Source organism: Pseudomonas sp. C9-3 (assembly GCF_032392015.1).
Classification (GTDB): domain Bacteria; phylum Pseudomonadota; class Gammaproteobacteria; order Pseudomonadales; family Pseudomonadaceae; genus Pseudomonas; species Pseudomonas nitroreducens.
Genome location: NZ_CP135919.1, coordinates 3023422 through 3079669, shown reverse-complemented (window position 1 = coordinate 3079669; position 56248 = coordinate 3023422). Strand labels below are relative to the sequence as shown.

52 protein-coding genes and 1 pseudogene (2 of these 53 running past the window's edge) are annotated in these 56248 nt (G+C 66.8%); 28 read left to right on the top strand and 25 right to left on the bottom strand.

All coding sequences use genetic code 11. From position 1 onward, the window contains the following. A protein-coding gene (locus RS899_RS13755; RefSeq protein WP_315810232.1) for a DUF4347 domain-containing protein crosses the window boundary here: on the top strand, positions 1-525 show its final stretch. 6582 nt of this gene lie to the left of the window's left edge; the window shows 525 of its 7107 coding nt (coding positions 6583-7107); the start codon falls outside the window, past its left edge; it ends in the stop codon at positions 523-525. A gap of 62 nt (positions 526-587) precedes the next feature. Then, the gene (locus tag RS899_RS13750) at positions 588-2075 is read left to right on the top strand and encodes a TolC family protein (RefSeq protein WP_054908897.1); all 1488 of its coding nucleotides are present in this window, start codon (positions 588-590) and stop codon (positions 2073-2075) included. A gap of 88 nt (positions 2076-2163) precedes the next feature. On the opposite strand, the gene RS899_RS13745 is transcribed toward RS899_RS13750, so the two are convergent. Continuing rightward, on the bottom strand, positions 2164-3138 hold the full coding sequence (locus RS899_RS13745; protein WP_315810231.1) for a DMT family transporter: 975 nt from the start codon (positions 3136-3138) through the stop codon (positions 2164-2166). A gap of 105 nt (positions 3139-3243) precedes the next feature. Between RS899_RS13745 and RS899_RS13740 the strand changes: the two genes are divergently transcribed. Then, the gene (locus tag RS899_RS13740; RefSeq protein WP_084357579.1) at positions 3244-4143 is read left to right on the top strand and encodes a LysR family transcriptional regulator; all 900 of its coding nucleotides are present in this window, start codon (positions 3244-3246) and stop codon (positions 4141-4143) included. Between the two features lie 190 nt (positions 4144-4333). Beyond that, positions 4334-5260: a cation diffusion facilitator family transporter gene (locus tag RS899_RS13735; protein WP_054908899.1), complete on the top strand. Its 927-nt coding sequence runs from the start codon at positions 4334-4336 to the stop codon at positions 5258-5260. 46 nt (positions 5261-5306) lie between these two features. Here the strand turns inward: RS899_RS13735 and RS899_RS13730 are convergent, their stop codons facing one another. The 6 genes from RS899_RS13730 to RS899_RS13705 all read right to left on the bottom strand — a co-directional run bounded on the left by RS899_RS13730 (position 5307) and on the right by RS899_RS13705 (position 8956). Then, the gene (locus RS899_RS13730; protein ID WP_315810230.1) at positions 5307-5783 is read right to left on the bottom strand and encodes a hypothetical protein; all 477 of its coding nucleotides are present in this window, start codon (positions 5781-5783) and stop codon (positions 5307-5309) included. Between the two features lie 112 nt (positions 5784-5895). Next, complete coding sequence (locus tag RS899_RS13725; protein ID WP_315810229.1) at positions 5896-6414, bottom strand: hypothetical protein; 519 nt, start codon at positions 6412-6414, stop codon at positions 5896-5898. Positions 6415-6508: 94 nt separating this feature from the next. After that, positions 6509-6808, bottom strand: a complete 300-nt coding sequence (locus RS899_RS13720) for a hypothetical protein (RefSeq protein ID WP_169938349.1) — start codon at positions 6806-6808, stop codon at positions 6509-6511. A 34-nt stretch (positions 6809-6842) separates the two neighbouring features. Then, positions 6843-7238 (bottom strand): hypothetical protein, encoded by a 396-nt coding sequence (locus RS899_RS13715; RefSeq protein ID WP_045214467.1) that lies wholly within the window; start codon positions 7236-7238, stop codon positions 6843-6845. Next, complete coding sequence (locus RS899_RS13710; RefSeq protein ID WP_315810228.1) at positions 7235-7822, bottom strand: hypothetical protein; 588 nt, start codon at positions 7820-7822, stop codon at positions 7235-7237. Before RS899_RS13710 ends, RS899_RS13715 begins: the two co-directional genes overlap by 4 nt. 225 nt (positions 7823-8047) lie before the next feature. Next, a complete protein-coding gene (locus tag RS899_RS13705; RefSeq protein ID WP_315810227.1) occupies positions 8048-8956 on the bottom strand; it encodes an alpha/beta hydrolase in 909 nt (302 codons plus the stop codon). 557 nt (positions 8957-9513) lie between these two features. Here RS899_RS13705 and RS899_RS13700 point away from each other — a divergent pair. Continuing rightward, entirely contained in the window at positions 9514-10173 is a 660-nt protein-coding gene (locus RS899_RS13700) for a hypothetical protein (RefSeq protein WP_315810226.1), read from the top strand. Positions 10174-10297: 124 nt separating this feature from the next. On the opposite strand, the gene RS899_RS13695 is transcribed toward RS899_RS13700, so the two are convergent. Then, positions 10298-10822, bottom strand: coding sequence for a phospholipase D family protein (locus RS899_RS13695; protein WP_233297725.1), 525 nt, complete (start codon positions 10820-10822; stop codon positions 10298-10300). Positions 10823-11279: 457 nt separating this feature from the next. On the opposite strand from RS899_RS13695, the gene RS899_RS13690 reads away from it, so the two are divergent. The 3 genes from RS899_RS13690 to RS899_RS13680 all read left to right on the top strand — a co-directional run bounded on the left by RS899_RS13690 (position 11280) and on the right by RS899_RS13680 (position 13568). Beyond that, a complete protein-coding gene (locus RS899_RS13690) occupies positions 11280-12302 on the top strand; it encodes a GlxA family transcriptional regulator (RefSeq protein WP_315810225.1) in 1023 nt (340 codons plus the stop codon). Positions 12303-12418: 116 nt separating this feature from the next. Further along, positions 12419-13342, top strand: coding sequence for a 2-hydroxyacid dehydrogenase (locus RS899_RS13685; protein ID WP_233297723.1), 924 nt, complete (start codon positions 12419-12421; stop codon positions 13340-13342). 100 nt (positions 13343-13442) lie between these two features. Continuing rightward, positions 13443-13568, top strand: a complete 126-nt coding sequence (locus RS899_RS13680; RefSeq protein ID WP_256233810.1) for a hypothetical protein — start codon at positions 13443-13445, stop codon at positions 13566-13568. A 3-nt stretch (positions 13569-13571) separates the two neighbouring features. On the opposite strand, the gene RS899_RS13675 is transcribed toward RS899_RS13680, so the two are convergent. Further along, complete coding sequence (locus RS899_RS13675; protein WP_054908911.1) at positions 13572-14414, bottom strand: LysR family transcriptional regulator; 843 nt, start codon at positions 14412-14414, stop codon at positions 13572-13574. A 106-nt stretch (positions 14415-14520) separates the two neighbouring features. Here RS899_RS13675 and RS899_RS13670 point away from each other — a divergent pair, with 106 nt between their 5' ends. After that, positions 14521-15012 (top strand): DinB family protein, encoded by a 492-nt coding sequence (locus RS899_RS13670; protein WP_315810224.1) that lies wholly within the window; start codon positions 14521-14523, stop codon positions 15010-15012. A 4-nt stretch (positions 15013-15016) separates the two neighbouring features. Here the strand turns inward: RS899_RS13670 and RS899_RS13665 are convergent, their stop codons facing one another. Genes RS899_RS13665 through RS899_RS13655 form a run of 3 tightly spaced genes read right to left on the bottom strand, consistent with a single transcriptional unit; the run spans position 15017 to position 17990 of the window. Beyond that, complete coding sequence (locus RS899_RS13665; protein ID WP_315810223.1) at positions 15017-15796, bottom strand: ABC transporter ATP-binding protein; 780 nt, start codon at positions 15794-15796, stop codon at positions 15017-15019. Beyond that, complete coding sequence (locus RS899_RS13660) at positions 15793-16857, bottom strand: iron ABC transporter permease (RefSeq protein ID WP_315810222.1); 1065 nt, start codon at positions 16855-16857, stop codon at positions 15793-15795. Before RS899_RS13660 ends, RS899_RS13665 begins: the two co-directional genes overlap by 4 nt. Continuing rightward, positions 16854-17990: an ABC transporter substrate-binding protein gene (locus RS899_RS13655; RefSeq protein ID WP_315810221.1), complete on the bottom strand. Its 1137-nt coding sequence runs from the start codon at positions 17988-17990 to the stop codon at positions 16854-16856. Before RS899_RS13655 ends, RS899_RS13660 begins: the two co-directional genes overlap by 4 nt. Before the next feature lie 189 nt (positions 17991-18179). On the opposite strand from RS899_RS13655, the gene RS899_RS13650 reads away from it, so the two are divergent. Together RS899_RS13650 and RS899_RS13645 are read left to right on the top strand one after the other, a co-directional pair. Then, positions 18180-18902, top strand: coding sequence for a response regulator (locus tag RS899_RS13650; RefSeq protein ID WP_054908916.1), 723 nt, complete (start codon positions 18180-18182; stop codon positions 18900-18902). Continuing rightward, entirely contained in the window at positions 18902-20278 is a 1377-nt protein-coding gene (locus tag RS899_RS13645) for an ATP-binding protein (protein WP_054908917.1), read from the top strand. Before RS899_RS13650 ends, RS899_RS13645 begins: the two co-directional genes overlap by 1 nt. A gap of 466 nt (positions 20279-20744) precedes the next feature. Here the strand turns inward: RS899_RS13645 and RS899_RS13640 are convergent, their stop codons facing one another. Further along, positions 20745-23015 carry a TonB-dependent receptor gene (locus RS899_RS13640; protein WP_233297715.1) on the bottom strand — a complete coding sequence of 757 codons (2271 nt, stop codon included), beginning with the start codon at positions 23013-23015 and terminating at the stop codon, positions 20745-20747. 194 nt (positions 23016-23209) lie between these two features. Next, positions 23210-24433 carry an MFS transporter gene (locus RS899_RS13635; RefSeq protein ID WP_315810220.1) on the bottom strand — a complete coding sequence of 408 codons (1224 nt, stop codon included), beginning with the start codon at positions 24431-24433 and terminating at the stop codon, positions 23210-23212. A 201-nt stretch (positions 24434-24634) separates the two neighbouring features. Between RS899_RS13635 and RS899_RS13630 the strand changes: the two genes are divergently transcribed. The 3 genes from RS899_RS13630 (at position 24635) to RS899_RS13620 (ending at position 27847) form a co-directional block, all read left to right on the top strand. Continuing rightward, positions 24635-25330 carry an alpha/beta hydrolase gene (locus RS899_RS13630; protein ID WP_315810219.1) on the top strand — a complete coding sequence of 232 codons (696 nt, stop codon included), beginning with the start codon at positions 24635-24637 and terminating at the stop codon, positions 25328-25330. 60 nt (positions 25331-25390) lie between these two features. Then, positions 25391-25783 (top strand): GFA family protein, encoded by a 393-nt coding sequence (locus RS899_RS13625; RefSeq protein ID WP_054908921.1) that lies wholly within the window; start codon positions 25391-25393, stop codon positions 25781-25783. A gap of 141 nt (positions 25784-25924) precedes the next feature. Next, positions 25925-27847 (top strand): tyrosine-protein phosphatase, encoded by a 1923-nt coding sequence (locus RS899_RS13620; RefSeq protein ID WP_315810218.1) that lies wholly within the window; start codon positions 25925-25927, stop codon positions 27845-27847. 253 nt (positions 27848-28100) lie between these two features. Here RS899_RS13620 and RS899_RS13615 read toward each other — a convergent pair whose 3' ends face one another. The 4 genes from RS899_RS13615 to RS899_RS13600 form a co-directional block, all read right to left on the bottom strand. Beyond that, positions 28101-29090, bottom strand: coding sequence for an AraC family transcriptional regulator (locus RS899_RS13615; protein ID WP_054907184.1), 990 nt, complete (start codon positions 29088-29090; stop codon positions 28101-28103). Positions 29091-29319: 229 nt separating this feature from the next. Further along, positions 29320-29487 (bottom strand): hypothetical protein, encoded by a 168-nt coding sequence (locus RS899_RS13610; protein ID WP_156356592.1) that lies wholly within the window; start codon positions 29485-29487, stop codon positions 29320-29322. Between the two features lie 75 nt (positions 29488-29562). Beyond that, the gene (locus tag RS899_RS13605) at positions 29563-30693 is read right to left on the bottom strand and encodes a helix-turn-helix transcriptional regulator (protein ID WP_054907183.1); all 1131 of its coding nucleotides are present in this window, start codon (positions 30691-30693) and stop codon (positions 29563-29565) included. Between the two features lie 101 nt (positions 30694-30794). Continuing rightward, on the bottom strand, positions 30795-31844 hold the full coding sequence (locus RS899_RS13600; RefSeq protein WP_315810217.1) for a Rieske 2Fe-2S domain-containing protein: 1050 nt from the start codon (positions 31842-31844) through the stop codon (positions 30795-30797). A 193-nt stretch (positions 31845-32037) separates the two neighbouring features. Here RS899_RS13600 and RS899_RS13595 point away from each other — a divergent pair, with 193 nt between their 5' ends. Genes RS899_RS13595 through RS899_RS13580 form a run of 4 tightly spaced genes read left to right on the top strand, consistent with a single transcriptional unit; the run spans position 32038 to position 36122 of the window. Further along, positions 32038-32853 carry an SDR family NAD(P)-dependent oxidoreductase gene (locus RS899_RS13595; RefSeq protein WP_315810216.1) on the top strand — a complete coding sequence of 272 codons (816 nt, stop codon included), beginning with the start codon at positions 32038-32040 and terminating at the stop codon, positions 32851-32853. A gap of 9 nt (positions 32854-32862) precedes the next feature. Beyond that, a complete protein-coding gene (locus RS899_RS13590; RefSeq protein WP_315810215.1) occupies positions 32863-33780 on the top strand; it encodes an alpha/beta hydrolase in 918 nt (305 codons plus the stop codon). Between the two features lie 10 nt (positions 33781-33790). Further along, on the top strand, positions 33791-34897 hold the full coding sequence (locus RS899_RS13585) for a 3,4-dihydroxy-2-butanone-4-phosphate synthase (protein WP_315810214.1): 1107 nt from the start codon (positions 33791-33793) through the stop codon (positions 34895-34897). A 1-nt stretch (position 34898) separates the two neighbouring features. Continuing rightward, positions 34899-36122 (top strand): NADH:flavin oxidoreductase, encoded by a 1224-nt coding sequence (locus RS899_RS13580; RefSeq protein ID WP_315810213.1) that lies wholly within the window; start codon positions 34899-34901, stop codon positions 36120-36122. Between the two features lie 524 nt (positions 36123-36646). Here RS899_RS13580 and surE read toward each other — a convergent pair. The 3 genes from surE to RS899_RS13565 form a co-directional block, all read right to left on the bottom strand. Further along, complete coding sequence (gene surE, locus RS899_RS13575; RefSeq protein WP_315810212.1) at positions 36647-37621, bottom strand: 5'/3'-nucleotidase SurE; 975 nt, start codon at positions 37619-37621, stop codon at positions 36647-36649. A gap of 72 nt (positions 37622-37693) precedes the next feature. After that, positions 37694-39070 (bottom strand): DUF1329 domain-containing protein, encoded by a 1377-nt coding sequence (locus RS899_RS13570; protein ID WP_315810211.1) that lies wholly within the window; start codon positions 39068-39070, stop codon positions 37694-37696. A 21-nt stretch (positions 39071-39091) separates the two neighbouring features. Then, complete coding sequence (locus tag RS899_RS13565; RefSeq protein ID WP_054907175.1) at positions 39092-40714, bottom strand: DUF1302 domain-containing protein; 1623 nt, start codon at positions 40712-40714, stop codon at positions 39092-39094. A 285-nt stretch (positions 40715-40999) separates the two neighbouring features. Between RS899_RS13565 and RS899_RS13560 the strand changes: the two genes are divergently transcribed. Both RS899_RS13560 and RS899_RS13555 read left to right on the top strand, forming a co-directional pair. Then, positions 41000-42715 carry an FAD-dependent oxidoreductase gene (locus RS899_RS13560; protein WP_315810210.1) on the top strand — a complete coding sequence of 572 codons (1716 nt, stop codon included), beginning with the start codon at positions 41000-41002 and terminating at the stop codon, positions 42713-42715. After that, a complete protein-coding gene (locus tag RS899_RS13555; protein WP_315810209.1) occupies positions 42708-43586 on the top strand; it encodes an SDR family NAD(P)-dependent oxidoreductase in 879 nt (292 codons plus the stop codon). Before RS899_RS13560 ends, RS899_RS13555 begins: the two co-directional genes overlap by 8 nt. A 340-nt stretch (positions 43587-43926) precedes the next feature. Here the strand turns inward: RS899_RS13555 and RS899_RS13550 are convergent, their stop codons facing one another. Then, the gene (locus RS899_RS13550; protein WP_054907172.1) at positions 43927-45060 is read right to left on the bottom strand and encodes an LLM class flavin-dependent oxidoreductase; all 1134 of its coding nucleotides are present in this window, start codon (positions 45058-45060) and stop codon (positions 43927-43929) included. Between the two features lie 236 nt (positions 45061-45296). Continuing rightward, the gene (locus RS899_RS13545) at positions 45297-46481 is read right to left on the bottom strand and encodes an acyl-CoA dehydrogenase family protein (protein ID WP_315810208.1); all 1185 of its coding nucleotides are present in this window, start codon (positions 46479-46481) and stop codon (positions 45297-45299) included. A 242-nt stretch (positions 46482-46723) separates the two neighbouring features. Between RS899_RS13545 and RS899_RS13540 the strand changes: the two genes are divergently transcribed. From RS899_RS13540 to RS899_RS13515, 6 genes and pseudogenes are all read left to right on the top strand, one after another. After that, positions 46724-47239, top strand: a complete 516-nt coding sequence (locus tag RS899_RS13540; protein ID WP_315810207.1) for a flavin reductase family protein — start codon at positions 46724-46726, stop codon at positions 47237-47239. 5 nt (positions 47240-47244) lie between these two features. Next, on the top strand, positions 47245-48906 hold the full coding sequence (locus tag RS899_RS13535; protein ID WP_315810206.1) for an FAD-binding protein: 1662 nt from the start codon (positions 47245-47247) through the stop codon (positions 48904-48906). A gap of 12 nt (positions 48907-48918) precedes the next feature. Further along, the gene (locus RS899_RS13530) at positions 48919-49674 is read left to right on the top strand and encodes a glucose 1-dehydrogenase (RefSeq protein ID WP_054907168.1); all 756 of its coding nucleotides are present in this window, start codon (positions 48919-48921) and stop codon (positions 49672-49674) included. A 1-nt stretch (position 49675) separates the two neighbouring features. Further along, complete coding sequence (locus tag RS899_RS13525; RefSeq protein ID WP_315810205.1) at positions 49676-50752, top strand: ferredoxin--NADP reductase; 1077 nt, start codon at positions 49676-49678, stop codon at positions 50750-50752. A 385-nt stretch (positions 50753-51137) separates the two neighbouring features. Then, positions 51138-51884, top strand: a complete 747-nt coding sequence (locus RS899_RS13520; RefSeq protein ID WP_054907166.1) for an SDR family NAD(P)-dependent oxidoreductase — start codon at positions 51138-51140, stop codon at positions 51882-51884. Positions 51885-51955: 71 nt separating this feature from the next. Then, positions 51956-53538, top strand: a pseudogene (locus RS899_RS13515) (FadD3 family acyl-CoA ligase). Positions 53539-53585: 47 nt separating this feature from the next. On the opposite strand, the gene RS899_RS13510 reads toward RS899_RS13515, so the two are convergent. Continuing rightward, entirely contained in the window at positions 53586-53951 is a 366-nt protein-coding gene (locus RS899_RS13510) for a type II toxin-antitoxin system RelE/ParE family toxin (protein WP_315810204.1), read from the bottom strand. 9 nt (positions 53952-53960) lie between these two features. After that, entirely contained in the window at positions 53961-54212 is a 252-nt protein-coding gene (locus RS899_RS13505) for a type II toxin-antitoxin system Phd/YefM family antitoxin (RefSeq protein WP_205335201.1), read from the bottom strand. A 261-nt stretch (positions 54213-54473) separates the two neighbouring features. Here RS899_RS13505 and RS899_RS13500 point away from each other — a divergent pair, with 261 nt between their 5' ends. After that, on the top strand, positions 54474-55370 hold the full coding sequence (locus tag RS899_RS13500; protein ID WP_315810203.1) for a VOC family protein: 897 nt from the start codon (positions 54474-54476) through the stop codon (positions 55368-55370). Between the two features lie 10 nt (positions 55371-55380). After that, positions 55381-56248, top strand: partial view of a CoA transferase subunit A gene (locus RS899_RS13495; RefSeq protein WP_315810202.1) — the 5' portion only. The gene runs 14 nt beyond the window's last position; only the first 868 of its 882 coding nucleotides appear in the window; it begins with the start codon at positions 55381-55383; its stop codon lies beyond the right edge, outside the window.

The window sequence follows — 56248 nt, the reverse complement described above, 5'->3', positions numbered from 1 at the left end:
TCCGATGGCGATCCGCAGTTCCGCATCACCACGCCGAGCGTACCGGCTACGCCGTCGCCGACGCCGTTGCAGCCCAACGTGCCTGTGCTGGTCACGCCGCAGGGCACTTCGCCGGTGCTCCCGCCCTCGCTGTTCCAGAACGAAGGTGCCGGTGGCCTGCCGCCGCTGGGCAATATCTTCGTGCAGAACGGCGGGCTGTCGCAGAGCTTCATCGCCCAGGCCTTCGGCAGTTCGTCGTTCGGCGATGGCAGTGGCAAGGGCTTCCTCGGCTTCGGCGGCGGCGATGCCGGGGTATTCGGCAGCAGCACGCTGGCGGGCATCTTCGATCGCAACGGCGTCGACGAGAACACGCCGCTCAAGGCCTTCGACCGCCGTAGCGGTGATATCGACCAGGGCATCCGTGGCATCTTCGGTGCACCGAGCCTGGCGCAGCAGTTGCATCAGATCCACGAATCCGAACAACAACCGGTGCGTGAGCTGGCCTGGGCGCTGGGGCAGGTTGCCCAGGGCCGCGACGCATCCTGATCAGCACATCCAAAAGCACAACAAGCACAAGAACGAAGCCGTAACCAGGGGGACGGCCAGGGATGAAAAAACACACGACTTTGCTAGGGATCAGCTTGTTGGCACTTGCCGTGTCAGGCTGCGCCGTTACTACACAACCCATCGACCGCAGCGTCAGCGAGCAACGTGCCCGCGACGACCTGCGGGCGATGTTCAAGGATCAGGAGCCGCTCAGTGGCCCGCTGACCCTGCACGAGGCCATGGCCCGCGCGGTGAAGTACAACCTCGAGTCGCGCCTGAAGGTGATGGAAGAGGCGCTGTCGCGCCGGCAGCTCGACCTCGCGACCTTCGACATGCTGCCGCGTATGGCGCTCGAAGCGGGCTACGCCGGGCGCAACAACCAGAGCGCGTCCAGCAGCCAGAGCGTGCTGACCAACACCCAGTCGCTGGAACCTTCCACCTCGCAGGATCGTGACCGCGATGTCGCCGACCTCACCATGGTGTGGAACGTGCTGGACTTCGGCGTCAGCTACGTCAGCGCCAAGCAGCAGGCCGACCAGCGCCTGATCGTCCAGGAGCGCCGGCGCAAGGTGGTGCAAACCATCATCCAGGACGTGCGCTCGGCCTATTGGCGTGCCGTCGCCGCGCAACGCCTGCTGGATCGCATCGATGCGCTGATGGCGCGGGTCGACAGTGCGCGCAAGGACAGCCAGCAGATGAGCCAGCAGCGCATTGGCGATCCGGTCCAGGCACTGGGCTACCAGCGCGCCCTGATCGAAGCCAGCCGCCAGCTGGAAGAGCAGCGCCGCGCGCTGTCCCTGGCCAAGACCGAACTGGCCACGCTGATCAACCTGCCGCTGGGCACCGACCTGACCCTGGCAGCGCCGGAAGGCTACGACGTGCCGGAGTTGAAAGTGGGCATCGAGCAGCTGGAGCAGCAGGCCCTGGCCAGCCGCCCGGAACTGCGCGAGCAGGACTACCAGGCGCGTATCAGCGCCGCGGAAACCCGCAAGGCCATGCTGCGCCTGCTGCCAGGCCTGGAATTCTCTGCTGGCGGGCACTACGACTCCAACAGCTTCCTGGTCAACAACCGCTGGGCCGACTACGGCGTGAAGGTCACCTGGAACCTGTTCAACGTCCTGTCCGCCCCGGCAGCCATCGATGTTGCCAAGGCCGGCGAAGACGTCAACGTGGCGCGTCGCCAGGCCATGTCGATGGCCGTTCTGGCGCAGCTCTACGTGGCCAACGCCAACTACAACGAGGCGCGCCGCCAGTTCGTCACCACGCAGGAACTGGCCAGCCTGGATAACCAGATCGTCGGCCAGTTACGCAACCGCCACCAGGCGCAGGGCATCGGTGAACTGGACCTGATCCAGGGCGAGCTCAACGCCCTGCAGGCGGACCTGCGTCGCGACCTGGCCTATGCCGAGCTGCGCAACAGCTACGGACAGGTGTTCGCCTCGGCCGGCGTCGACCCGCTGCCCAGCAATGCTCCGGACACGAAGCTGAGCACGCTGGCCAATGGCCTGGCCGAGAAGGAACACCAGCTCGATAGCGGCAACGTGCAGTAAGACGCGGGTGAGGCACTGGTGCGCCAGGTGAATGGCGTACCGGTGCACGAAGCCATGGTGTCCGCGCGCAGGGCGGCAGCGGATACGCTCAACCCGCTGCCTTGCAGTCCTCGGCCTGCTGTTTCGGCGCAGGTTGAGGTGCAGCCGCCTTGCCACCGGACAACCGCGACACTCCGAACAACACCAGTGCCAGGCCGGCCAGTTGGTAGATCGAGATCGCCTCGCCCAGCAGGGCCCAGGAGGCGAACACGGTGAGTACCGGCCCCAGGTTGCCGAACGCCGCCGCGTGGGTGGCGCCCATGCGCTGGATGGCCAGCGCCATCCAGTAGATCGGCAGCACGGTGGAGATCAGTGCCATCAGGGCGCCGTAGAGCCACACCGAGCCTGGCAGGGTTGCCAGCTGCTGTGCGTCGCCGGTCACCGCGTAGTGCCCCAGTACCATCACCGACGAGGCGATGCCGGCCAGCGCGGCCAGGCGCATCGAGCCGACACGCTGGATCACCGCGGCGGTGCCGATGTAGTACACCGCGTAGGCCACGGCGCTGGCGAAGACCCAGACGGCGCCCAGCAGGATCTGCCCGCCGCTGCCTTCCATCTTGATGTCGTGCACCAGGGCTATGCCCAGGCCGAGGTAGCACAGGCCCATCGCTGCAAGGGTGCGCGAGCTCGGGCGTTCGCGGGTCATGGCCATCTGCAGCAGCAGGACCAGTGTCGGATAGGTGAACAGGACCAACCGCTCCAGACCTGCGCTGATGTACTCCAGGCCGTAGAAGTCGAACAGGCTCGACAGGTAATAGCCGACCAGCCCGAGCAGCAGGATGCGTACGCCGTCGGGCAGGGAGAGCCGTGCCTGTTGCGGCCCCCGGCTGAACCACAGCAGCCAGAGGAACAGCGGCAGCGCCAGCCCCATGCGGATGGCCAGCACCGTGATCGCATCCACGGACGCGGCCGCATAGGAGAGCTTGACGAAAACCGCCTTGAGGCTGAAGCCGGTGGCGGACAGCACGGCGAAGAACACGCCGTTGTGCAGGCTGCGCTGGTACAGGGAAGTCAGATTGTTCATGTCGGCGGGAACGCAGGGCAGGGTAAAGGCATTATTCTAGGGAGAAGGCTGGGCCGCTAGAATGCTGGATTGGCGAAGATTGCTTTCATCCATGGAGAACGCGAAGTGCATTTCGATCTTGCCGATCTGCGGCTGATCGCCGCCATCGCCAGTACCGGCAGCCTGAGCAAGGCAGCGGCCTCGGTGCCCGTGGCGGTCTCGGCGGCGAGCAACCGGCTGCGCCAGTTCGAAGAGCGCTGCGGGCTTGCCCTGTTCGCCCGGCACAGCGACGGCATGACGTTGACGCCGACCGGTCGCCTGGTGCTGGAGGCCAGCCAGCGCGTACTGAAGGAGGCGCGGCAGCTCAAGGACACCCTGCAGGAGCTGGGCGGTGAACGGCGCATCACCTTGCGCCTGGCGGCGTCCACCGTCGCCAACAGCACCTTCCTGCCCACTGCGCTGGGGCCCTTCCTGGCGGATTATCCGGAGGTGGACCTGCAACTGATCGAGCAGAACAGCAAGGACGTGTTGCTCGCGGTGCGGGACGGCTCGATCGACATCGGCGTGTACGACGGCAACCTGCCCACCGCGGGCCTGCTGTCGCTGCCGTTCCGCAATGACAAGCTGGTGCTGCTGGTGCCGCGGGACCACCCGCTGGCCAGCCAGCACCTGCCCAGCCTGCGCGACGCGTTGAGCTTTCCCTTCGTCTGCCTGCCGGCCGAGCGCGCCATGCAACGCTTTGTCGAGGCGATGGCGGTACGCAATGCGCTGCCGCTCAAGGTGCGCGTGCGCGCGCCGAGCTTCGATGCCATCGCCCAACTGGTCGCCCAGCGAGTGGGCGTAGCCATGTTGCCGGAGGCTGCCGCGACGCGGCTGGCGCAGGAATTGCCGACGACGCTGGTGGCCCTCGCGGACCCCTGGGCCACCCGCGAGCTGCGTCTTTGCGTTGCCGACTGGGATGCCCTGTCGTCCCACGCCCGGCAATTGGTGACCTACCTGATGAACGAAGGGGCAACGCCGCCCTAGATCGAGGCTGCGCTGCCCCGGAGGACATGGTGGCGCCGACCCCTTGCGACGTTGCATGGGCACATTGCCGGGGCGCCAATGGCCGTGGCCAGGCCCCTGGCGTATAGTCGCGCCCCCCAGCGAAACCGCCAGGGCCGGCCAGGCCGGCTTCCGGCGACGCAACCATCGAGGCGCGAGGAGCACGCCAGCAATGAAAACAGAACAGGGCATCCTGCGGCTTTCCATCATCGTGACCGTGCTGTTGGCCGGTTTCGGTATTGTCGTCGGCCTGCTTTCGGGATCCTTTTCCATCGTCTTCGATGGTGTCTACTCGCTGGCCGATGCCAGCATGAGCGGCCTGGCGCTGATGGTGGCGACACTGATCCGCCGCCACACCACCGAGGGCGACGCCAGCCGGCGCCTGGCCGAACGCTTCAACATGGGCTTCTGGCACCTGGAGCCGATGGTGCTGGCACTCAATGGCACGCTGCTCTGCGGCGTGACGCTGTATGCGCTGATCAACGCCATCGGCCGGCTGCTCAGCGGCGGCCATGCGCTGGAGTTCGGCTTCGCCATTCTTTATGCGGCGGTCGCCACCCTGGTCTGCTTCGCCCTGGCGGCGGTGCAGTTCCGCGCCAACCGGCGCATCGGCTCGGACTTCGTCGCCCTCGATGCCAAGTCCTGGGTGATGTCCGGCAGCATTTCCCTGGCCTTGCTGATCGCCTTCCTGGTCGGCGACCTGGCGACCGTGAGCGGTTACGCGCAGATCGGCCCGTATGTCGACCCGGCGGTGCTGGCGCTGATCTGCCTGGTGATCCTGCCGATTCCGTTCCTGACCATTCGCCAGGCGCTCAAGGACATCCTGCTGGTCACCCCGCCGGAGCTGAAGCAGCACGTCGACGAGGTGGCCGCGCAGATCGTCGCGCAGCACGGCTTCCTGGCGTACCAGGCCTATGTCGCCAAGGTCGGGCGGGCACAGCAGATCGAGCTGTACTTCATCGTCCCGCCGGGCTGGCCGGCGCAGACCCTGGACGAGTGGGACCGACTGCGTGACGAGATCGGCGAGGCCATCGGCGGCGAGGGCCCGAACCGCTGGCTGACCATCGCCTTCACCACCGACCCGCTCTGGACCCGCTGAGCCTGACCGGGCTGCGCGAGCGCGCCAGCCCGTTGGTTTGCCGGCCTCAGGCCGTGGTATTCACCGACGTGCCGCTGGTGCCGCTGCCGGATTCGGTCAGCGCTTGCGAATAGGCGGCGGTAGCCGCTGCCACGGCCGCCGAGGCGGACGACACACGCGCTTGTGCAGCCTGGGCGGCGATCTGCTGGGCCTGCTTTTCTTCCTCGGTCTGGCCGCCGCCCTGGCTGGCCTTGGCAAGCTCCTGCTCGGCTTCTTCCAGTTCCTTCTGCGCCTGCTCCATGGCCTGCTTGAGTTTTTCCAGGGTGGTGTCGGAGTTGCTGTCCGAGCCGCCGCTTGCCGCGGCGCCACCGGCACCTGCCGCTCCGCTCGCGCCTTGTGCAGAAGCACTTGCCGAAGTCTGGCCGGTGCTGGTGGTGTCAGTGGCGGTGCTGTCTTCGCCGCTCGCTGCAACGGTCGAGGCGGAGGAAGTCGAGGCAGTGGAATAGCGAACGTTGGTGGCGCTGACGGCGCTGATGGTGGTCATGGCGAGGCTTCCGCTGAGGATGGTTATCCGACAGTGGCGGCCGCCGCGCAGCGAAATTTAGCGTGGCTTGTTATCGACTTGGTATCAGGCCTGGTACGACCTTGCGGCGGTGTCAGTTGTGTTCCACCAGTCGAGGCGTCTGCGAGCCTTCCAGGGACAGGTGGATCACACCGGCGCGGCTAGGGAAGTTCGGTGAATCGTCGTCGGTGTTTTCCATCACCGGGATATCGATCAGCGTGCGCTGGCCCGTGGGGTCGCTGACCAGCCTGGCATTGAGTGCCTCGATCGAGCGCCAGCCACCGCCGCCGATCTGCATGGCATCCAGCAGGCTGTAGTGCTCCTGGCCTTCCTCGTTCGGGGTGGAGGCAAAGACCGCGAGGTACTGGTTGTAGTTGTTACCCATGTCGAAGCCTTCGACGGTGAATACCGCCAGGGTCAGCTCGCTGCCGTTGCCGGCCTTCAGGGTCTGCACCCGGGTGGCCTCGGGGTAACCCGTGGCGAAGCTGTCCTTGTACAGCTCGACCAGGCGGCCGACCTGTTCTTCCAGGGGCTTGGGAACAGGCGCTTGCTCGGCGGCGTGGGAGACGGCGCAGGCCAGCAACAGGCTGGCGGGCAACAGGTGCAATTTCATCGCAGAAAAATCCGTGTGACGGTTGGAGCGCGGGGGCCGGCCGGCATCGAGGATGCCGACCTTCGCAGGAGCACAGGCTGAGGGTGAAAGCCGTTCAGTTCCTGGGCACCCAGTCCCCGATCTGCGAGCAGGAGTAAGTGTTGGAATAGTCGTAGTAGCGCTGCATGGGCGCGCTGCTTTCGTAGCTGCCGCACTGGTAGACCGACGTGCCTTTCTGCAGGATCAGGAAGTGGATCTGGGTGACTCGCCCCGGCGCCACGTAGGCCGCCTTCACTTCATAGCCGCTGCGCAGCAACTCCGTCACCTTGACCTCTTCGGCAGAAGCCTGCGAGCTGATGGCCAGGAGACCGAGCAACGGAAATGCCGCTTTCGCCAGGTAGTTCATGCTTGGCATGGTTTCGTATCCTCCTTGATGGGGAAGCCTGGGCTCAGGCTTCCGGCTTCAGCGCGATGCCGCCGCAATTGCCGCGGGTCAGCAGGTAGTCCACCTGCCGGGCGCGATTGATGGCGACACGGATTTCACAGCTGGCGGAGTGGACCACGTCGCCCCAGTACTCGGTATGCACCAATTGGCCGTTCTGCGGGCCGGTGTAGGTGCCGAGCGCTTCACGCGAGACGTAGGAAGTATCGCGGCGGTAGATCAGCACGACCCAGTCGTTCTCCGGCGCAAGGCCAATATCGCTGGGCGCACCGAAGTGGTCGATGGCGTCGCCGGCCGGGCGGCCCTTCCAGTAGCTGCGGGCCTGCGCTTCGGGCAGGGTAGGAATGGCGGAGCAGCCGCCGAGCAGGATGGCGATCATCCCGAGTGCCAGTAGTCCTTTCATTGCACGCCCTCCTTGGCCGGTGCGTTCTTGACCGGCATCTGCTCGAAGCCCTTGTCGACCATCTGCAGGATCAGGTTCTTGGCGTGCTCACGGTTCTGCAGTTGGAACAGGCCAGGGGCGGCCGAGACCAGCTGCGTCATGGGCATCTTGCCCAGCGGGTACATCTTCTGCTCGACGTGGGCATCCGGCTTGCAGAGGAAGTCGCGGCTCTGGGCGATCCACGCCTCAGGCTTCTTCTGCCATTCCTTGGAGACCTTCTTCGGACGGATGTCGTTGTAGAACTTGTCGTAGTTCTGCGCGCCGTTGAGGCGCACGCGATTCTTCGCGCAGTCGACCTCGACGTCATAGGCGGTAAAGGTCGGCTTGGCACCTTCCTCGTAGAACTGATAGACGCCCAGCGAGCGCACGCCGTTCTTGCGGTCGTAGATGTTGGCGGGGTCGCCATCGATGACGAAGATTTCGTTCTTGTAGAGGCTGCCTTGCTGGTGAATCAGCCAGAAATCGCCAGAGGGACCTTCCGCTTGTGCGGCGAGCGGGCTGCAAAGCAGCTGGGCAGGCAGCCAGGGCCTGAGGGGCTTGAACATGAGCGGACATTCCTTTGCCGTTGTGATCGCCGGGGCACAGCGCACCCCGGCGAAAGAAGGGTAGGAATCTAGTGGCGCAGTAGGGGAGGGTCAACCTTCCTATCGGATTTCTGTGACGAGCGGCAGCGAACTTTCTTTGTTGACCATGCGCTGATGGGGAAGGCTTGGGGCCGCTGAAACGTGCGGCATCAGGCGCTTGATGCCGGGCCCTTCATGGCGTGGATCTCAAGGCGAAATGAATTGGCGAATGGCCTGGATTGTCGGGGCTGGCGCCTCTTCCATCAGCCAGTGCCCGGCACCCGGCACCACCACTTCGGTGACATTGTCGGCAGCATTGCGCATGACGATGGCCTCGTTGGCGCCGAAGGATTTTTCACCGCCGACGGCGAGCACCGGCATCGTCAGCCGCGTCTTGTTCGACGCCTCGTTGTCCACCGCGTCCTGGCGAATGCTGCGGAACTGGGCAAAGGCGGCATGCATCGCGCCGGGACGGGCGTAGAGCTTGGCATAGTGCTGGCGGGTCGCTTCGTCCACCTTGCGCGGATCGCCGGCGAACTCGTTCCAGAAACGGTCCAGGTAAATGCGCTCGCGTCCCGCTACCAGCCGTTCCATATCGGGGCCGCCGAAGTCGAAGTGCCAGAGCATCGGCGAGCGGACGATCTCATTCCACGGCGCGATGCCGGGGACGGGAGCGTCCATCACCACCAGGCGCTCGGTTCGCTGCGGATAACGTGCCGCATAGGCATAGGCCACCATGGTGCCGATGTCATGGCCGATGACCACCGAGTGCTCGATGCCCAACGAAGCGAGTACCGCCCGCACATCTGCGGCCTGGGTCTTCTTCTCGTAGCCGCTGGCCGGAATCGACGACAAGCCCATGCCACGCAGGTCCGGCACGACGACGGTGTGGTCCTTGGCCAGGTCCGTGGCCAGTGGCGCCCACATGTCGCCGGTATCGCCGAATCCGTGCAGCAGCACCACCGCCGGCCCGGTTCCGCCGACGCGCACGTGGATGGTCGCGCCCTCTACGGCGACCTCCTGGGTGCGAAAGGAGGAGGGGAAGGCGGCTATCCCCGCCTGGGCCGGAACGCTCAAGGTCACCAGCAGGGACGCGGTCAGCAGGGTACGGATCATCGTGATCTCTCCAGGAGTGTCGACTGGAGGAGCGTAGTTCGGTTTGCGATGGATACACGGACCGGCACTGCCGCACGGCTGTACCGCAAGGTACGGCTCCCGAGGGGGAGACCACTGTTCCCCGCACCGGCCTCGTCTCCCTGGTAGCGCCAGGGCTCGGAGAAAATGATCCTCGGTGTCACTCCGGGACTGTTCGTCTACACACTCGCCATGCCCATCGACGCCACAGCTTTGGCTATGGACCGTCAGAAGAGGCGTCTGCGCCGAGGTGAGTCGAGAAAGCGGGCCACAGCCTTACGCATAACGCATCGCTGCGTACACGCTCACCTGTGCAGGTAGGTCCGTTCTGGCGGGCAGCTGCCTGGAGCGATGCAGCCAGTGGCTGCGACCTAGTGGCGGTGTTGGCGCCCATTTGCTACGGGCAGCAATCGGCCAGAGGCTACCGGTGGATGAAATGATGACTAATCAGTGGCTATGATTGGCCGGATGCCGAAAGGGATCAGGCAGAAATGGCTTTCAATCTACGGTGTGTCTATTAGTTAACAGGTTGCGCGCACATGGAATGGACCGAGCACTTTAATGGTTGGCAGGAGGCAATTGGAAAGCCTGAATCAGACGCCCATTTGCGGATGGAGGCTGCGCGCAAGCGTGTCCATACGAATACTTCTGAAGACTGGCAATGGCTCGCAAAGTCGCTGGCACACCCGAAGCAAAAGGTATTTGTCGCACTGGTTTTCAAGAGGCAGCCAGTGCCAAAACGACTCCTCGCTCCTTTTCTGCACGCGGCGGTGACGGAGCACGATCCCTCTCGTAATCGGCTGTATATCGAACCATGCATACGTTCATGGGGCGACAGAGAGGTAAACCAGAGACTATTGCGGTATCTAGAGACCGGATCAAACGAAGAAAAGGCGGGAGTCGCAAGCGCTTTTTACTGGGCGCGAGGAAACCCACTCGACGAAGACATTACCTCACTGAATGCATTAATTCGCAGCGCACTCCTCCGTGAATTCGTACGCAACGAAGACTTGACGGTCCGGCAACGCATAGCTCCGCTGCTGAACCTTGATACATCTGCCTATTCAATTGAAGACCGCCAGCTAATTTCCGAAGCAATTGCAATTGCTCGGAGACATACAGATCAGTACCTCCGCCACCGTATCGAAATTCAGATGGGTGCAGGCGGCCCATTCATGGCAATTCCAGAAATTCAATGATCTAAAGCTCTCGTTTACAGACGTCGAAATGGCTGGTGGTAGCAGTTTTTTAGGCGTGGCGGATGGCAGAAAAGGGTCGGTAGCTGCCCTCAGCAACGGCAGCAATCGTGCTATCTGCGCCCGCTCACTTCGCCGGGTACGGCTCGCCAAGGTCCCAGCGCGATTGCCAGTGCTCGATGTATTGCCGGGCGACTTCCGGCATCCCCTTGATGACCACAACATTCTCGGAGTTGGTCATTTCGGCCGAGGGGGCAAAGTTGAATGACCCTGTCTCGACCGTCGCTCCATCGACGATGATGGTTTTGTCGTGGTGGAGGTGAAAATGGTCGTTGGTGCGAAGCGCGACGCCATTGCGAACCACCAGGTCCATGGCCTTTCTGCTGGCCGTGCCCAGGTTTCGTCGCTTGTCGATCACCACTTGCACCCTGACGCCGCGCTTGGCAGCGTCAACCAGCGCCTGGGCGATGTCTTCCGCTTGGAACGCGTATGCGAGCATCTGGATGCTTTCCTGCGCACTGCCGATTGTTTTCAGGACCAACACCCGTGCCGAGCCTTCAGGAGAAAAACCAACCTGCACGGACGGCTCTCCCCAGGATGGCAAAGCAATGCCAAGCAGCAATATCGACGCGATGGCGCGAATCTTGTACATGTTGCGCACCTGGCCCGGAAAGGCTTTATGTTGCACGGACTGGATACTGAACGGATATCCTCGGCGCCCCTCATGCCACCTGGCGCAGCTTCACTGCACGCTGAAGAATACCTTCGGCAAGCTAGCCATCAAGCAGCCGTCTTCGCTGCATAGCAGAACAACGACTGTCCTGGAACTTCCGCTGTGAATCGACGACTGCCTATCACCTGCGGCAGTGATCAGCCTGAAACGGACATGAGAGTTCCGACTGAAGCGCCCTGGGGCGAAGCAGATGGCAGCGTGCAGAGCAGGGCGCCTGCCGTTGCGGTTGCGGGCGTGCCTGGCTCTTGAGTAAGGAAGCGATGGCTGTGCGCAGGGGCGTTTGTATAATCCGCATCCACGGGAGGCAGGGCCGGCTCCGGATCGGGGCGCGCAGTTGATTGCCTCTGCCAACAGCAATTCGCAAAGGTACGCAGCAGTGGAAAGACGGCAGTTCAGCGAGTCGATGCAGGGGCAGAACCTGCGCTTTGTCGATGACCGCAAAGGCGAGCCGCAGCGGCAGCGCAAAGTCGGTTTCGTGTTGCTGGAGAACTTCTCGCTGCCGGCCTTCACCCAGGCGCTGGATACCCTGGTCACCGCCAACCTGATTCGCGAAGGCGCCTTTGCCACGCGCACCTACAGCCTCGATGGCGAGGCGGTGACCAGCGACCTCGGGTTGGTGATCTGTCCGGCGGCGGCGCTGGAAGGCAGGTACCTGGACATGGATCTGCTGGTGGTTTGCGGCGGCCTGCGCACGCCGCTCAAGGACATGCCCGGCCTCAGCCGCCTGCTGCAGCTCGCCGACGAGCGCGGCATCGCTCTGGCCGGCCTGTGGAATGGCGCCTGGTTCCTCGGCAAGGCTGGCCTGCTGGATGGTCACCAATGCGCGGTGCACCCGGAAAATCGCGCTTCGCTGGCAGAGGTTGCGCGCAACAGTGTGGTCACCGCCGAGAGTTATATCCTCGACCGCAATCGCCTGACCGCCGGCAGCCCGACCGGTGCCTTCAACCTGGTGCTGGAGTGGATCCACAACCTGCACGGGCGCGAGCTGGTGGAGGGCATCGTCGATATCCTCGCCTTCGAGGAATCCCGTTACCGCCGCACCCGCCCGGCATTGCACGAGAAGATGACCCAGCCGCTGCGCGACGTACTCAACCTGATGAGTGCGAACATCGAGGAGCCGCTGAGCACGGATCAGCTTTCCGAGTGCGTAGGGCGTTCCAAGCGCCAACTGGAGCGCCTGTTCCAGGAGCAGCTGGGCACCTCGCCGGTGCGCTATTACCTGGAGCTGCGCATCACGGAAAGCCGCCGCCTGCTGCAGCATTCGGACCTGTCGCTGGTGGAGGTGGCGTTGGCCTGCGGTTTCGTTTCGCCCAGCCATTTCAGCAAGTGCTACACCTCGTTCTTCGGCCATTCGCCGTCGAAGGAAGTGCGCTTCGGTTGCGTGCGTTCCGCCAAGTAACGCAGGCGCCCGACGAGTCAGTCTGCGTGCCCGCAGTATCTTGTCGGTGGTGTTCCTCGCGCAGGTCGGCTGGTTAACTGGCCGGACGTGCAGAGAACAAGAGTGAGGAACAGGACGTGATCTTTCTTTACAACGCCGAACCCGAACACGCGGAAAAATGGCGGGCCCTGCTGGCCGCCCAGGTGCCGGACCTGGAGTTCGTCGAAGGCTTCGAGGCGGTCGACCCGGCGCGTGTCACCTACCTGCTGACCTGGAAGGCGGTCGCCGATATCGAGCGTTACACCAGCCTGCGCGTGCTGTTCGCGGCCGGCGCCGGGGTGGACCAGTTCGACCTGTCGAAGATTCCCGAATCGGTGGCACTGGTGCGCATGGTCGACGAGTCCCTGGCGGACATCATGGCCGAGTTCGTGGTGATGTCCGCGCTGGCGCTGCATCGCGAGATGCCGGCCTACCGCGCCGCGCAGGCGGCGCAGGTGTGGGAGCCGCTGAGCATCCTCCCGGCCTCGACCAGCCGGGTCGGCGTGATGGGCCTCGGCCAGTTGGGCCAGGCATGCCTTGCGCAACTGCGCCACCTGAAATTCCAGCTGCTGGGCTGGAACCGCTCGGAGCGAAACATCGACGGAGTGAAGACCTACACCGGCCCCGGGGAGCTCGCAAGCTTCCTGTCCCAGTGCGACATCCTGGTCAACCTGCTGCCGCTGACCGACAGCACCCGCGGCATCCTCAACCGCGAGACGCTGGCGCAACTGCCCAGGGGCGCCGGACTGATCAACGTCGGCCGGGGCGAACATGTGGTGGAGGCCGACCTGGTCGCGGCACTGGACGCGGGGCAGGTCGGCGCGGCGATTCTCGACGTATTCCAGCAGGAGCCGCTGCCCGAAGGGCATCCGCTGTGGTCGCACGCGCGGGTGTGGGTCACTCCGCACATCGCCAGCACCATGCAGGTGGAAGGCGGCGCGGCGGTGGTGGCGAAGAACATCCTGCGGGATCTGCAAGGCAGCGAATTGCTGCACACCGTGGATCGCCAGGCGGGCTACTGAGGCGTTTCGCTTATCGCTGAAATAGCCGGCGTGCGCTGTTTACCGTGGCCGGCACTTTCGATACTGGCGGCTCCCAACCGTCGTTCAGGAAGTGCCGTTCATGGACCAGGAACCGCTGCAAGCTCGTGACTTCGCCTTCATCCACTTCGCTGCCGTCGCCCTCTGCGGCTCGCTGATCGTCGCCCTGGCGCTGTTCCTGGCGCGGCTGGGCGTGCTCCTGCACTAAGGTTCAGGCAGTGATGGCCTGGCTCAGTGCGCCGATCAGCGCGCGCGTCTGAGCATCGCGATGGGCGCAATAGAGCACCACGTCGCGGGGTGGCAATTCAGGCAGGCCGAAGCGTTCGCGTACATCGACGCAGCCCGCCGGCGCCATGCGCTCGACCATGGCGCCAATGCCGATACCAGCCGACACCGCCGCACCGATGGCCAGAATTCCCGAGCCGACGAAGGCTTCGCTCCAGTTGCGGTTCTGCCCCTGCAGCGCGCTGCTGACCATGCTGCGCATGCCGCAGGGCGCCGGCTGGATCGCCAGCGGCAGTGGTGCACCATCGTCCAGTTCGAACGACTCGGCGGCCATCCAGCCGAAGCGTTCACTGCCGATCACCTCGCCGTCCTGGCGGCGGTTGTCGTGGCGCAGGATCAGTGCGATATCCAGCGCGCCTTCCTCGTAGCTCTCCAGCATCTGCCGCGAAGTGCCCAGGCTGAAGGCGACGATCACCTCCGGATCGGCTTGCGCCAGACGCTGGAGCCAGTGGCTCAGGTCCGCCCCGAGGATGTGATGGCTTACGCCGATGCGCAGGGTACGGCGCGGCGCGTCGAAGCAGCGCAAGGTGTCGTCGTAGCTCTGCAGCAGGCGGCGGGCGCTGGCAATGAACACCGAGCCCTGGGCGGACAGGGTAACGCGGCGCGGTGTGCGCTCCAGCAGCGCGCGGCCGAGGGATTCTTCCAGGCGCTTGATCTTCAGGCTGATCGCCGCCTGGGTGGTGCCGGCGACCTCGGCGGCGCGGGTGAAGCTCTTCAGGTCGGCGACCAGCAGGAAGGCGCGGATGGCTTCTATATCGGGGGTTTTCATGGCAGCGAATCGTCCTGGGGGCTATCGCCAGTCTGGCAGCTGGGCCGACACAACCCAAGCCCCGGATGCGCTACAGTGCCGCCTTCGCCACTGACGAGGAATCGCGATGCTGACCCAGGCCTTCGCCTACAAGTGCTGGTCGGACCTTCGGGCGCTGGACGCCATCGCCCAGATCGACGCCGGGCGTTTCCCCGAGGAGCATGCCTTCGCGCTCCAGCAACTCAACCACATGGCCATCGTCGAGGACCTGTTCCGCGCACGGCTGAAGGGCGAAACGGACCCGCACCCGGCCACCAATACCCAGGTGGTGCCCGGTTACGACGAGCTGCGCGAGCGCCTGCTGACCTCCGGCCAGTGGTACGTCGAGCAGCTCGCCGCGCTGACCCCGGAGCAGGGGCGTGAAGTCATTCACTTCCGCTTCACCGACGGCCGCAGCGGCAGCCTGACCCGCGAGGAGATGTTCTTCCACATCCTCAACCACGCGACCTACCACCGCGGCTCCATCGCCCGCGCACTGGACCAGGCCGGCGTGGCGCACCCGGCTGACACCTACACGGTGTTCGTGCACGCCACGCAACCGGAGCGCCGCGAGAGCTGAGGGCTCAGCAGGCCACTTCGTCGATGATGATCTGCAGCGTCTGGCGTGAACAGCGCTCGACTCGTGCCTGTACGCCGTAGACGTCTCCGAACAGTTGCGGAGTGAGGATGCTTTCTGCGCCGCCGGCGGCGACCAGCCGGCCCTGGTGCAGCACCGCCAGTTGGTCGGCGTAGCGAGCGGCGAGGCCGATGTCGTGCAGCACGGCGATGGCGATCAGGCCGTGGCGGCGCACTTCCTCCTGCACGCATTGCATGACCCGCAGCTGGTAGTTCAGGTCCAGCGCGCTGGTGGGTTCGTCCAGCAGCAATACCTGCGGGCGTTGCGCCAGCAGTTGGGCCAGGCTGACCATCTGCCGCTGGCCGCCGGAGAGGCGGTCCAGGCGCTGGTCGCGCAGGTGCAGGATGCCGACCCGGCGCAACGCTTCGAGGGCAGCGGCCAGCGGGTCGGCGCGGCGCTGTTCGGTGTCGAAGGGGTTGACCCGCAGGCTCGCCAGCAGCGCATCGAGTACGCTCAGGGCGATGCCGCCGGGCAGGTGCTGCGGCATGTAGGCGATTCGCCGGCTGCGTTCGCCGACCGACAGCGATGTCAGGGATTGGCCGTCGAGACTCAGCTCACCGCGTACTCGCTCCAGGCCCGCGAGACCGCGCAGCAGGGTCGACTTGCCCGCACCGTTGGGGCCGATCAGGGCGGTGAGGGTGCCGCGTTTAAGTTCCGGCAAGGTCACCTCGTGGACCACCGCATGGCGGCGGTAGGCGACCGTCAGGTTCCGGGCGAGCAGGCTCATGCGTGGCGTCCTCCGCGGCAGACCAGCACGACGAATACCGGTACCCCGACCAGTGCGGTGACGATGCCCACCGGCACGATCAGCCCCGGCATCAGCAGCTTGCTCGCCACCGACGACAGCGACAGCAGCAGTGCACCAACCAGCGCGCTGGCCGGCAGGTAGAAACGCTGGTCCTCGCCGATCAGCAGCCGTGCGATGTGCGGGCCGACCAGGCCGATGAAACCGATGGTGCCAACGAAAGCCACCGCGCAGGCCGACAGCAGGCAGATGCGCAGCAGGGCGAAACGGCGCAGGCGGCGCACGTCCACGCCCAGGCTGCGGGCGCGGTCCTCGCCCATGCGCAGCACGGTGAGCTTTGACGCGGCGGCCTGGGAGAAGGGCAGGCACAGGGCAAGCACCAGGGCCAGCGCGCCGGCCTTGTGCCAGCCAGCACGGGCGAGGCTGCCAAGTGTCCAGAACACCAGCTGTTGCAGCACGTCTTCGCTGGCCATCATCTGCAGCAGGGCGACCGCCGCATTGCAGCTGAATACCAGGGCGATGCCGAACAGCACCAGGCTTTCCACGCCGCCGCCACGCAGGCGCGAGAGCCCTTGCAGCACGACCAGCGACAGGCAGGCGAAAACGAAGGCGGCCAGTGAGACGGCCGTGTTGGCCGACAGCCAGGCGTTGCCCAGGTGGAAGAAGATCGCCAGCGAGGCGCCCAGCGCGGCGGAGGACGACACACCGAGGGTGAAGGGGCTGGCCAGTGGGTTGTCGAGGATGGTCTGCATCTCCGCGCCGGCCAGTGCCAGCGCGCCGCCCACCAGCAGCGCCATCACCGCGTAGGGCAGGCGCACGTTCCAGATGATCACCCGCTGGCTCGGCTCCAGATCAGCCGGGTGAAGCAGGCCGTGGAGCAGGGCGGAAGGCGTCAACCCGGACGGCCCGCTGAGCAGGTCCCAGGCCATGGAGCCCAGCAGCAGGGCGAGCAGGACGACCAGCACCGCTCCCCGGCGGCGCAGTTGCAGCTGGCGCTCACGGCGTGCCAGCTGCAGGTCGATAGTGTCCACGGCGACGTTCATTCAGGCTTGCCGGCATCGACCCAGTAGGTGCCGTCCAGGCCGATGCGCAGGAAGTCCTGGTTGATCTGCGCCTGGGTCTGCGCCGGGTCGAGGCCGGCGAAGCGTTCGGGATGAACCCAGCGCGCCATGGCCTCGATGGCGAGGATGTTGAACGGCGAGTTGTAGAAGTCGTGCCAGAGGCCGTGGGCCTTGCCGTTGCGGATGGCGTCCAGGCTGGCGAACTCGGGGCGTTGCAGGACCTTGCCCAGGCTTTCGCGGGCCTGTTGCTGGCTGACACCGGCGCCGAGGATCAGTCCCGGCTGGCGGTTGCCGGTGGCGATGTACAGGTCCGGTTTCGCCGACAGTGCGTATTCCACGCTGATGTCGCCCAGCGCGCCGGGTACCACGCCGGCGGCGATGTTGCGACCACCAACGGCGTCGATCACGCTGCCCAGGCCGCTCTTGCCGGTGGTGTGCCCCGGTGCCTGCCAGACGCCGGCCAGCAGTTCGAGGAACACCGTCGGTTTGTGCGCCTCATCCAGCCCGGCCACGCCATCGCGGATGTGCTTGAGGTGGGCATCGTAGAACTTCAGGTACTGGTCAGCCTCGGCCTGGCGACCGAGCGCTGCGCCCAGCGCGGTAAGGCTGGTGCGCACGCCCTCGATGGGGTGCACGCGGAAGTCGACGAATACCACCGGGACGCCGGCGGCGGCGAGGATATCGGCGATCGGGCTGTGCTGTGTCGGGCCTTCGCCGGCGATGCTGAACACGGCGAGGTCCGGCTTCAGCGCGAGGATCTGCTCGGCGCTGACGCTCTGCTCAGAGGCCTGGCCGATCAGCGGGATCTGCTTCACCTGGGGGAAGCGCTGGGCGTAGACGTCGAAGGTGTGCGGGTCGAGCAGGCGCACGTCGTTCTGCCAGCCGACCACGCGCTGGAAGGGGTTGTCGCGGTCGAGCAGGGCGAGGGCGAAGAACAGGCGGCCTTCACCCAGCACGACGCGCTGGGCATTGCCACTGACTTCGACCTTGCGCCCCAGCACGTCGGTGACGGTCAGCGCTTCGGCGGGCACGGCGAGGCCGAGCCAGCCCAGGCAGAGCAGGGCGAGAGTGGCGAGGGAGCGGAGCAGACGGGAGCGGGACGACAGGAAGGGCATGCGGAACGACCTGGGCATGAAGTAGAATTAATCGCATTTGCAATCCACTCTACCGCTGCCGCCGCGGGCGAGCCGGGCGGCAATGTATCGGATCGGCGTGAAATCCCGCGCCACAACAATCCATTACATTTGCGCCGTGCAACCCGTGTCGCCAGCCCGTATCGATAGCGCCTCGCCGCGAGTTTTCCGATGTCCAGGCCAGACCACATCCTCGTCGTCGACGACGACCCCGAGATCCGCCAGCTGCTGGCCGACTACCTCAAGGGCATGGGCTACCAGGTGTCCGTCGCCGCCGATGGCCGCGAGATGCAGCGCCAGCTGGAGGTACAGCCGGTGGACCTGGTGGTGCTCGACCTGATGCTGCCCGGCGAGGACGGCCTGACCCTGTGCCGCGACCTGCGCGCACGCAGCGACGTGCCGGTGATCATGCTCACCGCGCGGGGCACGCTGATCGACCGCATCATCGGCCTGGAGATGGGCGCCGACGACTACCTGCCCAAGCCCTTCGACCCGCGCGAATTGCTGGCGCGGATCAAGGTGGTGCTGCGCCGGGTACAGAGCTTCCCGCAGCGCGCCCAGGTGGATGAGGCGGCGACCCTGCGCTTCGCTGGCTGGGAGCTGGATACCCGCGCCCGCCATCTGCGCTCGCCCGCCGGGCTGAGCATCGCCCTGGCCGGCTCCGACTTCCGCCTGTTGCGCCTGCTGCTGCAGCATCCCAATCGCCCGCTGGGCCGTGACTTCCTGCTGCGCCAGGTGTTCGACAAGGAGCGCCTGCCGTTCGACCGCGCCATCGACGTCTGCGTCAGCCGCCTGCGCCAGCACCTGGAAGACGATCCGAAGGCGCCGAAGCTGATCCGCACGGTACGCAACCAGGGCTACATGCTCACCGCCGAAGACGTGGTCAGCGCCTGATGCGCCTGTGGCCGCGCACGCTGTTCGGGCGGCTGGTGGTGATCCTGGTGGGTGGGATGATCGCCGCCCAGGTGCTCACCGGCAGCATCTGGTACGACGTGCGCCACACCCAGGCGCTGGAGATTCCGCTGCGCCTGGCGGCGGCGCGGCTGACCGACCTGCAGCACCTGCACCAGCGCCAGCCGGCGGATTTTCCGCAGGCGCTGAGTGCACTCGACCGGCCGGGATTCGAAGCACGCCTGGTTGATGCGCCGGAGGACCCGGACGGCTCCTCCGACCCGGCGGCCGAACGCCTGTTGCGCCGTGCCGTGCATGACCAGGGCGGCGATGCCCAGGGCTTGCGCTTGTTGAGCGTGGAGTTGCGCGATGGTGCCGGCGAGCGCAGTGGGCTGAGCGGATTGTTCACCGGCAATGGAACGAAGGCGCATCTGTTGCTGGCGGCGCCACTGGGCGAAGGCCGCTGGCTGCGCATCTCGATGGTCGAAGGGCAGGGCTGGAGCAGCCAGTCGACCCTCGATGTGGCGCTGGATTACCTGCTGCGCCTGTACCTGCTGCGCATCCTCGTCGTCGTGCTGCTGGCGTTGCTGGCGGTGCGCCTGGCCATCGGCCCGCTGGACAAGCTGGCCCGCGCCGCCGAAGCCCTGGGCAAGGACATCCAGCGCCCACCGCTGGCCGAAGAAGGCCCGCTGGAAGTGCGCCGGGCCGCCCGCGCCTTCAATGCCATGCAGCAGCGGCTGATCCATAACCTCGGCGAGCGCATGCGCTTCCTCGCCGCCGTGTCTCATGACCTGCGTTCGCCCATCACCCGCCTGCGCCTGCGCACCGAGATGCTCGACGACGACACTGCGCGGCAGAAGCTGCGCAAGGACCTCGACGACATGGAAGGCATGGTCACCGCGACCCTGGATTTCATCAGCGGCAGCGACCTCGACGAGGCGCGGCAGAACCTCGATGTGAATGCGCTGCTGCAGAGCCTGCAGGCGGATTTCGAGGAGCAGGGCGCGACGGTTTCGGTTGCCGGGCGTGCGCTGCAACCGCTTCCGGGGTATCCGCTGAGCCTGCAACGGGCCTTGTTGAATCTGCTGGAAAACGCCGTGCGCTATGCCGGTGGCGCCGAGGTGCAGGTCGAGGACAGTGCGCAGGCGCTGCGTATCCGCGTGCTGGATCGCGGGCCGGGAATTCCCCCGGAGCAATTGGCGCGGGTAACCGAACCCTTCTACCGGCTGGAGCCGTCGCGCAATCGCTCCACGGGCGGCTACGGACTGGGCTTGAGCATCGCCCAGACCATCGCGGCGGCGCACCATGGCCGGCTGCAATTGCTCAACCGCGAGGGCGGTGGGCTGGAAGCGACGCTGCTGTTCGACCGCGGCGCCTGAGCGATAGGGTCTCTGCAAGGGAAACATCGCAAAGGGAAATATTGCAGCGGGGATTGGGGCGCGAACCTGTCCGCCGGGTTTCCGGGGAGGGAGTCCTGTGGGTGGACAGGTTCGCGGTTGAACGTACCGCGTCACCGCTCGGAATCATGCAGCGCCTGTAGGAGCGAGCTTGCTCGCGAACCACTTGGCACCGTGCCGTGCCGGTTCGCGAGCAAGCTCGCTCCTACAAGGGAAACATCGCAAAAGGGAAATATTGCAGCGGGGATTGGGTCGCGAACCTGTCCGCCGGGTTTCCGGGGAGGGAGTCCTGTCGGTGGACAGGTTCGCGGTTGAACGTATCGCGTCACCGCTCGGAATCATATGGCGCCTGTAGGAGCGAGCTTGCTCGCGAACCGCATGACAGCATGCCGTGCCGGTTTGCGAGCAAGCTCGCTCCTACGAAGAGCCGATCGGAGCGGCCGGTTGGTTAGAACGAGTAATCCGCACTCAGCACCGCGCCGCGGCTTGCGCCCGGCACGCCGTAGCCGCGGCCGTTGTATTGGCTCCAGTAGTGCTTGTCGAACAGGTTGTTGACGTTCAGGCGCAGCTGCACGTCCTGGGTCGCCTGCCAGCTGAGCATGGCGTCATGCACCACGTAGCCGGGCACGGTGGTCTGGCCGGCGCGGGTCAGGGTGGAGCCCAGGCCCGGATAGATCTTCACATCGTCCACGTAGCGCACGCCGTAGCTCAGCGCCAGGTCGTCCGGCAGTAGCCAGGTGCTCCACAGGCTCAAGGCATTCTGCGGAGTGTTGGCCAGTTGCACGCCCTTGTCTGAGCCGTTGTAGGGCTTGATCAGCTTGCTGTTCTGGTGCACGTAGGCGGCGTACACCGACCAGTTTCGGGTGATGTTGCCGCTGGCCGACAGTTCGATGCCGCGCACCCGCTCCTCGCCGCCGGTGTAGGCGGAAAGCTCCTCGTCATCGATGTAGGTCAGCTGGCGCTTGGTCTCGAACACATCGCCATTGAGCGCCAGCTGGCCGTCGAGCAGTTCCCATTTGCTGCCCACTTCATAGGTCTTGCCGCGGTCGCCCTTGGTCGAGGCGATGCTGCCGGTCTGCGCCACCGCGAGCACGCCGGAAGGCTGCTTGGCGTTGGCGTAGCTGACGTAGAGGCTGCCGTTCTCCACCGGCTTGTAGGTGAGCGCGGTGTGCACGCTGGTGAGCTTCTCGTTCTGCGAGGAGCTGCCCTTGTCGACCCAGGCCGCACTCTGGCTGGCGCGGGTTTCGCTGTCCAGCACGCGGGTATTGAAGTGGTCCTGGCGCGCGGCCAGGTGCAACTGCCAGTGCTCGTCGAACTTCAGGGTGTCGAGCAGGTAGAAGGCCTTGTCGATCTGTTCCACGGACTGCTTGGCCGAGGTGTAGGTATCCAGCGCATAGGGGTACTTCGACCAGTCGTTGCTGGTCACCGGCAAGTTGCCCATGGCGGTGCGGCTGGCGGCGCTCAGGGCGCCGGTCTTCGAATCCAGCGTCTGCTTGCTCAGGTCGACGCCGCCGACCAGGGTGTGGCCGATGCCGAAGGTGTCGACGCGCCAGGTCAGGTTGGTCTGGTTGCTGTAGGTGTCGTTGGTCTGCTCGCGCAGCGGCGTGTTGATGTTGCGCCGGTAGATGCCCTTGCCGGCCTGGATGCCCGGCGCGCCGGCGTTCGGGTCGCCACCAGGGGTGGTGACGAAGAAATCATGGTCCAGGTGGAACCAGGTGAAGCGGCTGTCCAGGCTCAGGGCATCGTTGAAGTCATGGGCGAACTTCAGGTTCACGCGGTGCGATTCGTTGTTCTCGTAGTCGAGGTTGCGCCAGCCCCAGTAGCTGCTCCAGCTGGCGCCCCCGGCGCGGTGTGGCGAGCTGCCGTTGCTGCCATTGACCGTGGGGATGCCGTAGTCGGGCGTGGCGTTGTCATGCAGGTATTCGTAGGCCAGGGTGACACGGGTGTCGGTGCCCAGGCCCAGCGCCAGGGACGGGGCGAAACCGTAGCGCTCGTCGCCGACCCAGTCGCGGCCATCGGTGCCGGTGTTGGCGCCCATCACGTTGACACGGAACGCCGCACCTTCGCCGAGGCCGTCGATGCGGTGGTTCACGTCCAGCGTGCCGCGCTTGAAGTTGGCCGTGCCGACGCCGCCGCTGAGCAGGTTGAAGTCATCCAGCTGCGGGGTCTTGGTCACCAGGTTGACTGCGCCGCCGACGGCGCCGACGCCCCAGGCCGCAGTGCTGGAGCCCTTGAAGACCTCCACGCCCTCGGTGTTGAAGAAGTCGTCACGCGAGTACTTGGCCGGGTCGCGCACGCCGTCGCGGTAGATGTTGCCGTCGGCATTGAAGCCACGGATGGTCAGGCTGTCGCCCACACCACCGCCGCCTTCGCCGGAGTTGAAGGTGATGCCCGGCACGTTGCGCAGGGCGTCCTTCAGGCTCTGGGCGTTCTGTTCCTTGAGCAGCGTCTCGGAGAGCACGGTCACGCTCTGCGGGGTATCGCGCAGCGGTTCGCTGTATTTCGCCGAGCTGGCGTGGTCGACCTTGTAGGGCGACTCCTGGGTGGCCTGCACGGTGCTGTCGGGCAGGGCCAGGGCGTCCTGGTCATCGGCAGTGGGCGGCTGATCTGCCCAGGCACTCAGCGGGATCGCCATGAAGGTGGCGAGGCCGACGATGGGGGCGAGGGTGAGAGGTGCGTCGGAACGGGTAACGGGAGTGAGGTTCAAGCGGGGCGACATGGACGGAAAGCTCTCCGGCAAATGCGAGTTATTTGCATTGCGGAAAGGCTAACAGTGATGGCCCGGTGCCCAGGCAGCGTAAATGTATCGCCGCCGAAGCGCCGGGCGCTTTACAACAATCCATTACATTTGCCCGGGCACGAACGGCCGGGCGAAGGGTCTGCCGCCGGCCCGGGGCCGGCGGCAGCGGTTGGTCAGGCCTTCTTCGCGGCCGGTTTTGTCGACGGTAGCAGGATGGTGATGCAGCCCATCAGCGGCAGGAACGAGCACAGCGTGTAGACGTACTCGATGCCGTGGATGTCGGCCAGGTGACCGAGGAACGCCGCGCCGATGCCGCCGAAGCCGAACATCAGGCCGAAGAACACCCCGGCGATCATGCCGACGTTGCCCGGTACCAGTTCCTGGGCGTAGACCACGATGGCGGAGAAGGCCGAGGCGAGGATGAAGCCGATCACCAGGCTCAGCACGCTGGTCCAGAACAGGTCGACGTAGGGCAGCGCCAGGGTGAAGGGCGCAACGCCGAGGATGGAGAACCAGATCACCGCCTTGCGGCCGATTCGGTCGCCCACCGGGCCGCCGAAGAAGGTACCGGCGGCCACCGCGCCGAGGAAGCCGAACAGGTAGAGCTGCGAGCTGGCCACCGAGAGGTCGAACTTCTCGATCAGGTAGAAGGTGTAGTAGCTGGTGAAGCTGGCCATGTAGAAGTACTTGGAGAACACCAGCAGTGCCAGCACCACCAGCGAGGCGGTTACGCGGCCCTTGGACAGGCCATGGGTGGCCACGCCGCCGGCCTTGAGCTTGAACAGGCTGAGGTGGTTGCGGTACCAGCGGCTCAGGCCCCAGAGCACGCCGACGAGGAACACCGCGAACAGGCCGAAGTAGGCCACGTGGCCCTGACCGTACGGGATGATGATGGCCGCCGCCAACAAGGGACCGAAGGCGCTGCCGGCATTGCCGCCGACCTGGAAGGTGGACTGCGCCAGCCCGTAGCGCCCGCCGGAGGCCAGCCGCGCGATGCGCGAGGTTTCCGGGTGGAAGGTCGAGGAACCGATGCCCACCAGCGCCGACGCCAGCAGGATGGCGTGGAAGCTGCCGACGAAGGCCAGCATGAGGATGCCGATCAGCGTGCAGATGCTGCCCAGCGGCGCCAGCCAGGGTTTGGGGTGGCGGTCGGTGTGGTAGCCGACCCAGGGCTGCAGCAGCGAGGCGGTCAGCTGGAAGGTCAGGGTGATCAGGCCGACCTGGGTGAAGCTCAGGCCATAGTTGGCCTTGAGCACCGGATAGATCGACGGCAGCACGGCCTGGATCAGGTCGTTGGTCAGGTGGGCGAGGGCGCAGGCGCCGATCACGCGCATCACCAGTGGGCTGGCCTGGCTGGCCACGGTCGGCGTGGCCAGGGGGGAAGCGGTGGTAGACATGGGACTCCGGGGCAGCAAGGTAGGGCGCCAGGGCAGGGCGCCGGGTTCTTCGAATTGGGTGGCCTATGCTAGGCGCGCGGCTGGCAGCTGTCTCACGCGATCCGGACGACGAATATCGCGAAACGGCCAAATCGGCCCGTCGTGCGCAGGATCGGCTATGCTCGCAGCCCTTCCCGAGGTCCATTCCGTCAGGTCTGCTGCATGTCGTCACCCGTCCCTTTGCGTGTGCCCTTCCAGGGGCGCGAACTCCACGCCGATACGCTGAGCGGCGACTCGCCGCTGCACCTGTTCGGCATTCACGGTGGCGGTGCCAGCAACCGTTCGGTGTGGGATGGCCTGCGTCAGTCGTTGTGGCAACGCGGCGTAGGTTCGACGGCGCTGGACTGCGTCGGCCACGGCCAGACCGGCGGGGTCTTCGCCGAATCCTCCCTGCAACGTCGCAGCCACCAGGTTCGCTCGGTCATGGCCAGCGCCGGGGTACGTCCCACGGCGCTGGCCGGCATCAGCATGGGCGCCTACAACGCCCTGCGCCTGAGCGAGGAGCTGGACGTGCAGGCGCTGATCCTCATCGTCCCCGGCATCTACACCCCCGAAGCACACGAGGTGCCGTTCGGGCCGGACTTCTCGGCGATCATCCGTCGACCGCGCAGCTGGGTGGACAGCGACGCCTGGGACATCCTCGGGCGCTTCCGTGGCCGCCTGCTGGTGATCGCCGGCGAGCAGGACAGCGTGATCCCCCTGGAAATCCCCGAGCGCCTGCACGCCGCCGCTACCCGCGCCAGTCGGCGCGAGCTGCTGGTGGTGCCGGGGGCCGGGCACAGCGGGTTGTTGCCGGTGCTGCTGGACAACCCGCAATGGCACGCGTCGCTGCTGGAGTGCGTTGGTCTGGAGGCCTGAACGGCGCAGTCCGGGCTGCTAGGGTGACAGGGTCAACCCTGTCTCCAGAGGAGCTGCAGCATGGACAAGATCACCGGCGGCTGCCTGTGCGGCAGCGTGCGCATCGAAGCCTTCGGCCGGCCTTACCGGGTTGGCATCTGCCATTGCCTGGACTGCCGCAAGCACCATGGCGCGCTGTTTCACTCATCGGCAATCTTCCCCGAGAGCGCCGTTCGTATCGAAGGCGACACGCAGGAGTATCAGGGACGTTGCTTCTGCCCGCGCTGCGGCTCCTCGGTGTTCGGCCGCAGCGGCGACGAAGTGGAGGTGAGCCTCGGCGCGCTGGATGAGCCGGACCGCTTCCAGCCCACCTATGAGCTGTGGACCTGCCGCCGCGAGGCCTGGCTCCCGGCATTCCCCCTGCGCCATCGTTACGAGCGCGACCGTGAGTCGTCCGAGCGGCGCGAGGATTAGAGAAAAGCGTCGATCACGGACAGAAAACGCAACCCGCGGACAGATCGCGCCGGCATTTCCCTTTGCTGCAGGATTGTCATATTCGCGGTCGAAAACCCTGCCGATAGTAGCCCCGCCAACAAAGCTCAAAGAGGCTACATCGTGTTTCATCGCGCTCTGCTTTCCCTGTCCCTGCTCAGTCTGTCCATCGCCTGCGCCAACGCGGCCGAGACCTACACACTGGACACCCCACGGCTGACCGGCATCGACAACTTCCGCGACATCGCCGGTACCACCACTGCCTACACCACTGCCAACGACGGGGTGATGCGCTCTGGCGTGTTCTATCGCTCCAACGCGTTGACTCCCAAGGGTACCGACCTGGCAGTACTGAACAGCCTGGGCATCAGCAACGTCTACGACCTGCGCACGCCCGTCGAGGCGGCTGCCACGCCGGACACCCTGCCGGCCGGGGCGGTTTACCAGAACATCGACATCATCGGCAGCACCACCTCGGGCGCCAACATCACCAATGTCTCCTTCACCAGCGCGGCCCAGGCCGTGGCCATGATGGAGGAAACCAACCGCGCCTTCGTCAGCGACGCCGGCATGCGCAGCCAGTTCACAGTGCTCTTCAACGAACTGGCCGGTGCCGATGGCGCCGCGCTGTTCCACTGCACCGCCGGCAAGGACCGCACTGGCTGGACCGCCGCCGTGCTGCTGAGCATCGCCGGGGTGGACAGCCAGACCATCATGGAAAACTACCTGGCCACCAACGACTACACCGCCGCCCGCATCAAGGCGACCCTGGCGATGATGCCGGCCAGCATGGCGGCTATCTATGAGCCGCTGATCGGCGTGCAGGCCAGCTACCTGCAGGCGGGCCTGGACGAAGTCACCGCCCAGTACGGCAGCATGGACAACTACCTCAAGGAGGGCCTCGGCCTGTCCCAGGAAACCATCTACGTGCTGCGCGGCAAGATGGTCTACTACAACAGCCTGCCGGGCACTCTCGGCCTCTCGGGCAACGCCGCCGCGGGCGCGCAGCTGCTGACCCAGCTGCAGAACAGCGGCCTCTCCGGCGCCTACACCGCATACAACTACTACCTGCAGTCGGCCATCGATGCCGGCACGCTCGGTGGTGTCGAGTCCACCGTCGGCGGCCAGGTGCACGCCGACGCAGCCAGTTACCTGCTGCGCCAGGATGCGCTGATCGACCGCGCTGCCGCGCCCTACGCCAGCGGCGTCGACCTGAAGACCGGGCAGACCCGCCTGTGGACCACGGCGCTGGCCGGCTACCAGGGCAACTCCGCGACCTCCAACGCCGAAAGCAGCAACGAACACACCCAGGGCCTGATGGTCGGCGTCACCCAGCGCTTTTCCGAGCAGCTCAGCGGCAATGCGGGCTTCGGCTACAGCAAGGGCAGCGTCGGGGGTGCCGGCGGCGATGTCGACACCGACCTGACCTTCGTCCGTGGCGGTGCGCGCTTCGCCCTCGATGGCCTGGAACAGGGCCTGTTCGTCGACGCGGACCTCAGCTATGGCTGGCTCGACTACGACAGCAAGCGCGATATCGGTGGCGGCCTGGGCAAAGCCAAGGGCGACACCAGCGGCAACCTGAGCGGCGCCAGCGTTGCGCTGGGCTACCGCACGGCGGTGTCCACCGTGACCCTGGAGCCAAGCATCGGCCTGCGCTACAGCCACTTGGACCTCGACGGCTTCCAGGAAAAGGGCAGCGAGCTGGCGCTGGACGTCGACGATACCAGCGAGAACCGCCGCAGCGCCTACGCCAACCTCAAGGCCTCATTCGCCCCGGTGGCCCTGGGCAGTGGCTGGCAGATGGTGCCGGGCCTGGAGGTCGGCTACGACCATGCGCTGGGCGACTACAAGGTCGACAGCGATGGCCAGCTGCTGGGTTTCGACGTCTCCCAGCGCGCCGCCTTCGACAACCGCGACCAGTTCAGCGGTGCGTTCAGCCTCACTGCCAGCCAGGGCGAGTTCAGCGTCGGCGCCGAAGTCGGCGCGCTGGGCGGCAGCGGCAGCCACGGTGCCAGTGGCAGCCTGAAGGCCAGCTACCAGTTCTGATCGGTGGCGGCCTAGGCAAGCGGCCCGTCGCGTCCAACGCGGCGGGCCGTTTTGCTTTCCAACACGTAGGGCGCATAACGCCCACGGCGTTATCCGCCAGGGCGGCGGATCTACATTGCCGTGTTGGTGGCGATGTTCGCGAGCAAGCTCGCTCTTACGAAGAGCTCGAAACCCTGTAGGAGCGAGCTTGCTCGCGAACCGAGCTGGCTGGAGCCGTGCCGGCGAGCGTTGAGAGCAGGGTGCGGTGGCTTCCCTAGGCAGGCGTCGACAGGTTCCTGCGCAGGTCCGCCGGGCTCATGCCGTAGGCGCTCTGGAAGTACTGGCAGAAGCGCCCGACGTTGCTGAAGCCCAGGGCCAGGGAAATCTCGCTGACCGATTGCGAACCGTCCTGCTGCAGCGCGTCATAGGCGCGTTGCAGGCGCACCTCGCGCTGGTAGGCGACGATGGAGCTGCCGACGAAACGGCGGAAGCCTTCCTGCAGGGCGCGCAGGCTGACGTTGGTCAGCTCGGCCAGATCGCTGCCGCTGACCAGGGCGTCCGGATGTTCCTGGATGTAGTCCATGGCCAGTTTCACGTGGCGCGGCGCGATCTGCGGGGCAGGGCGCCTGAGCGCGTCGCTGTAGTTGTGCGGCCAGATTTCCAGCACCGAATCCACCAGCATTTCCTGCAGGCGTGCCGGCATCAGTGCGCTGGAATTGATCAGCAGGTCGAACTCGTTGCCGGTGGCCATGGCGACGATCGCCTTGATGCCCTGGAAGGCCTCGTTGCTCAAATCCACCCGTGGCTGGAAGCGCACCTTGTGGCTGATCGGCCGGCCCAGCAGCGTTGCCAGCCGGCGCGCGAACAGCGAGCGGCGCACCGACAGGCCGTGGTGTGCGTGGCCATCGATGAAGCCCACCGAACGCACCGAGGCCTTCTCGATGGCGAGGCCGACGCGCGGTGTACCGATGGCTTCGTCGGACTGGTTGAAGACCACGCGCCCGGCGCTGGGAAAGATGAACGTGATCTCGTCGTCGAGGTCCGGCATCTCGGTCAGCAGGTCGCCGCGAAAGCTCAGGCGGCGGAAGCTCACGCCCTCGTAGCGGCCGTAGACGCCGCCGATGGCGATGGGGCGTTCGGGGCGGGGCATGCCCGAATAGAGGTTGCCGAACAGGCGCGTGTAGAGATCGCCGAAATCGTCGGCGCTCATGCTTTCCGAACGGATCAGGAACTGCTTGCGGGAAGTGCTCGTGTCTACCGTCATGATCCGTCTTCTGGCAGCGCCGTGGGAGCCGCTCCGGCCTGGGGGCCGGCGTGCGGAATGTGGGCGAGCAAGTTAGCGGTCGCGGGTTACAAATCCGTGATGCCGGTGCGCTGCCCCCCACGCCGTATCCACCGAGGGACGTTGTCTGCGTAGCGCGCATGACGCCAGCGGCGTTATTCGTCCTGCTGGCCGGCGGATAACCCGTTCCGGATGATGCGCCCTGCGGGGTTTACGGTACCGCCCGCAAACAACTCCCGAGGTCGCAGGGCGCCGGCAGCGAGCGCTGGGCCGCCAGTCGCATCTGCTGCGAGCGCTCGTGGATTTCCAGCATCAGGTGGGCGGTGAACAGGCAGCTGCCGATGGTCAGCGCCACGAACAGCGGAATGAGTCTGGACATGCTGGCGACCTCGTCGACCAACTGGGGTTGCCCCACGTTAGTCGCCGCAGTCGCCCGGCAAATCGTCCGCTCGGACTAGCCCAGGGTCGCCACGCTGCGCAGGATCAGGCGCACCAGCATGGTCTGCCGGGTCACCCCGGTCTTGGAGAAGGTCGAGCGCAGGTGGGCGCGCGCGGTGTTGCGGCTGATGCCCAATTCCTCCGAGGCTTCGTCCAGCGTCAGGCCGTTGGCCAGCAGCATGGCCAGCTGCGCTTCGGCCGGGGTCAGGTCGAACAGCGCCTTGACGATTTCCTGCGGGGCGCGGGACTCCTGTTCCGGGTCGCTGACGAAGATCACCACGGAGGGGCAGTGCTTGCCCTCGTTCCATTCGCTCAGTGGCACCGAGCGCACGATGATGCCCAGGTCCGCGCGGCCGGATGGGCGCTGCACGCGCATCGCCTCGACCACCGAGGGTTGTGCGCCTTTCTGTGATTGCAGTGCCTGCTTCACCAGGCGGCGGAATTCCTGGCAGTCGCGCGGGGTGCCGACCTGCAGGCTGTCCGCGCTGATCTTCAGGCCGTCCTTCTCGCGCAGCAGGTTCTCCGCCACCTGGTTGGTCTGCAGGATCTTGCCGGCCTCGTCGAGGATGATGGTGCCGACGGCGAACTGGTCCACCGCGCCGGCGTAGAGGTTGCGCTCGGTCTCGATGCGGTTGATCTGCGTATGCAACGCCACCGAGCGCTCCAGGTGCGGCACGAAGTAGGCCAGCAGGGCCTTGTCGTTCTCGGTGAAACCGGGCGACTCCACGCCACGGCTGACGCGGATGCGGCACAGCGCGCCGTCGCTGGTGCGGATATCGGCGCCGAGGATGTGGAACACCCCGACCGGTTCGAGGAAGTTGCGGTAGAACTCCGAGGCCAGCCACTGCTCCTTGGAGACGAACTCCTCGAGTATCACCACCTGGCCGCTGGGCAGGTCGACGAAGGGGTCGAGGTTGAAATAGTACTGGTTGTACGAGGCCACGACCTCGGCCGAGCTGCCGTTGGTGTTGACCATCAGGCCTTCGCTCTGGTCGCTGGGCGGTCGCAGGATGAAGGTGACGTACTTGGCTTCGAGGAACTGGTTGAGTTCGTTGAGGAAGGATTGCCACGGCGTACTCTCCAGGGGGCCCTGGTAGAGATTGCCGAGCATCCCGCTGAACCGGACGAGATCGAGCGACTGTGCCATCGGTAGAACCATTCTTATTGTTGTTGTAGGAAAGCGCCGAGGAGATTAATAGGCGCTTTCCGCAAAAGGCAATCGGTCCCGCAAGGCAGGGGACCGGTGGATCAGGCGGGTTCCTCCTCCAGCGCCCGCACCACGAAACTCTTGCGTTCGGCGAGGCCCGCCGGCAGCTCGGCGACGTCGGTATAGAACTGTTCGTACCACTTGCGCAGCTGGTACACCGGGCCGTCACCGTCGCACAGCAGCGGGTTGTCGACGCGGGTCTTGCTGTGCCAGATGGCCACGTCCTCGTAGAAGGCGGCGCGTGCCTGCTCCACGTAGGCCAGGGCCATGGCGCGGTTGTCCTCGGCGGACAGGCCCGGCACCTTCTTCACCAGCACGCCGTAGCGCAGGGTGAAGCTGTTCTGGTCGATGGGCACGTGGCAGTTGAGCAGGATCGATTCGATCGGCTGGCCACCCATGGCGCCGGTCATCCAGGTGATCTGGTAGGCCGGGCCGTAATAGGTGGCCACCGTGCGCAGCTCGCTGTCGCCGGACAGCCGCGCACTGCGGCCGCGCATCACCTGGGAGGCGGTGTGCGCCTCGAAGTGGTTGCTGAACTCGTCGATGGGCGCGCCGTGCACGCTCTTGAAGTGCGCCATGTCGGAGACGTTGTCCACCAGCTCGCGGCAGTTGGTCTCGATCTTCAGCTCGGCGACTTCCCACTCGGCCCAGGCCTCGTCGTAGCAGGCATCGATACGGGGAATGGCCTGTTCGGCGATGGGCGGGTTGCCTTCGGGGTCGTTCCAGACGAACAGCAGGTGGTTCTGCTCCATGACCGGCCAGGACTTGATCTTCGCCCGTGGCGGAATGCGCTTGGCGTAGGGAATGTCGTTGCACACGCCATCGGCGCCCCAGCGCCATTCATGGAAGGGGCAGCGCAGGCTGTTGCCTTCCACGCAGCCGTCGCTCAGGTCCGCGCCCATGTGCGGGCAGTAGCCGTCGAGGATGTGCAGCTGGCCATCCTCGCCCTGGAAGGCCACCAGGCGGGTGCCGAACACGTCCAGGCGGTGGGCCTTGCCGTCGCGATACTGGCTGGCCAGCCCCAGGCAGTGCCAGCCGCGCGCGTAACGGTCATCGACTGGGCGCACTTCGATACGGTGCAACGTACTCATCTTGTTGTTCTCCCATCAGGTTGCCGCAGGCAGAAGGGCGGCACGAGCCTTGGGTGGATTCTGCAAGCCAGAGCGCTCGCGGCATCGTCTGAACGGACGAGGCCCGCTGCCTAGTCCGGGTGGACGATGCCGGCGCCGCTGCGGCCGGCGATAACGGCGGCACCGACCGACAACAACGACAAACGGTGGAACGATGAGCGAGCAGCAAGGCCGCGTGGCGGTCATCACTGGCGCCGCCAGCGGCATTGGCCGTGGCCTGGCGCAGCACGCGGCAGGCCTGGGCATGCGCATTGCGCTGGCCGACCGCGACCGCGCCGGGCTGGACGAGCTGGCCGCCGAGCTGACGGCCGGCGGGTGCGAGGTGCTGGCGCAGGTCACCGATGTCAGCCGCGAGCAGGACCTGTTCGCCCTGCGCGATGCGACCCTGGCGCGCTTCGGCGGCGTCGACCTGCTGTTCAACAACGCCGGCATCATGCAGACCGGCGCCAGCTGGGAGCTGAGCGAGGCGCAGTGGCGGCGCATGCTCGACATCAACCTGCTGGGCGTCACCCACGGCCTGCGCGCCTTCGTCCCGACGCTGCTGGCCCAGCAGCGGCCCGCGCATATCGTCAACACCGCATCGCTGGCCGGGCTGCTCGCCAGCCCGTTCCTGGCCGCCTATACGGTCACCAAGCAGGCGCTGGTGGCGCTGTCCGAGGTGCTGCACCACGAGCTGGTCGCCTCGGGCGCGGCCATCGGCGTCTCGGTGCTCTGCCCGGGGCCGGTGGCCAGCCGGATCATGGACTCGGACCAGGCCGGCAATGCCGCCGGGTCGCTCCTCGGCGCGCAGCTGGAGCAGAGCATCCGTGCCGGCATGCCGGCCGACGAGCTGGCTGCGCGGGTGTTCGCCGCCATCGACGAGAAGCGCTTCTGGATCCTCCCGCACCCCGACTTCAAGCCCGCGCTGCAGGCGCGCACGCAAAGCATCCTCGACGAGACCAACCCGGTCTTCCTGCTGGCCGACGTATAAGGAGTGAACATGGCCCTCGATCCCCACATGCAGGCCCTGCTGGAGCAGTTCGCCGGCGCTTTCGCGCTGGATTTCGCACAACTGGACGCCGCCACCTACCGCGGCTTCGCCGACCAGAGCCTGGTCGCCGGCGAGCCGCTGAAGCTGGCCGAAGTGCGCGAGCTGCGCCTGCTGGATGACCTGCCGGCGCGGCTGTACCGGCCGAGCGCCGCGGCTGGCCTGCCACTGCTGGTGTTCTTCCACGGCGGCGGCTTCGTCGCCGGCACTCTCGACACCCACGACGACCTCTGCCGGCGCATTGCGCTGGGCAGCGGCGCGGCGGTGGTGTCGGTGGGCTATCGGCTGGCGCCGGAAGCGCCGTTCCCGGCCGCACCCAATGACTGCTGCCAGGCCGTGGCCGAACTGGTGGCGCGCGCCGCCGAGCTGGAGGTGGATGCCACGCGCCTGGCCCTGGCCGGCGACAGCGCCGGCGGTAACCTCGCCATCGCTGCCGCGCGGTTGCTCAGCCAGCGCGGCGGGCCCATCCCCGGCGCGCTGTGCCTGCTCTACCCGGTGACCGACCAGAGCTGCGGCAGCGCGTCCTACCGCGAGTTCGCCAGCGGCCACTTCCTCGAAGCGTCGATGATGCACTGGTTCTGGCGGCAGTACCTGGGGAGCTGGCCGGCGCCGCTGGATGTGCTGGCTTCGCCACTGCATGCCGCCGACCTGGGCGCGCTGCCGCGGACGTTGCTGATGAGCGCCGAATGCGACCCGTTGCGCGACGAAGGCGAAGCCTTTGCCGAGCGCGCCCGTGCGGCCGGCGCCGATGTCGAATGCGTGCGAGCCGAGGGCATGCTGCACGGCTTTGCCAGCTTCGCGCCCTTTGTGCCGCGCGCCCAGGCCTACCTCGACGACGCTGCCGCCTGGCTGCGCGACGTGCTGCGCTGAGGTGCCGGGGATGACGCTGGACAGTCCGCTGCACCTGATCGAAGCGCTGCGCCAGGGCCGGCCGGTGATACTGGTCGACGGCGAGGAGGAGGGCGGCGACGGCATGCTGGTGCAGGCTGCCGAATTCATCGATGACGCCGCGCTGAATTTCTTCGCCGTCGAGGCGCGCGGGCTGGTCTGCCTGGCGCTCACCGATGAACGCTGCGCGGCGCTCGGCCTGCGCCCGATGACCGACAGCCCGCGGCGCGACAGCCTTGGCTTCATGGTCTCGATCGAGGCTGCGCAGGGCATCAGTACCGGCATCTCCGCCGCCGACCGCGCACGCACCGTGCAGGTGGCGGTGGACCCGGCCAGCACCGCGGCCGACCTGGTCAGCCCCGGCCACATCTTCCCGCTGCGCGCATTGCCCGGCGGGGTGATGAGCCGCGCCGGGCATGCCGAGGCGGCCTGCGACCTGGCCCGGCTGGCCGGGCTGCAACCGGCAGCGTTGCTCGCCGGCATCCTCGACGAAGCGGGTGAGAATGCCCGTGGTGAGGTACTGCGTGCGTTTGCCCAGCGCCACGGCCTGCCCATCGGCGGCATCGCCGAACTGATCCACCACCGCATCCTCCATGAAGGCACCATCGCCCGCGGTGCCGAACACCGTATCGATACCCGCCATGGTCCGTTCCGCGTGTGTACCTACCACGATGACTTCAAGGACGTGGTTCACCTCGCCCTGGTGCGCGGCCAGCTCGATTCGACCCGGCCGGTGCTGGTCCGCGTGCAGGCAGTGGAGACCCTGCGCGACCTGCTCGCCGGCGAGCCGCCGCGCGGGCCGCAGCAGTGGAACCTCGACCGCTCGCTGGCACGCATCGCCGCCGAAGGCAGCGGTGTGCTGGTGCTGCTGGCCCAGCAGGAAAGCGCCGCCGCCATCCTTGACCAGTTGGCGCGCGGGCCGGGGCTGCAGGCACCGAAGTTTGCCCAGCGCACCCTCGGTGTCGGCGCGCAGATCCTCCGCGACCAGGGCGTCCGCAAGATGCGCCTGATGAGCTTCCCGGTACCCTACAAGGCGGTCTCGGGCTTCGAGCTGGAAGTCGCCGAATTCGTCCCGTTCACCCAGCCCGAGGAGGCCTGAGATGACCTCGCAGGAAGCAATCGACAAAGTCCTGGCTCCCACTCGCCTGGCCGGCCTCGCGCTGCGCAACCGGGTGATCAAGACCGCCACCTTCGAGGGCATGTGCCCGGCCGGCATTCCCGGCGCCGACCTGGCCGCGCACCATGCGCGGATGGCTCGCGGCGGTGTCGGCCTGACCACGGTGGCCTATTGCGGCGTATCGCCGGACGGCCTGACCTTCGCCGACCAGATGTGGATGCACGAAGGCATCTTCACCCAACTGCGCGGGTTGGCCGACGCGGTGCACCGCGAGGGCGGCGCCATCTCCGCTCAGCTCGCGCACTGCGGCTTCTTCAGCCGCACGCGGCCGCAGAACATTCCGCGCCCGCGTGGGCCCAGTGCCGGGATCAACCAGTACGGGCTGTTCACCGGCGTGCCGTTCGCCGGGGCCATGGGGCCGGCGGACATCCGCAAGACGCTGGCCGAGTACCGCGATGCGGCAGCGCTGGTGAAGCGCGCCGGCTTCGACGCCGTGGAAATCCACATGGGCCACGGCTACCTGCTCAGCCAGTTCCTCTCGCCGGCCACCAACCGCCGCAGCGATGCCTACGGCGGCAGCCTGGACAATCGCCTGCGCCTGCCGCTGGAAGTCCTGGCGGCGGTGCGCGAGGCGGTGGGCGAGGACTTCCCGATCCTCGCCAAGCTCAACCTCAGCGATGGCTTTGCCGGTGGGCTGGAGATCGACGACTCCTGCTACGCCGCCAGGCGACTGGCCGAGCACGGGCTGAATGCGCTGGTGATGAGCGGCGGCTTCACCAGTCGCTCGCCGATGTACCTGTTCCGCGGCGAGAGCCCGCTGGCGCAGATGATCCCGCTGGAGCCCAACCCGCTGCAGCGCACGGCGATGAAATGGTTCGGCGGCCGGCTGTTCTCCAGCCTGCCGTACGCGGAGATGTACTTCCTCGACCAGGCGCGCCGGGTACGCCAGGCTACCGATATGCCGCTGGTCTACCTGGGCGGCGTGAGCCAGCGCGACAGCCTGCAGCGTGCGATGGCCGAGGGCTTCGATTTCGTTGCCCTGGGGCGAGCGCTGTTGCGCGATCCGGACCTGGTCAAGCAGGTGCGCACCCAGGGCGAGGCTTATGAAAACGGCTGCAACCATTGCAACCAATGTGTGGCGAGCATGGCCTTGCCGGGCGGCATTCGCTGCGTGCTCAACCAGCCGGACAGCTTCGCCCACCTCTAGGCGCAGGGTTGCTTGCGAACCTGAACGTCCGGCGCCAGCCCATTCGCGAGCAAGCTCGCTCCTGCAAGATCACGAGCCCCTCTCCCGCAAGTGGGAGAGGGGCTCGTGTGGTGCAGGATGGATCTTCGGCGTCAGCCGGCGCGATCTGCCCCCTCTCCCCGAGGGAAGGGCTGGGATGAGTGGAAACACAGTCACGGATTTTTCCAGGAATAGACAGTTGCTCCTGCATCGGCTGGCTCGTACTCGCGCCTCCTTTCAGGGACGCGCTGCACCGACCCAACCTGTAGGAGCGAGCTCGCTCGCGAACCTGTTTGAGCGGGCGCGGCGGCTGGCCAAGCGCGGACAGATGCCGTGTGAAAGGCAGCTGCTCCTGCGAGAGGCTTCTGCACCTGGGCTGGCCCCGTGCTTCTCCCGCGTGAGAGTGGGCCGGTCGGTGTTCGCGTCAGCCAGCTCGGACGGGCAGCGGGGCGCATGAGGCCCCGCGTCATACGCTGCACTCCGCGCATCCCCGGCATCCGCCGACGTCAGGGTTTCATGGCCTTCAATATTTCCTGTAGCTGCCGCACACCTTCAGGGCTGCCATTGAGGTCCGTCCCCACCACGCTCAACACCGCATACCCCTGGGTCAGCAGGTAGGCATCTTCCCGGCGCTGTCGTTCGTTCGGTGCTTTCGCGGCGCTGAGGTTTACGCGCGCGCCGCCGTCCGCGTCCGCCTGCACGGCGAAGACGATGGGCGACCAATCGCTCACCGGCGCATACACCAGTCCGCGCACCTGGGCCGCAGGGCGCGCCGGGTAGTTGAGGTTCAGACCTTCGCCGGCGGGTAGGCCGAGCAGGTTGAAGTCGCACGCTTGCTTCGTTCCGCATGCCTTCTGCGCAGCCTGGCCGGCTGCGAGTGCGTGGTCGAGTACGCGCACGGCGAGGCGTGCGCTGTCGTCCAGGGCATCACGGGTGCGCTGCATCCCCGCCTGGGGATCGCGCTGCATCAGTGGCAGGTCGATGGCCGTGGACACTGCCATCGCCGGCACGCCCCGGCGCATGGCCCAGAGCGCGGCGTTGAGGGTGCCGGACATCTGGATCAAGGGACCTGCGTTGTCGCCGAAATTGCTGCCGGAGACCAGCAGGTCCGGCGGATTGTTCTTGAGCAGCAGGTCGAGCCCGGCATTCACCGCATCCACCGGTGTGCCGATGGCCATGTTCTTGCCCGGCGGCAGGGCAAAGCCGGCGGGAGCGCCGACGCAGTACTGCTGGTCGGCGAGGCGGCTGATGGCCAGCGCCTGCCCTGGAGCGACCACGCTGGCGGCGCCGATGCCGCTGTTGTCGGTGTCCGGCGCGACCAGGGTGACGCGGTGCCCCGCGGCACTCAGTTCGCGGTACAGCGCCTGGATGCCCGGTGCGCGGCAGCCGTCGTCATTGGTGAGCAGGATATTCAGCGCACTGGCCTGCTGGGCGAGGCTCAGGCCAGCCATGGCGATGGCGGCGCGGAGGAGCTTGTGCATGGAGCTTTCCTTGTTCTGCGGAGCAAAAGACAAAGCCCGCGCGGTGTCCCGCGCGGGCTTTCGAAGGCGGCCTTACTGGCCGAGTTTGCGCATGTTGGCGGCGGTGAAGTAGTTGGCGTCGTAGTCGGCGCTGTTCAGCTTGGGCGCCGGCTGTTCGTTGGCCATGCGGTCGGCCAGGTAGGAGCCGGCGATGAGGTCGTGGAACAGCGCCACCCGCGCCTGGTTCACCTGGATGTCGTAGGCGTAGACGGTGGTCTGCATGTTGGTGCGCCACAGCTGGCCACGGGAGTCGTAGTTGTCGGCCAGCGCGGCGGACCAGCTGTCCTCGTCGAGGTACAGGGTGCGCTTGCCGTAGATGTGCCGTGCGCCCGGCTTCAGCGTGGCTTCCACCACCCACACGCGGTGCAGTTCGTAGCGCATGAAGTCCGGGTTGACGTGATTGGGCGTGAGGATCTGCGAGTACTTCAGCGCCGGGTCATCGAGCTTGTAGTTTTTGTAGGGGATATAGATCTCGCGCTTGCCGAGCATCTTCCAGTCGTAACGGTCCGGTGCGCCGTTGAACAGGCGGTCCTCGTCGATGGTGCGGAAGCCGCCCGCACCCGTGGGCGTGTCATAGCCGACGGTGGGCGCACGGCGCACGCGACGGGTTCCGGGCAGGTACTGCCAGCTCTGGCGCGGGCTGGCGACCGGGTCGAAGAACTCGTTGCCGCCGATGATCTCGCCCTTGGAACGTACCGGCTTGAGCGTGGTGATCATGAAGTGGCTCATCACGCCGCCGTCATAGCTCTGCAGCGAGCCGGTCGGCGAGCACCAGGGCGCGAGGATCTGGTAATGCACGGTCTGCAACGCCTGGTTGCCGTTGGAGTAGATCACCGCCTGGTCGTAGATGGCTTCCTCGCTGTTGGCGCGGGCCTGCAGGGCGTGGTTCCACATCAGCTCGTAGCCGTCCTTGGGGATCGGGAAGGGCGACGCACCGAAGGCGTTGCGCACGGCGTTGCCGCCGTCCACCAGCTCGGCGCTGGTGGCATTGGCCTTGATGTTGGCCTCGATCTTCTCGCTGAAGCGGAAATCGCGGTGCGAGGGGTAGACCGGCATCCTGAACGTGTCGGGATAGCGCTTGAACAGGGCGCGCTGGCCATCGGTGAGGTGCTTGGAGTACTGCTCCATGTTCTGCGCGGTGATGACGAACAACGGCTTCTCGTCGGCATAGGGATCGGCATAGCGGCTGCCGGGGCCGTCGTACTTCACCTGGGGCGGCGCGCCGCGCCACTTGCCGGTCCACGCGGGGATGGTGCCCTCGGCATTGCCGGCTTTCTCGGCGCCCATCGGGGTGAGGTCCTGGCCGAGGCGCGCGGCCTCTTCGGGGCTGACCTTGGCCTGGGCCTGGGCGGACAGGCAGGCGAGTCCGGCGGACAGCAGCAGGGCGGGCAGATAAGTCTTGCGGTTCATGGTCTGGCTCCTTGGGCTGGGTCAGAAGCTGTATTTCGCGGTGAGCGAAAGGTTGTCGCGGTCCGCCAGCGTGGTTTCGCTCGGGTTGCCGAGGAACATGTTGTAGCGGGCTTCGAGGCTGAAATTGTTCAGGTAGCGCCAGGTGGTGCCGACGGCGAAGCGGTCGTCGCCTTCGCCCAGGCCGAAGCTGCCGGGCATGGACGAATTGCCGTTGACGGCCTGGCTGAAGATGATCGGCACGCTCAGGTCCCAGCCGTTGAACACGTTGTTGTAATCCAGCGTCAGGTTGAGGGTGTAACCCCAGGCGGAGCGGTCGTAGTAGAGCTTGTCGGTGTTGGGCGTGCGGATCTGCGCGACCCCGGCGCCGGTCGGGACGAACACGTCGAAGCTGGGCGCCTTGTCGTTGTCCATCACGCGGTTGTAGCCGACCTCGCCGGTGAGCGTGGTGTTGTCGGCGAAGGGCAGGGCACCATAGGAGTGGATGAAGGACACCAGCGCCTGGGCGACATTGGCGCGCACCGGTTGCGGCGTCAGGCCGGTGTCGACCAGCACCGGCTGGCCGTCGCGGTAGCTGATCTCGCCGCTGACGTTGGTCTCGCCGAGCATGCTGGAGAAGCTCGCGCCGTAGAGCTTGATATCGTCGTAGAAGATCGCCCGGTAGTTGCCGGTGTTCCAGTCGCTGAGGAAGTCCAGCTGCGGGCTGTGGTCGCTGAAGCGCAGGTAGTACAGGCCGAACTCGGTGTTGTTGAGCTGCTCCACCGTGTAGGTGAGCGCGGCACCGTACTGGCCGCTGTTGCCGGGCGTGTCGTCGCCCAGGCGGCGCTGCTGGCCGGTGGAGTCGTTGAAGCCGCCTTCGTCGATGTAGTCGGTGGTGGAGAAGAAGTGCCCGACCGGGGTCAGCTCGTTGCGCTTCCACTGGTACTGGTAATACAGCTGCACGCCGAGGTTGTCGGTCAGGCTGTACTGGGTGAAGACCTGGCCCACCGGCAGGAACAGCTCCTTCACCTCGATGCCCGGCGTGTTGGCCTTGGTGGCGTCCACCGGGCTCATCGCACCGGAGATGCCGAAGCCGTTGAACAGGCTCTCGCCCCAGGCTACCACCTGGTTGCCGGCGCGGGCGTTGAGGGTGTGGCCGTTCAGGTCCCAGGTACCGTAGGCGTAGGTGTCGAGCAGGCGCAGGTCGTCGCCGGCCTGGTCCTCGGTCTCGCCGGAGAAGTGGTCGGGCTTGGAGCAGCGGCCGCCGGCGAAGCAGTTGGATGTGCCGAAGTCGTTGTCGTTGCCGCGCTGGTAGACATCGTCGTAGAAGCCGGTGGCGCGGACGAACAGGCCGTAGTCCTGGCGGAACTTGAAGTCCGCCTCGGTGAGGAAGCTGGCGCGGTTGTTGATCAGCGCGCCACGGTCGAAGGCGTTGTCACCGTCGTCGCCGTTGGCGATGGCCGCGTTGCTGCCGCCGTTGGACAGCGCATGCGCGCGCTTCTCGGTACGCCACGCCAGGCTGTAGCTCAGGGTGGTATCCCAGTTGACCTGCAGGTCGTCGTTGAATTGGTAGGACAGCGCCTGCGCCTGGCTGGCGAGGAGCAGTCCGCTGGTGCTGATCGCAAGGGCAAGGGGCAACGGCGGGAAGGCGATTCTTATTCTTGTCATCTCGTCCTCTGCTCGGGCAGGCGCTGTCGGCCAGACCCGGAAACGGTGTTGGCGGGAAAGTGGCGGGGCTGACTATGTGGTCACCCGAGTGCGTCAACATCGTCCAAAAAGACTAAGCCGGCGGGACGGGGCGGGGCCGCTCTGGCGCTAGTCCCATCGGACGATGCCGGGGCTTGGCGCGGGCGCGAACAATCGCCGGGCGAGCGTGGTTTTCCGCCACGCCAGATCCCGGAGAACAAGCGCATGAACGCAAGGGCGAGCGGCCAGCGAAGCCGCGAGTGGGACATGGAATGCGACGTCCTGGTGGTGGGCAGCGGCGCCGGCGGCATGACCGCCGCACTGCGCGCCCGCGACCTCGGGCTGGAGGTCCTGCTGGTGGAGAAGAGCGACCGCTACGGCGGCACCACGGCGGTATCCGGCGGTGGTATCTGGATTCCCTGCAACCACCGGATCGCCGCCCTGGGCGGGCAGGATTCGGCGCAGGAAGCCATCCGCTACATCCGCACCGTCAGCCACGACCTGGTGGATGACGGCCGCGTCGAGGCCTATGTCGAGCACGGCCGGCGCATGGTCGAATACCTGGAGGGCAACAGCCGGGTGCGCTTCGAGGCACAGGCGGAGTACGCCGACTACTACCCGGAAGTGCCCGGCGGCAAGCCCGGCTACCGCTCCATGGACCCGCTGCCCTTCGATGCCCGAGAACTGGGCGAGGAGTTCGCGCGGATGCGCGAGCCGTCCCCCGGCACCCTGATGATGGGCCGCGTCGCCATGACCATGAAGGAAGCCCGCGTGCTGCTCTGCCGTGGCCCCGGCTGGGTCGGCCTGACGATGCGCATCCTCTGGCGCTACTGGCGCGACCTGCCCGCGCGACTGAGCTCGCCGCGCGATCGCTTCCTCACCCTGGGCAACGCACTGATTGCCGCGCTGCGCCGTTCGCTGCTGGATCGCCAGGTGCCGCTATGGCTGAACACCGCGCTGCAGGAGCTGATCGAGGAAGACGGCCGGGTCATTGGCGCGGTGCTGCAGCGCGAAGGTCGGGTTCTTCGGCTTCATGCGAGACACGGCGTGGTCATCGCCGCCGGCGGCTTCGAGCGCAACCAGGCGATGCGCAGCCAGTACCATCCGCAGCCTTCGAATACCCAATGGACTGCCACGCCGCCGTACAACACCGGCGACGGCATCCGCGCCGGCCAGCAGCTCGGTGCGGCCACCGCACTGATGGAGCACAGCTGGTGGGCGCCCAGCTCGCAGGTCGCCGGTGAGGAAAAGGCCCGCGTGCTGTTCGTCGAACGCAACCTGCCCGGCTGCGTGATGGTGGACTCTGCCGGGCAGCGCTTCGTCAACGAAGGCGCGCCCTACACCGACATCGTCTACGCCATGTATGCCCACGACAGCGAGCAGGCGCGCAGCGTGCCGTGCTGGATGATCTTCGACGCCGAGTTCCGCCGCAAATACCCCTGTGGCGCGCTGCTGCCGGGCTACGCGCAACCGGACAGCCGGGTGCCGAAGCATCTGCAGGGCTACTACCACAAGGCCGACAGCATCCAGGCGCTGGCCGGCGAGATTGGCGTCGATGCCGCCGGGCTTGCGCGCACACTGGAGCGTTTCAACCGCTACGCCGCGCTCGGCCAGGACCCGGACTTCCACAAGGGTGAGTCCCTGTTCGACCGTTACTACGGCGACCCGCACGTGCAGCCCAACCCATGCCTGGCGCCGTTGCTGAAGGCGCCGTTCTACGCGGTGAAGATCGACGCCGGCGACATCGGCACCAAGGGCGGCCTGCTCACCGACGTGCATGCCCGCGTACTGCGCGAGGACGGCAGCGCCATCGACGGCCTCTACGCCATCGGCAACTCCGCCGCCTCGATGATGGGCGCCACCTATCCCGGCGCCGGCTCCACCATCGGCCCGGCGATGACCTTCGGCTTCCTCGCCGCCGAACACATCCAGCAGCAGGCCGGGCAGACCCGCGCCCAACCGGAGGTATCGCGCAATGCCTGAGTCCACTTCCCGCATCGCCCTCGTCACCGGCGCCAGCCGTGGTGTCGGCAAGGGCATCGCCGAGGCGCTGGGCGCTGCCGGCATGACTGTCTACGTTACCGGGCGCTCGGTCGAATCGGGCAACGCACGCCTGCGCGGCCAGGTGATGCACGGCAGCATCCACGAGACGGCGGCGGCCATCGACGCCGCTGGCGGAAAGGGCATCGCCGTGCAGTGTGACCACGCCGATGACGAGCAGGTGCGCGGGTTGTTCCGGCGCATCGACGCCGAGCATGGCCGCCTCGACCTGCTGGTGAACAACGTCGCCTTCATCCACGAACAACTGATCGATCCCGGCCCGTTCTGGGAGAAGCCGCTGGAGCTGGTGGACATCCTCGACATCGGCCTGCGCTCGGCCTACGTCGCCAGCTACCACGCCGCACCCCTGCTGCTGCGCGCACCGAAGGCCCTGGTGGCGTTCACCTCATCCTTCGGCGCCGGCTGCTATATGCACGGCCCGGCCTATGGCGCGCAGAAGGCCGGCGTGGACAAGCTCGCGGCAGACATGGCCATCGACTTCGAAGGCACCGGCGTGGCAGCGCTGTCCCTCTGGCTCGGCCCGCAGCTGACCGAGCGCACCGCCATTGCCGGCCAGGCCCGCGCCGAGCAGTACGAAGCCTTCCTCGCCCTGGCCGAGACGCCGCAGTTCAACGGGCGGATCATCCAGGCGCTGCTCGCCGACCCGGAGCTGCCACAACTCTCCGGGCAGACCCTGGTCAGCGCCGAGCTGGCGTTGCGCTACGGCATCCAGGAAGCCGACGGCCGTCAGCCACCGTCCTGGCGCGAGCAACTCGGCGCGCCACGGGTGCAGCATCCGGCGCGGGTGATCTGAACCGAGTGGTTGCGCGGCGGTAGAAAACGCCGCGGGTGTTGTGCACCCCACGCCGGGATCCGGCGTGGGGCGTTTGCGTTCCTGGGCTGCATGCTTTTCGGTACAGGGGTTCGCGAGCAAGCTCGCTCCTACAGTGGCCACCTGTATCAGGCGTGGCTCTTTGTAGGAGCGAGCTTGCTCGCGAACAGAACCCACTCGATGCCAATGCGTAGGGCGTACAACGCCTGGTGTTGCACGCCGTCTGCCTGCTACCGGCTCCGGCGATGATGGGCCATATGGGCTCTGCGCGCCAAAACAAAACGGACCCCGAAGGGCCCGTCCTGATGCTTCAGCGTCCGCCTCAGGCGATCTGCAGCTTGTCGCGGAAGTAGGGGATGACCTTCTCGCCGATGTTCTTCAGCGTCTCGATCTGCGCCCACTGCGGCACGGTGCCCATCTGGCAGATGAACAGGATCTCGTCGGCGCCGGCGTCGATCAGGCGCTGCACGTAGCCGATGCAGTCGTTCACCGTGCCGTAGGCGTGGTTGGGGTTCATCATCGCCATGGTCGGGTCGGAGAAGTCCACGGTCACTTCCTCGGAGGCGAAGCGCGAGCGGATCACCGCCTGGCCGTTGCCATCGACGAAGGTGTCGTCCTGCCACTTGGCCGGGTCCGGGCGCTCGCCGCCGGCGTACCAGTAGGCGAGCGATTCCATGAAGTAGCGCTGGCCACGGACGCCGATGGCGCGGGCCTTCTCGTTGTCGTCGAGGACAATGGCCGGGCACAGCGCGGCGATGTGGCGGTTCGGGCGGAAGCCGACCTGGTTGGCCTCGTCACGGTTGTCCCAGGCCTCGTGGTAGACCGCGACCTTCTTGGCGATCTCCTCCGGGCCGCCGAAGCCCAATACCAGCGCGCCCATGCCGCGGCCGCCGGCGTTCTTCAGCGACTCGGTGTTGGTGCAGGCCAGGTACATCGGCGGGTGCGGGTCCTGGTAGGGCTTGGGATGGATCGGCCGCCGGGGAATCTTCACGTACACGCCGTCGTGCTCGATCTCGTCCTGCACGAACATCTTCGGGATCAGGTACATGGCTTCGTCGATCTGCGGCTGCAGGGTCGCCAGGTCGTAGCCGAAGGTGCCGGCTTCCTGCTGGGTGCCGCCCTTGCCGACGCCGAAGTGCACGCGGCCGCCGGACAGCAGGTCGAGGGTGGCGATGCGCTCGGCGACCTTCACCGGGTGGTTCATCGCCGGTGGCAAGCAGACCACGCCGTGGCCGATGCCGATGCGCTGGGTCTTGCCGGCGACGAAGGCGAGCATGGTTTCCGGCGCGGACATGTGCGAGTAGTTGGTCAGCGCGGTGTGCTCAACGCACCAGAAGGTATCGAAGCCGAGCTGGTCGGCCAGCACGGCCTGTTCGACGGTTTCCTCGAAGATGCGGCGGTCGCCTTCGCGGGTGCTGTCCAGCGTCTGCGCTTCGTAGATCAGAGAGAATTTCATGGGATGCGTCCCTTGTCAGGTTTGGCGGGCCGACGGGCTCTGCCTCGTGGCCATGTTCGATGTTCGCCGGCGCCGCGGAATCGCCCGAACGGACTACGCCGAAGCGCCGGGGTGGCGGGGGAGCCGGGACGCAGGATGGGTGGAGCGAAGCGATACCCAGGCTGCTGGAACTCACCAGACCTGACCGCATGGGTATCGCAGGCTCCACCCGTCCTACGGGTGCTCCTGGGCCGGGCTCAGAGGAAGAAGTCCGTGGAGTCCTGGCCCATGCTCACGCCGCCGAGGTTCCAGGCATACTTGGCCGGGCTGTTGGCGACGTGGGCGCGGCCGGTGTGGATGTCGCGGAAGGCGCGGTTGATCGGGTGCTCGCGGAAGATGGTGGCGGCGCCGCTGTTGAACATCAGCATGCTCGCCGCGCGGGCGCATTTGTCCGCGACCAGGGCGGAGTCGTAACGCATCTTCACCCGCTCGGGCATGCTCAGCGGCTCGCCGTCGCGGGCGCGCTGCATCATCACGTCGAAGTTGCGCAGCAGCACGGTGCGGCACTCGTCGGCCACCACCATGGCATCGGCCAGCGCCTGCTGTGCGCCGGCGTCCTGGCCCATCCTGCGGCCGTCGTTGACGCCCACGCGGGCGCGGTTGTGCTCGATGAACAGGTTCACCGCGCCCTGCAGCGCGCCGATGGCCGCCGAGGACACCGCGCGGACGAATATCTGCCCGAACGGCAGGCGGAACAGCGGTGCGCTGTTCACCGCATTGCCCGGGCTGTTCTGCATGAAGCCGTCGAGGGCGCGGTGCGTGCGGTACTCGGGGACGAAGGCGTCTTCCACCAGCACATCGTGGGAGCCGGTCGCCTCCAGGCCCATCACGTTCCAGTTGTCGAGCACCTGGTAGTCACTGCGCGGCACCAGGAAGGTGCGGTAGTCCGGCGCGCCGCCCGGCTCGCTCGGCGGCACCAGCGCACCGAGGAATGCCCACTCGCAATGCTTGCTGCCGCTGGAGAATCCCCAGCGCCCGGAGAGGCGGAAGCCGCCCTCCACCGGCGTGACCTTGCCCACCGGCATGTAGGACGAGGAGATCAGTACGCTGGAATCCTTGCCCCACACATCCTGCGCGGCGCGGTCGTCGAACAGCGCCAGCTGCCAGTTGTGGATGGCTACCACGCCGAGCACCCAGGCGGAGGACATGCAGCCCTCGGCGAGGGTCATCTGCACCTCGAAGAAGTCTTTCGGCTCCAGCTCATAGCCTTCCCAGCGCGCCGGCTGGAGGATGCGGAAGAACCCGGCTTCATGGAAGTCGCGAAGGGTTGCCTCCGGCAGTTGTCCTTCACGGGCGGCGTCGGCGGCGCGTTCGCGCAGCACCGGAACCAGCTCGCGGGCGCGCTGGCGCAGGCGCTGACGGATCAGGTCGTGGTCGAGCATCTTGTTGTTCTCCTGTGGTCGCCCGGTGGGGCGGTGCTCGGTCTCCCGCGTCGGATCGCAGGGGCCTTCGCGGGCATTTGAACAACGCGGGAATTCGCCCACATCCCACAAACGGACCATATCGGCGCGCCACTCGGGCGCGGCACCGACTAGTCCCCTCGGACGATGTTGCGCAGCGGGCACCACCACAGAATCCATCGCACTACACCTCAGTCCAACAAGAACCAGCGAGGCCCCGTGCGATGAACCAGGACACTCTGAAAGCCGACATGCTCCAGGCCATGCGCCGGCTCGCCAAGTCGGTGACCATCATCACCACCAGCGATGGCCGCGAGCGCTACGCCATGTCGGCCACGGCGGTGGATTCGCTGTCCACCGAGCCGCCGTCGCTGCTGATCTGCGTGAACCAGACCGCCTCGCTGCACCGCGTGCTGGAGGCCGGCGCGGACTTCTGCGTGAACATCCTCGGCCAGGAGCAGGAACACCTGTCGCACCTGTGCAGTGGCCCGGTGAAAGGCGAGGGGCGCTTCGCCAGCGGCGACTGGCGCACCTCCGAGTGCGGCGTGCCGTACCTGGCGGACGCGCAGTCCAGCGTGGTCTGCGAGCAGGACGGGCGCTTCACCTACGGCACCCACACGGTGTTCATCGGACGCATCCGCGAGGTTCGCAATACCCCGCGCATCACCCCGCTGATCTACGTGAACGGCACCTACACCACCGCCGTCGCCGTGCAGGCGCCGAGCGTGGCGGCGGGCTGATCGCCATGGCCGGCACACTGCCGATCGCCCCGCTGCGCCTGGAAGCAGGCGAGCGCCTGGCCTGGCACGCCGAGACCGACCTGCTGGTGGTCGGCTTCGGCGGCGCCGGCGCCTGTGCAGCCCTGGAGGCGCGCGAACGCGGCCTTGAAGTGCTGGCCCTGGACCGTTTCGCCGGCGGCGGCGCCACCGCGCGCAGTGGCGGGGTGGTCTATGCCGGTGGCGGCACGCCCTACCAGCGTCAGGCCGGATACGCCGACGACGCCGAGGCGATGTTCCGCTATCTGCAGGGCGAGGTGGCGGACGCCGTACAGAGTGCGACGCTGCGGGACTTCTGCGAGCGCAGTGTCGACCAGCTCGCCTGGCTGGAGCGCCAGGGCGCACGCTTCGAAGCCAGCGTGCCACCGCAGAAGACGTCCTATCCCAGCGACCGCTTCTACCTCTATTACTCGGGCAATGAAGCCGTGCCGGCCTACGCCAGCCTGGCGCAACCGGCGCCGCGCGGGCACCGCACCAAGGGCCGCGGCATGTCCGGCGCGGCGCTGTTCGCGGCCTTGCGTGCTGCGGCGCGGGAGAAAGGTGTGCAGCTCTACCGCCAGTGCGAAGTACGTCGGCTGGTGCAGGACGCCAGCGGTGCAGTGGTCGGCGTCGAGGCCTGGCGCCTGCCGCCGGGCAGCTTCGCCGCGCGCCGACATGCCTGGCTGAGCCGCCTCGCAACCGGCCTGCACCCCTATGCACCGCCGCTGGCCGAGCGATTGATCGCTGCCCTGCGTCGCATCGAGGCGCGTCATGCGCGGCCGCTGCTGATCCGCGCGCGCAAGGGCGTGCTGCTCAGTGCCGGCGGATTCATCTTCAACCGCGAGATGCTCGCCGAGCATGCGCCGCAGTACCTGGCCGGTCTGCCGCTGGGGACGCCGGGCTGCGATGGCAGCGGCATCCGCCTCGGGCTCGGCGCCGGTGCCGCGACGCAACGCCTGGACAAGGTCAGCGCCTGGCGCTTCATCAATCCGCCGCTGGCCTGGGCCCGTGGCGTGATCGTCAATGCACGGGGCGAGCGCTACTGCAACGAAGAGGTCTATGGCGCCACCCTCGGCCACGCTATGGTGGAAGAGCAGGGCGGCCGCGCCATCCTGATCCTCGACCGCGCGCTGCTCAGGGAGTCGCTGCGCCAGGTCGGGCCGGGCAAGGTCTGGTCGTTCCAGCGCCTGCCGGTGCTGCTCAACCTGCTGTTCAACCGCCGCCGGGGCGACACACCCGAAGCGCTGGCCCGCGCCATCGGCGTGCCGGCGCAGAACCTGCAGCACACGCTGGAGGAGTACAGCCGCGCCGCGCGGGGTGAACACACCGACGCCTTCGGCAAGTCTGCGGCGATGCTTGCCGATCTGGACGACGGCCCCTGGTACGCCCTGGACCTGTCCTTCGACAGCACGCTCTTCCCCTGTCCAGCCATCACCCTCGGCGGGCTGCGCGTCTGCGAGCGCAGCGGTCGCGTGCTGGACCCTGCCGGCGCAGCGATTCCGGGGCTGTACAGCGCCGGCCGCAACGCGGTGGGTGTTGCTTCCAACCTCTACGTATCCGGCCTGTCCATCGCCGACTGCGTGTATTCCGGCCGCCGCGCCGCCGTCCACGCGGCGTCCCGCGCGGCAGCCGTCATCCCCGAAACCGCCTGAAGGAAAACAAGCATGAATCGAGTACAAGGCAAGGTCTGCATCGTCACCGGCGCCGCCAGCGGCATCGGCCGCGAGGACGCGCTGCTGCTGGCCGGCGAGGGCGCCCGCGTGGTCCTCACCGACCTCAACGAGGAGGCCGGCCGCGCGCTGGCCGAGCAGATCGGCGGCGACGCGCTGTTCATCCGCCACGACATCGCCAGCGAGAGCGACTGGCAGACTGTGGTGAAGACCACCCTGGAGCGTTTCGGCCGCCTCGACGTGCTGGTCAACAACGCCGCCATCCTCGCCTTGGGCAGCATCGAGGACACCAGCCTGGAGCTGTGGCGCAAGGTGCAGACCATCAACGGCGAAGGCTATTTCCTCGGTTGCAAGTACGCCATTGCGGCCATGAAGGAGAGCGGTGGCGGTTCCATCGTCAACATGTCCTCGGTGGCGGCGCTGGGCGGCATGCCGGCGTTCTGCGCCTACTCGGCATCCAAGGGCGCGGTGGCGGCGATGACCCGTTCCATCGCCCTGCACTGCAAGCAGCAGGGTTATCGCATCCGCTGCAACAGCGTGCACCCGGACGGCGTCAACACGCCGATGACCCAGGCCCTGGCCGGCGGCCAGCCGATTCCGCAGGAGGCGCTGGACGCCGACCCGATGAACCGCATGTGTGCGCCGCAGGATATCGCCAACGTGGTGCTGTTCCTCGCCTCGGACGAGTCGCGCTTCATCAATGGCGCCGAGATCCGCGTGGACAACGCCCAGCTGATCAGCGGTATCTGAAATGGGTAGCGCGCAGCCCCTGGCGCCCCAGGCATCGAGCGCCGCCGGCAGCTTCCAGTTGGAGGTGGCCGAGGTCATCGAGGAAACCGCCGATGCGCGTTCGCTGGTGCTGCGCGTGCCGGCGCAACTGGCCGAGCGCTTCGCCTACCAGGCCGGGCAGTTCCTCGGCTTCCGCGTCAGCGTGGCGGGCAAGCGCCTGCTGCGCTGCTACTCCATGTCCAGCGCGCCGGGGCTCGACTCGGCGCTGCGGGTCACGATCAAGCGCGTCGAAGGCGGGCGTGTATCGAACTGGATGAACGACAGCGTTCGCCCCGGCGATTGCCTGGAGGTACTGCCGCCTGCGGGACACTTCCACCTGGGCGCGGAGCAGCGTGACCTGCTGCTGTTCGGTGGCGGCTCGGGCATCACGCCGGTGTTTTCCATCCTGCGCGAGGCACTGGCCAGCCGCGATTGCCGCATCCGCCTGGTGTACGCCAACCGTGATGCCGATTCGGTGATCTTCCGCGAGGCGTTGCGCAGCCTGCTGCGCGAGCATGGCGAGCGCCTGCAGGTGATCCATGTGCTGGACAGCGTGCAGGGCTTTCTCGCCGCCAGCGATGTACGTCATCTGCTGCGTGGCTGGGAGGATGCCGAGTGCTTTATCTGCGGTCCCGGCCCGTTCATGGATACCGTGGAGAACGGCCTGCTGGCGGCGGGTGTGCCGTCGGCGCGGGTTCACGTCGAACGCTTCGTCTCGCCGCCCGATCCGGACGAGCTGGAAGCCGCCGACGAGCAGGCCCGGCTCGCTACCACGGGCCTGCAGGTGGAGCGGCTGACCGTCAGCCTCGACGGCGCCGAGCACGAGATTGCCTGCGCCGCCGGCGAAACCCTGCTGGAAAGCTGCCGCCGTGCCGGGCTGGCGCCACCGGCGTCCTGCGAGGAAGGATTCTGTGGCGCCTGCATGTGCCGAGTGGAGCAGGGCGAGGTGCTGCTGCCGCGCAACGATGTGCTCAGCGCCGCCGAGCTGGCCGAAGGCTGGACCCTGGCTTGCCAGGGCCGGGCAGGCAGCCGCGAGGTGCGCGTGCGCTTTCCGGATTGAGGCCGGATAGAAGGCCGAACCGAAAGATTGCTCTCGAGTGAGGGGCGGTGCCTGCCCCCTTTTTCGCCCGGCTCTGCCGGGCTTTTTTTCTTCCTGCAGGAGCGAGCTGGCTCGCGAACGCACTCTGCTGCCTGTCCCGGTGTGCGCGCGGTTCGCGAGCAAGCTCGCTCCTACAAAAACGGTACTGGCTGAATCTTGTATGCGCGCCAGTGTCCTTCGCCGTGCAGGTGCCAGCGGATGACCCGTTCCAGCCTGTGCGGTCTGCTCGCTCCTAGGAAAAACGGGGCTTGCGCAGCGGCTAGTCCCAATGGACGATTTGCCGCCGCCGCCGGCTCGCTAGTCTGCGGCGCAGAGCAAACCGACAACAACAAGCAGAGGTGTGCGAATGAATCGACTGCAAGGCAAGATCGCCGTGATCACGGGTGCGGCATCGGGTATCGGGCTGGCCTGCGCCCGTTGTTTCGCCGAGGAGGGCGCCCAGGTCGTCGGCCTGGACGTGGGCCAGGCGCCGGCGGACTTCCCCGGCCTGTTCATGGCGCTGGACGTGCGCGATGAGAACAACGTGCAGCAGGTGATGGGTGAAGTCGTCTCGCGCCATGGTCGCCTCGACGTGCTGGTCAACGCCGCGGGCGTCGCCAGCCAGGGCAGCGTTACCGCGTCGCCCACCAGCGAGTGGCAGCGCGTGCTGGACATCAACCTCACCGGCACCATGTACACCAGCAAGCACGCGGTGGCACAGATGGTCGAGCAGCGCAGCGGCTCGATCATCAACATCGGCTCGATCTTCGGTCTGCAGGGCTGCGACGGCAACACTGCCTACAACGTGGCCAAGGGCGGCATCAACCAGCTGACCCGCTCCATGGCCATCGACTACGGCCACGCCAACGTGCGGGTCAACGGCCTCTGCCCGGGGCTGATCGAAACCCCGATGACGCAAATGGTCCGCGAGCAGGAAGCCTTCCACGCCTTCTTCGCCTCGCAGCACATGCTGTGCCGCGCCGGGCAGCCGGAGGAGGTGGCCAAGGTGGCGCTGTTCCTGGCTTCCGACGACGCGTCCTTCGTCAGCGGGCAGATGATTGCCGTCGACGGCGGCTTCTCCGCGGGCCGCCGTTTCGCGCCGCCCCAGGCCTGAGTCCGGCTATGCCAGCGGGCCGGCCGGGTGCCGGCCCACTCTCGATTCCCGTTCGTCCTGAGCTGCCCGCCATGAACTGCCCGCCGTCCGCCCTGACCATTCCCCAGCTGCTTGCCGCCACGGCGTGCACCTATGCTGGCCTGCCAGCCATCGAGGACGGCGACGTCCGCCTGAGCTACCGCCAGCTCGACGACGCACGCCGCCGCGCCGCGCGGGCGCTTCTGGCACTGGGTGTCGGCCATGGCGAACGGGTGGCGGTGTGGGCGCCGAATGTCTGGGAGTGGATAGTCGCGGCGACTGCGCTGCAAAGCGTCGGCGCCGTGCTGGTGCCGCTGAATACCCGGATGAAGGGCGCCGAAGCAGCCCTGGTGCTGCGCGAAAGCGGCGCCAGCCTGTTGTTCGTGATGAGCGAGTTCCTCGGCATCGACTTCCCGGCGTTGCTCGACGACGAGGAGCTACCGGCGCTGCGCCAGCGCGTGATCCTGCGTGGCTCTCGGGAGCGCGCGCTGGATTGGCCAGCCTTCCTGGTGCTGGCCGATGACGTCGACGACAGCGCCCTGGAGCAGCGGCAGGCAGAGATTCGCGCCGACGACCTGTGCGACCTGCTGTTCACCTCCGGTACCACCGGCAAGCCCAAGGGCGTGATGACCGCCCACGGGCAGAACCTGCAACTGGTGCGCGACTGGAGCGAAATGGTCGGCCTGCGCGAAGGTGACCGCTACCTCATCGTCAATCCGTTCTTCCACAGCTTCGGCTACAAGGCTGGCTGGCTGGCTGGCTGGCGGCACTGATGCGCGGGTGCTGCATCCTGCCGCAAGCGGTGTTCGATGTTCCCCTGCTGCTGGAGCGCGTGGCCGCCAAACGGGTAACGGTGTTGCCCGGCCCGCCGACGCTGTACCAATCGCTGCTGGCCCATCCGCGCCGTGGCGAGTTCGACCTGTCCTCGCTGCGGGTGGCGGTCACCGGGGCTGCTTCGGTGCCGGTGGAGATGGTCCGGCGCATGCGCAGCGAGCTGGGCTTCGAGACCATCGTCACGGCCTACGGCCTCACCGAAACCTGCGGTTTCGTCACCATCTGCCGCCCCGGCGACGACGCCGAGACCATCGCTACCACCAGCGGCCGGGCCTTCCCCAACGTCGAGGTGCGCTGCGTCGACAGCCAGGGCTGCAGCGTGGCCAGCGGCGAGCCGGGCGAAGTGGTGGTGCGTGGCTACAACCTGATGCGCGGCTACTTCAACAATCCCGAAGCGACCGCCGAGGCAATCGACCGCGACGGCTGGCTGCACACCGGCGATGTCGGCGTGCTCGATGAGCGCGGCTACCTGCGCATCACCGATCGGCTCAAGGACATGTTCATCAACGGCGGCTTCAACGTGTACCCGGCGGAGGTCGAGCAGACCATCCTCGGCTACCCCGGCGTGGCCCAGGCCGCGGTGATCGGCATCCCCGACGAGCGCCTGGGGGAGGTGGCCATGGCGTTCCTGTTGCCGGCCTCCGGCCAGGCGATCGACCTGGAAGCCTTCCTCGCCTGGTGCCGCGAGCGCATGGCCAACTACAAGGCGCCGCGCCGGGCCATGCTGCTCGATGCACTGCCGCTCAATGCCGCCGGCAAGGTGACCAAGGCAGCGTTGCGGGAGCTGGCCGCGAGCTCCTGAATGCAAAAGCCCCGCTTGGGCGGGGCTTTCCTGGAATCATACGGACGCTAGTTGTTCAGGAACGGATCGTGTGCGAGGTAGGTGCAGTAGTCGACCAGTACCTTGCGCGCATCCTGCCGCTCATGGATCACCAGGTGGACCACCACGGCGTCGTTCAACACCTGATAGAACACTCGATAGCCGTCCTGCGTAACGTACTCGTGGAATTCTGTCAGGCCGGTGTGCTCGGCTACTTCACGGGAGATCGGATAGCCCAGCGGTGCGTTCGATAGCGCTTGCACCAGCTCATCCAGGAGCGCATCGATGTGCTGCGCGGCCTTTTCTTTCCCAGCCCTCGCAGCCAGGAAGTCTTCCCGGTCCATGATCAGGCTGTCGGCGATCGGCGTGGTGAGGACAGGTCGGCGCTGACTCATGGGATTCCCTTACTGCTCGCTGGAGCGCCTCTTGGCCAGCCGGCTGCGCAAGTCGTCTACGGTGTTGGATTTTCCCTCGGCGTGCTGTCGCGAACTGATGGCGAGCAGCTTGACCAGCGCGAGCGCCTTCTCCCGTCTGACGGACTCCTCGTAGGACTCCACCACCAGCTTGGGCAGGCCATTCTGGGTGACGACCATGGGCTCCGACAGGTCCAGATCCGCGGCGTGTTTCTTCAGGAAACTGATGGTCTCGATTCGCATGGGGTGTACCTCGATTGCGTACGCATTCTGAAGCGTAGTGGTCCAAATTTAGACTGTATATGGATTCATGGTCAATTCCGGTCGACCATTGACCGTGTTCACCGGCAGGTGGCACAACTCGCCGACCTCCATTCAAACCTGCTTCCCGCGGCCCTTTTGCGCTAGTCCCATTGGACGATGTTGGCCACCGCCCGCGCTGTTTGAATCCTCATCACCAGCCGATCCGCACGACGCATCGGCGATGACGATGAGGAGAACACCATGGATATCCGCGGACTGGGCTACGTGACCGTGCTGGCCAGCGATCTGGAGCGCTGGCGCAGCTACGCCAGCGACGTGCTGGGCATGATGGTGGACGCCGCCGCTCCCGAGGGCGCGCTGTACCTGAAGATGGACGAGCGCCATTACCGCCTGCTGGTGCTGCGTGACGAGCGCGACGGCTACGGCGCCAGCGGCTGGGAAGTGGCTGGCAAGGCCGCCTTCGAGCAGGCCATCGCCGAGCTGGCCGAGGTGGATGTCGAGGTGGCCCGTGGCAGCGCTGCCGACTGCGCGCTGCGCAAGGTCCAGGAGCTGGCGCTGTTCCGCGATCCGGACGGCAATCGCCATGAGCTGTTCTGGGGGCCGTGCCAGGACTTCCGCCCGTTCGTCTCGCCGGCGGGCGTCAGCGGTTTCGTCACCGGCGCCATGGGCATGGGCCACGTGGTACTGCCGGCGCCGGCCTTCGAGCGCTGCCGCGACTTCTACGAGCAGGTGATGGGCTTCGGCCTCTCCGACCTGATGAAGGTGCGCTTCACCCCTGACCCGCAGGAGCCGGAGAAGCGCATCCACTTCCTCCACTGCAACAACGCCCGCCACCACTCCCTGGCGATCTTCGAGTGCCCGATCCCCAGCGGCTGCGTGCACCTGATGCTGGAAACCGCCGCCCTCGACGACGTCGGCCGCGCGCTGGATCGCATGCACGCCAGCGGCGTGAAGCTCTCGGCGACCCTGGGCAAGCACACCAACGACCAGATGGTGTCGTTCTACATGCAGAGCCCCGGCGGCTTCGACATCGAGTACGGCCATGGCGGGCTGGAAGTGGACTGGGCGGCGCACACGCCGTTCGAAAGCACCGTGGTCAGCCATTGGGGCCACGACTTCAGCGTCGGCCGCCAGTAAGGAGCGCAACATGGACAAATGCATGACGGCCAGCGAGGCGGTCGCCCGGCTGCGCGACGGCATGACCATCGGCATCGGCGGCTGGGGCCCGCGCCGCAAGCCCATGGCGCTGATCCGCGAAATCCTCCGCTCCGGGCTCAAGGACCTCACCGTCGTCGCCTATGGCGGCGCTGACGTCGGCATGCTCTGCGCTGCCGGCAAGGTCAGGAAGCTGGTATTCGCCTTCGTCTCGCTGGATTTCATTCCGCTCGAACCCTACTTCCGCAAGGCCCGCCAGGCCGGCGAGCTGGAGGTGATGGAGATCGACGAAGGCATGCTGCTGCTGGGCCTGCGCGCAGCGGCGATGAACGTGCCGTTCCTGCCCACCGCCGTGGGCCTGGGTACCGATGTGCTCAGGCACAACCCGCAGATCAGGCTGGTGGCCTCGCCCTACGCCGACGGCCGCGACTGGGTCGCCATGCCGGCGCTGGAGCTGGACGCGGCGCTGGTCCATGTCGACCGCGCCGATGCCCGTGGCGTCTGCCAGATCGAAGGGCCGGACCACTACATGGACGACCTGTTCGTGCGTGCCGCGAAGCAGACCTTCGTCAGTTGCGACGAGCTGGTGGATTCCGCGCACTTCCACGCCAACCCGCAGGCGGCGCGCCAGGTGTTCTGGGAGCGCAACCTCACCGATGGCGTAGTGCATGTTCCCGGCGGCGCGCACCCCAGTTCCTGCGCACCGCAGTACGGCTTCGACGTGCCGCACTTCCAGCACTACAACGCCTCGGCCCAGGAAGAGGGCGGCTGGCAGCGCTACTACGACGAATTCATCCGCGACGGCGAAGCCGCCTACCTGGACAAGGTCGGCGGGCTCGACGCACTCCGCAAGCTGCCCC

Excerpts from the sequence above, each read along its gene's own strand:
- RS899_RS13750 (WP_054908897.1), top strand. The coding sequence starts at position 588 with ATGAAAAAACACACGACTTTGCTAGGGATCAGCTTGTTGGCACTTGCC.
- RS899_RS13745 (WP_315810231.1), bottom strand. The coding sequence starts at position 3,138 with ATGAACAATCTGACTTCCCTGTACCAGCGCAGCCTGCACAACGGCGTG.
- RS899_RS13735 (WP_054908899.1), top strand. The coding sequence starts at position 4,334 with ATGAAAACAGAACAGGGCATCCTGCGGCTTTCCATCATCGTGACCGTG.
- RS899_RS13730 (WP_315810230.1), bottom strand. The coding sequence starts at position 5,783 with ATGACCACCATCAGCGCCGTCAGCGCCACCAACGTTCGCTATTCCACT.
- RS899_RS13725 (WP_315810229.1), bottom strand. The coding sequence starts at position 6,414 with ATGAAATTGCACCTGTTGCCCGCCAGCCTGTTGCTGGCCTGCGCCGTC.
- RS899_RS13720 (WP_169938349.1), bottom strand. The coding sequence starts at position 6,808 with ATGCCAAGCATGAACTACCTGGCGAAAGCGGCATTTCCGTTGCTCGGT.
- RS899_RS13715 (WP_045214467.1), bottom strand. The coding sequence starts at position 7,238 with ATGAAAGGACTACTGGCACTCGGGATGATCGCCATCCTGCTCGGCGGC.
- RS899_RS13710 (WP_315810228.1), bottom strand. The coding sequence starts at position 7,822 with ATGTTCAAGCCCCTCAGGCCCTGGCTGCCTGCCCAGCTGCTTTGCAGC.
- RS899_RS13705 (WP_315810227.1), bottom strand. The coding sequence starts at position 8,956 with ATGATCCGTACCCTGCTGACCGCGTCCCTGCTGGTGACCTTGAGCGTT.
- RS899_RS13700 (WP_315810226.1), top strand. The coding sequence starts at position 9,514 with ATGGAATGGACCGAGCACTTTAATGGTTGGCAGGAGGCAATTGGAAAG.
- RS899_RS13695 (WP_233297725.1), bottom strand. The coding sequence starts at position 10,822 with ATGTACAAGATTCGCGCCATCGCGTCGATATTGCTGCTTGGCATTGCT.
- RS899_RS13680 (WP_256233810.1), top strand. The coding sequence starts at position 13,443 with ATGGACCAGGAACCGCTGCAAGCTCGTGACTTCGCCTTCATCCACTTC.
- RS899_RS13675 (WP_054908911.1), bottom strand. The coding sequence starts at position 14,414 with ATGAAAACCCCCGATATAGAAGCCATCCGCGCCTTCCTGCTGGTCGCC.
- RS899_RS13670 (WP_315810224.1), top strand. The coding sequence starts at position 14,521 with ATGCTGACCCAGGCCTTCGCCTACAAGTGCTGGTCGGACCTTCGGGCG.
- RS899_RS13665 (WP_315810223.1), bottom strand. The coding sequence starts at position 15,796 with ATGAGCCTGCTCGCCCGGAACCTGACGGTCGCCTACCGCCGCCATGCG.
- RS899_RS13660 (WP_315810222.1), bottom strand. The coding sequence starts at position 16,857 with ATGAACGTCGCCGTGGACACTATCGACCTGCAGCTGGCACGCCGTGAG.
- RS899_RS13655 (WP_315810221.1), bottom strand. The coding sequence starts at position 17,990 with ATGCCCTTCCTGTCGTCCCGCTCCCGTCTGCTCCGCTCCCTCGCCACT.
- RS899_RS13650 (WP_054908916.1), top strand. The coding sequence starts at position 18,180 with ATGTCCAGGCCAGACCACATCCTCGTCGTCGACGACGACCCCGAGATC.
- RS899_RS13645 (WP_054908917.1), top strand. The coding sequence starts at position 18,902 with ATGCGCCTGTGGCCGCGCACGCTGTTCGGGCGGCTGGTGGTGATCCTG.
- RS899_RS13640 (WP_233297715.1), bottom strand. The coding sequence starts at position 23,015 with ATGTCGCCCCGCTTGAACCTCACTCCCGTTACCCGTTCCGACGCACCT.
- RS899_RS13635 (WP_315810220.1), bottom strand. The coding sequence starts at position 24,433 with ATGTCTACCACCGCTTCCCCCCTGGCCACGCCGACCGTGGCCAGCCAG.
- RS899_RS13630 (WP_315810219.1), top strand. The coding sequence starts at position 24,635 with ATGTCGTCACCCGTCCCTTTGCGTGTGCCCTTCCAGGGGCGCGAACTC.
- RS899_RS13625 (WP_054908921.1), top strand. The coding sequence starts at position 25,391 with ATGGACAAGATCACCGGCGGCTGCCTGTGCGGCAGCGTGCGCATCGAA.
- RS899_RS13615 (WP_054907184.1), bottom strand. The coding sequence starts at position 29,090 with ATGACGGTAGACACGAGCACTTCCCGCAAGCAGTTCCTGATCCGTTCG.
- RS899_RS13610 (WP_156356592.1), bottom strand. The coding sequence starts at position 29,487 with ATGTCCAGACTCATTCCGCTGTTCGTGGCGCTGACCATCGGCAGCTGC.
- RS899_RS13605 (WP_054907183.1), bottom strand. The coding sequence starts at position 30,693 with ATGGCACAGTCGCTCGATCTCGTCCGGTTCAGCGGGATGCTCGGCAAT.
- RS899_RS13600 (WP_315810217.1), bottom strand. The coding sequence starts at position 31,844 with ATGAGTACGTTGCACCGTATCGAAGTGCGCCCAGTCGATGACCGTTAC.
- RS899_RS13595 (WP_315810216.1), top strand. The coding sequence starts at position 32,038 with ATGAGCGAGCAGCAAGGCCGCGTGGCGGTCATCACTGGCGCCGCCAGC.
- RS899_RS13590 (WP_315810215.1), top strand. The coding sequence starts at position 32,863 with ATGGCCCTCGATCCCCACATGCAGGCCCTGCTGGAGCAGTTCGCCGGC.
- RS899_RS13585 (WP_315810214.1), top strand. The coding sequence starts at position 33,791 with ATGACGCTGGACAGTCCGCTGCACCTGATCGAAGCGCTGCGCCAGGGC.
- RS899_RS13580 (WP_315810213.1), top strand. The coding sequence starts at position 34,899 with ATGACCTCGCAGGAAGCAATCGACAAAGTCCTGGCTCCCACTCGCCTG.
- surE (WP_315810212.1), bottom strand. The coding sequence starts at position 37,621 with ATGCACAAGCTCCTCCGCGCCGCCATCGCCATGGCTGGCCTGAGCCTC.
- RS899_RS13570 (WP_315810211.1), bottom strand. The coding sequence starts at position 39,070 with ATGAACCGCAAGACTTATCTGCCCGCCCTGCTGCTGTCCGCCGGACTC.
- RS899_RS13565 (WP_054907175.1), bottom strand. The coding sequence starts at position 40,714 with ATGACAAGAATAAGAATCGCCTTCCCGCCGTTGCCCCTTGCCCTTGCG.
- RS899_RS13560 (WP_315810210.1), top strand. The coding sequence starts at position 41,000 with ATGGAATGCGACGTCCTGGTGGTGGGCAGCGGCGCCGGCGGCATGACC.
- RS899_RS13555 (WP_315810209.1), top strand. The coding sequence starts at position 42,708 with ATGCCTGAGTCCACTTCCCGCATCGCCCTCGTCACCGGCGCCAGCCGT.
- RS899_RS13550 (WP_054907172.1), bottom strand. The coding sequence starts at position 45,060 with ATGAAATTCTCTCTGATCTACGAAGCGCAGACGCTGGACAGCACCCGC.
- RS899_RS13545 (WP_315810208.1), bottom strand. The coding sequence starts at position 46,481 with ATGCTCGACCACGACCTGATCCGTCAGCGCCTGCGCCAGCGCGCCCGC.
- RS899_RS13540 (WP_315810207.1), top strand. The coding sequence starts at position 46,724 with ATGAACCAGGACACTCTGAAAGCCGACATGCTCCAGGCCATGCGCCGG.
- RS899_RS13535 (WP_315810206.1), top strand. The coding sequence starts at position 47,245 with ATGGCCGGCACACTGCCGATCGCCCCGCTGCGCCTGGAAGCAGGCGAG.
- RS899_RS13530 (WP_054907168.1), top strand. The coding sequence starts at position 48,919 with ATGAATCGAGTACAAGGCAAGGTCTGCATCGTCACCGGCGCCGCCAGC.
- RS899_RS13525 (WP_315810205.1), top strand. The coding sequence starts at position 49,676 with ATGGGTAGCGCGCAGCCCCTGGCGCCCCAGGCATCGAGCGCCGCCGGC.
- RS899_RS13520 (WP_054907166.1), top strand. The coding sequence starts at position 51,138 with ATGAATCGACTGCAAGGCAAGATCGCCGTGATCACGGGTGCGGCATCG.
- RS899_RS13510 (WP_315810204.1), bottom strand. The coding sequence starts at position 53,951 with ATGAGTCAGCGCCGACCTGTCCTCACCACGCCGATCGCCGACAGCCTG.
- RS899_RS13505 (WP_205335201.1), bottom strand. The coding sequence starts at position 54,212 with ATGCGAATCGAGACCATCAGTTTCCTGAAGAAACACGCCGCGGATCTG.
- RS899_RS13500 (WP_315810203.1), top strand. The coding sequence starts at position 54,474 with ATGGATATCCGCGGACTGGGCTACGTGACCGTGCTGGCCAGCGATCTG.